Below are 55,404 nucleotides of genomic sequence, written 5' to 3' on the forward strand. Positions count from 1 at the left end.
GCCGGCATGATCGACTACCTCGAGGCCGACTTCCGCCGCTGGCCGTCGTTCGACAAGAGCCCGCGCGTCGCGAGTCACACACCGTTCGGCGTCATCGAGCTCATGCCGACGAGCGACCACGAGACCTACGCCTTCAAGTACGTGAACGGCCACCCGTCCAACCCGGCCCGGGGCTACCAGACGGTCACGGCGTTCGGCGTCCTCGCCGACGTGCACAACGGCTATCCCACCTTCCTCGCCGAGATGACGCTCCTCACGGCCCTCCGCACCGCCGCGACGTCGGGCATGGTCGCGAAGCACCTCGCCCGTCCCGACTCGAGCGTCCACGCGCTCATCGGCGCCGGCAGCCAGGCCGAGTTCCAAGCCCTCGGCATGCGGGCCGCCCTCGGGATCAACACCGTCCGGATCTGGGACGTCGACCCGCTCGCGATGGACAAGTTCGCACGCAACCTGGAGCCGCTCGGGTTCGAGGTCGTCATCGGGACGAGTGCCGCCGACGTCGTGGCGGGCGCGGACGTCGTCACGACCTGCACGGCCGACAAGGCGCTCGCGACCGTGCTCACGAACGACCTGGTCGAGCCCGGCATGCACCTGAACGCCATCGGTGGCGACTGCCCCGGCAAGACGGAGCTCGAGGCGTCGATCCTCGATCGCGCCGAGGTGTTCGTCGAATTCCCGCCGCAGACCCGCATCGAGGGAGAGATCCAGCAGATGGCTCCCGACTTCCCGGTGATCGAGTTCTGGCAGGTCCTCACGGGCGCCGTCCCCGGCCGCAGCTCGCGGGAGCAGATCACGCTCTTCGACTCCGTCGGTTTCGCGATCGAGGACTTCACCGCGCTGCGCTTCCTCCGCGACTCCGTCGACGGCAGCGAGTACTTCGAGGAGATCGATCTCGTCGCCGCCCCTGACGACCCGAAGGACCTCTTCGGGCTCGTCGGCGCGCTCTCTCCCGTCGGCTGAGTCCGACATGTCCGTGCAGGCGCCGTCGGCCGTGGTACTCATCCGGCCGCACCGCTTCACGCCGAACCCGCTGACCGCGGCCGACAACGTCTTCCAAGTCGCCGACGGCGTCCCGTCGGCGGCTGAGGCCGGGGTGGCTCACGCGGCCTTCGACGAGGTCACCGCCGTGGCGCAGGCGCTCGATGCGGCGGGCGTCCGCGTCCACCTGTTCGACGATGCGGACCCCGACCGTCCCGACAGCGTCTTCCCCAACAACTGGCTGTCCACCCATGCGGGCGGGCACCTGGCGGTCTACCCGATGTACGCGGTGAACCGCCGACGCGAGCGCCGGTGGGACATCGTCGAGATGCTGAAGCGCGAGTACCGTGTGCAGGACGTCATCGACTACTCGGGGCTGGAACTCGACGACGTGTTCCTCGAGGGCACCGGTGCGATGGTGCTCGACCACGCAGCGCGAGTGGCGTTCGTCGCGCGCTCCCACCGAGCCGACCCGATCGCCCTCGAGCGGTTCTGCACCAACTTCGGCTACGAGCCGCTCGTCTTCGACGCGGTCGACCCGCACGGGGTCCCGATCTACCACACCAACGTCATGATGGGCGTGGCGACCGAGTTCGCGCTCGTCGGCCTCGACCTGATCGCCTCGCCGGCGCGGCGCGATCAGGTGATCGAGCGGCTCACCGCCCACGGGCGGACGATCGTCGACCTCGACTACGGACAGGTCTGCGACTTCGCCGGCAACGCGATCGAGCTGCGGTCGGCGACGGGGGAGCGCCTCCTCGCGATCTCGAGTCGCGCCGTCCAGAGCCTGCGGGCGGATCAACTGGCGGTCATCGAGCGCAGCTGCCGGATCCTGCCGCTGGACGTCCCGACCATCGAGCTCGCCGGGGGTTCCGTCCGCTGCATGATCGCCGGAATCCATCTGGACCGCCGCCCGGCCGTGACGGAGACCGCGCCGACACCGACCCCGCAGTTCGCACGCTCCTGACCTCGACGGCTCAGTCGTCTGGAGAACGCACATCCGCTCCTGAAACGTGGTGGGGGAGCGCCACGATGGTCCGACGATGGCTGATCGCGCCTGCATGGGTTAGATTGACGATCGATCAGCTGATCGACGTGGAATCCGGCCGACGTCCTCTCTGACCGAGCTGGAGAGAGTGGGCGATCATGCCGCTGTTGGAACATGAAGCCTCCCGGCGCGGCCGACTCCGGGTGTTCGCCCGCGCACAGCTGCCGTTCGCGATCGCTTTCGGCATCGTCGCGGTCCTGGTCGCGATCGTCCTGCCTGAGCGGTTCTTCACGGTCGCCGTCCTGTCGGGCACCGCTCTCGCGGCGATCAGCACCCTCCTGGCGGGCTTCCTGCCCTGGGAACGCTGGCCGACGCACGCGATGGCCGTGGTCGCCGTCCTCGATCTGCTCGCCGTCGCCTGCATCCGGCTCGAGCTCATCAGCGTGGCCCCGGGCGCGAGTCTCCTCTGCATCTTCCCCGTACTGTGGCTGGCCTTCGGGTTCACCCCGCGGATGATCATCCTGGCCGTCGTCGGCACGCTCTTCATCAGCAGCGCTCCCTATGTCCTCCGCGCTCGTACGCCGGAGACCGCCGTGGACTGGCTCAACGTCGCGCTGCTCCCCATGCTCACGATCGGTATCGCGGTCGCCGTGAACATCGGAGCCCGCCAGCTGAGACGGAGTCGACAGGCCATCCAGGAGCAGGCCGCGCAGCTCGAACGTTCGCTCGCCAGGGCGCTCGACGCGGAGGCGCTCGCCGAGTCGATCCTCGAGACGGTGGACGCGGGCGTGGCCTTCTACACGGCGGACGGGACCCTGGGTGTCGCCAACGCGCACGCCGCCGACATGGTCGCCGCCGTCGGCTTCCGGCTCGACACCCCGCCGTACGCCGGGGAACACGTCTTGCAAGCCGACCGTCGGACGCCCATCCCGTTCGACGAGCAGATCATCCCGAGAGCGCTGCGGGGCGAGTTGCTCTCGAATCATCTCGAATGGGTGGGGGAGGCCGGGCGACAGCGTGCGATCCTCGCCAGCTCCACGCGGGTCATGCGCAACGGCGACACGCACCTGGGAACGGTCATCGTCGCGCACGACGTCACCGAACTCGCCAACGCGATCAACGTCCGAGAGGCGTTCCTGACGACGGTGTCGCACGAGCTGCGCACACCGCTCACCTCCATCCACGGCTACCTCGAACTGATCATGGACGACGCCGAGGTCGACGCCCCCGGTCTGCTCCCGGCCCTGCGGGTGGTCCAGCGCAACGCGGTCGCGCTGGAGCGACGGGTGCAGGAACTGCTGACCGCCTCCGACTCGACGGTCCAGATCGAGCCGAGCCGTATCGACCTCACGGACGTCGCCGCGCGCGCGGTCGAGACGGCGACCGCAGGAGTCCCGGGTCCGGGCGTCCGACTGCACGCAGACGCGGCGGCGGTCGTCTCCGCGGACCCCGAGCAGGTCCACCGTGCGATCACGGAGCTCGTCGTCAACGCCGTGAAGTTCACGCCGGCCGATGGGACGGTCGACGTGGTCGTCGAGCCGAGTGCCTCGCACGTCGAGGTGACCGTCAGCGACACGGGCGTCGGGATGAGCGCCGATGAACTCCGTCAGGCGTTCGACAAGTTCTATCGGGCCGATTACGCCCGGGACCAGGCGGTGCAGGGTGTGGGTCTCGGACTGCCGGCGGCCCGGACGATCGCCGACGCGCACGGCGGCTCCGTGACCCTGCGGAGCACTCCCGCGAGGGCCGGGGCCCCCGGTGCGACCGTGGCGACCCTCGTCCTGCCGCTGGAGCCGTCGGTCATCACGTCACGATGACGCGAACGCTCGCTCCGTCAGTCTGCTGACGGCTCACCGAGGAGCGCCGATCGTGCCGCGTCGAGGCCGGTGACCTCGGCGGTCCAGTCGGGCCGTACGAACTCGTCGCGGTGCAGCCGGAGACCCTGCGACTCGACGAGCTCGCCTGGCCGCCCGATGAAGCGTTGCAGGCCGTTGTCCCGATAGCCGAGTCGACGCGAGACGCCGAGCGATGCGCCGTTCCAGACGGCCGCGTCCGACACCGCGACCTGCGCGTCGAGGTGGTCGAAGGCGAACTGGAGCATGCCCGCCCGCATCTCGATGCCGAGCCCCTTGCCCTGCTGTGCCTGCGTCAACCAAGAACCGCTCCCGACCGTCCGCGTGACGGCGAAGTCGCGGGCGCCGATGTCCTGCAGACCGATCGGCGTCCCGTCCAGGAGGATCGCGAGGTTGAGCGTCCAGGACGATGGTGTCGCGCCCGCTCGCTGGGTCCAGAGGTGCCGGGCTGTCTCTCGGATGAGCTGTTCGCGCGGCTGGTCGGTCCACGGCGTGGAGAACGGCATGACGGCGGGATCATGGACGCCGGCGAGGGCGGCCTCGATCAATCCGGGGAGGTCCTCGTCGCGCACGAGGCGCAGGACGAGTCGCGGTGTGCGGATCTCCAGGCCGAACAGCGGCCAGACGTCGGTGAGGCTGAGCATCGTGCCACGGTATCGCCTCGGGCTGTAGCCGGTCGAGGCCGCCCTGTCGAGCCGGGGGTGTGGCGGGCGGCTTCCGTGACACACTCGACGCGCCGCGGGATCGCGGCCCGGTTCGACGATGAGAAGGGCTCCACGATGAAGTACACGCACCTCGGCCGCACGGGGACGACGGTCTCCCGGATCGTGCTCGGCACCATGAACTTCGGCGACCGGACCAGCGAGGAGGACTCGTTCGCGATCATGGACCGGGCGTTCGACCTCGGCGTCAACTTCTTCGACACGGCGAACGCGTATGGCGGCAGCGCCGGTCGCGGAGCGACGGAGGAGATCATCGGCCGGTGGTTCGCAGCCCGCCCCGGCGTCCGTGACGACATCGTCCTGGCGACGAAGGTCCACTCGCCCATGGCCGCCCCGAACGACGACGGCTCGGATGTCGTGAACGCCCGTGGCGCGTCGGCTTGGCAGGTGCGTCGTGAGGCGATCGCGTCGCTCGAGCGCCTGCAGACGGACCGGATCGACCTGTATCAGTTCCACCACATCGACCGGCACATCTCCTGGCAGGAGCTCTGGCAGGCGATGGAGGTGCTCGTCGCGCGGGGCGAGGTCGTCTACACGGGTAGCTCGAACTTCGCCGCCTGGAACATCGCGCAGGCGAACGAGGTGGCGTCACAGCGACACTTCCTCGGCCTCGTCAGCGAGCAGTCGCTCTACAACCTCGCGCAGCGCTCGATCGAACTCGAGGTCATCCCGGCCGCACAGCACTACGGGCTCGGCATCCTGCCCTGGTCGCCGTTGTCCGGCGGCCTCTTGAGTGGAGGCTCCTCCGACAAGCGCGCGCGGTCGGGCGAGTCCCGCATCACCGAAGCCCGTGCCAAGCAGCAGGACCAGCTCGACGCCTACGACCGTTTCGCGGCGGAGCGTGGCTGGACCTCGGCGTCGCTCGGTCTCGCGTGGCTCCTGCATCAGCCCGGCGTCACCGGCCCGATCATCGGACCGCGCACGATCGAGCAGCTGGAGTCCGCCGTCGCAGCAGTCGACATCGAACTGAGCGCCGACGACCTCACCGCCCTCGACGAGCTCTTCCCCGGCCCCGGTGGCCAGGCTCCGGAGGCCTACGCCTGGTAGGCGCGTGCGATGCGGCCGACCGCCTCGGTGATGGTGGTCGGCCCGTTGTTCAGTTCCAGGATCCGCCGGCTGATGGCCGGTTCGAGGATGAGCGCTTCGAGAACGGCGGCCACGTCGTCGCGCGCGATCTCGTCGTGGAACTCAGCGGGCCCCAGGGCGACCGTTCCCTGGCCCGGGCCGTCGGTCAGCAGGGACGGGCGGAGGATGACCCAGTCGATCGGCTGGCGGGTGAGCGCGATCTCCGCCCGCTTCTTGACGGCGAAGTAGTGCTCTTCGTCGTCGCTCAGCTGCCGCTCGCGCCAGGCCTCCGGCATGACGGAGAGCAGGATCAGGCGCTTCCTCGGCGTCGTGGCGACCGAGTCCGACACGCGCCGGAGCGCCGCGTCGTCGATGTCGTCCGTCACGCTCTGGGCTCCGGCGTTCGACCCTGCCGCGAAGACGACGACGTCCGAGTCCGAGATCATCGCGGTGATATCGCTCGTGGTCGCGGCACCGAGCTCTCCCGTGACGGTCGTCATGCCCTCGGCTTCGAGCGCGCTGTCCGGCAGCGACGACCGCGAGAGGCCTGAGACGATGGCCCCTCTGGTGCGGAGCCTGGTCGCCAGGAGTCGGCCGACTCTGCCCGTGATCCCGAAGATGAAGACGCGCATGGTGGGTGCGGCTGAATCGTCGAGGCATGCGCGCTCCGTCGCGGCGGTGGTGTCTCGTGACGTCATGGTTGATCCTCTCGATCCATTACTTACCGATAGTAACTTACTAAAGGTAGATAGGATCGAGGGATGGAAGCCACCGTGGACAACAGTCTGAGGTCTGCGCCGAGGCGTCGCCTCTCGTGGGACGCACGGCACGCGCAGTTGCTCGACGCGTTCCGCGACCTTCTCCGCACGCATGACCTGTCGGACGTCACGCTGGCGCGAGTGGCCGCGCACGCCGGCGTGACGAAGCCCGTGGCCTACGACCACTTCGGCGATCTGTCGGGCTTGCTGTCCGAGGTCTACCGAGCCTTCGAATCCCATCAGCGGGATGCCCTGGTGGCGGCGCTCGCGCGTGCACCGCAGGATCTCACCGCCGTCGCGGACCTGGTCGCCGAGGCCTACATCGGCTGCTGCATCGCGGAAGGGATGGAGCTTGCAGCCGTCGTGTCCGCACTTCGCGGATCGACGACCTTGAGTGCCCTGCGGTCGGAGGCGGAGCTGGCGTATCTCGAGATCTGTCGCGAGGCGCTGGAACCATGGACCGGCGCAATCGACCCGGCGCCGTTGAGTGCCGTCCCTGGCGCCGGGGACGCCCTCGCCCGAAGCGTCCTGTCCGGGGCCCTCTCGACTGCTCAGGCCTGCGCGACCCTCGCAGCGGTGGTTCGGGCCGCCGCGTCGGCCTCGGCCGTTCCGGGTGCGACTCGAGAGCTCGGCACCTGAGCGGCGGCTTCCTCAGCGTGGGCTGCCCCCGTTATGGTTGCTCCATGGCCCGCGCACCCTGGAATCGACCCGGCGAATCTCCACAGACGCGGCGGCTTCGCATCGCGATGTTCTGGACCGCCGTCGTCCTTGTCGTGGCATTCGTCGCCATCCTCGTGTACTTCGTCGTGCGATCGGCTGAGATCGCCGGTCTGTGAGGGCGGCTCGCGGCGAGCCGCTCGGGCTCGATCCGACAACGGCCTCTTCGCTGTCGCGGCCCTCGGGGGCCTTCCCGGAGACGGGGTCGGTCACCGCCCCTTGGGGAAGCAGATCGAGCGCAGCTCGGGTGCCAGGTTCTCCCACTGCCAGGCGCGCTCAGTTTCCAGAGCGGCCTTACCGTCTCCGTTGAGGCCCACGGCTCTCGCCGCGTAGGTCGCGGCGTGCGGAGCGTGGTCGAACATGTGGGCTACCGCGCATGCCTGACCGGCTGCGCGAGCAGCAGCGACGGCCGCGGTTGCTCCGCCTTCGGTCGCATCTCGCGCGGCCGCATGTGCTGCAAATGCGGCGGTGCGGCACGCCGTCATCGGAAGTTCACCGCGCTCCCATGCTCGGAGTGCCGCGATCGCTGCACGTGGTCGATCGTCGCCGGGGCGCTGTTCTTCGAAGATCGGCAGGGCTCGCTCTGCGCAGTTCGCCGCCCACAGTGCGATCGCGTGATGAATCGGCGGCTCAGGGTTCGCCCACGTCGGTTTGGTCTCCTCGCTCACTCCTCGATCGTCTCAGGGATCGAGCCGACAAAGATCGGCCCGACGCAGGTTGTGTCGAAAGGGTGCGCGCGTACGTCATGGAAGTGGCCCGGAAATCATGGTGGTCTCAACTGGTCACGCGCCACCCAGAATCGATCTAGGGGTTCGTGTGTTCACGAAGGTCCAGGTCAACGCTTTCTGGAACGAGTGGAAGGCCGGACAGTCTCGCTGCGGGTGGTCAGAACCCGAACGTGAGGACCGCTGACCTGCGCCCCTCGCGCAAGGCGTCCAGTGCGAGCCGCTCGTGAGCGGGCAGGTTGAGCGGTAGGTCGTCGAGGCGAAACCACGACAGTTCTGCGCACTTGGTTGGTTCTCGGATCAGTGGTTCGCCACCCCAGACGTCGCAGACGAAGAACCAGTCGACGCGCTGTTCCATCGGGTTCGCTGTTCCATCGGTGCGCTGCATGACACCCACGGCCGATAGTGCCTCGGGTGCCACGCGGACGCCAAGTTCTTCCGTCGCCTCGCGGATTGCGGCAGACGTCGCAGTTTCACCAAGTTCCACATGACCGGCGGCACCCGCTGACCAACAATCGTCCATGTAGCCGGTGTTCTGCCGTCGTTGCAACAGGACCGATCGATCGCGGCGCAGGAAGACATACGACGCGGGAACAACGGAGAAGTGGCTCATAGGAGTCAAACCCTATGCCGCATAGCCGCCATAGACGATGGTTCCCGGGAACCTTTCCGCGCTCGTTGCGTTCGAACGACCGCACGCTGTCCCGTGTCGAATCCACGGCGTGGGACAGGGCCCTGGAAGACTCCCGGCGATAGACGTCCACTGACCACCCGGGCATGATGGCTTCGATGAGGCTGCAACTCACGTCCACGGATGACTTCACCACGCTTCGTCGCCTGTTCGATGATCCTTCCTTCCACGGGTGGGGAGGTCCGGGACGGCTGTCCGACGAACTCATCCGCACCAAGTACCTGGGGGCGCGACTGCCCGACGTCGAGTGCTACCTCGTCCTCGTCGAGGAGCAGGCGGTCGGACTCGTTCAGCTGTACGTGGACGGGGCTGGCGTCGGTGGGATCGACCTCATTTTGTCGCCCTCCGCGCGAGGCCAAGGCACCGGTCGTCGGGTGGTCGAGGCCATGCTCTCCCGCGCGCGAGCCAGGAACATCGCTCGACTCACCGTCGACCCGGAGGTCGGGAACGAGCGCGGCGTCCGGTTCTGGCGAGCCGTCGGGTTCGAGCCACGTCAGACGGTCACCGACCACGCTGGACGAGCGCCCTATGTGGTGCTGTCGCGCGGCACCGAGGCGGCAGCGATCGGCTGCTGCAGTTCCGTGACCCAGTCGGACTGATCCTCCGACACCGCCCGCACGTACAGCTCCCGGCAGGGCCCCGACGGCACGAACCCCCGGGCGATGATCTCGGCGTGGATCGACTGCCAGCTCTCGGCGATCCGGTCCATCGACCCGAGATGGATGCCGCAGATCGCCAGGTGCTCGGCCGGCAGCTCGACGACCTCGAAGCCTTCACGGGCCGCGCCGTTGTAGGCGTAACCGACGACGACTTCGGTGCCGTCCTCGCTCGCGCTGTACTGCGCGATCGGCGTGGTCAGCGAACCGCTCTCGTCGCCGATGATGGACGCGACCGCGTCGAACGAGGGTCCGACGAAGTCCGCGATGTCCGGCTGGGAGGGGACGACGCCACGACGGGCGGCCAGGCGAACGGCGGGCAGGGGCTTCTCGATGATCTCGATCTCTGACATGTGATGCTCTCTTTCGATGAGGTGGAGCCGCCGTTCCACATCGACGAGTCGTGCGGCCGCGACGCGATGCTCTCGTTCGACCTCGGCTCGACGCACCTGCAACAACCGGGCGATGCGCGCAGCATCCACCCCTTGGTCGAGGATCAGGGCGACGTCCTCGAGACCGAAGCCGAGATGGCGAAGCGCCACGATCCGATGCAGTCGTTCCAACTGCGAAGGATCGTACGAGCGGTAACCGCTGGACTCGTCCACCTGGGCAGGCACGAGCAGACCTGCGGTGTCCCAATGCCGGAGCATCCGGTGGGTCACCTGGCCGATCTGCGCGAACGCTCCGATGGACAACATGTCTCAGTTCTCCCTCCTCACACGGTGTCAGAGTCAAGCATCTCGATCACTCCACCGTGAGCACCCGGTGGGGAATCATCAGCATGCTCCTTCGCCGCCGGGATACGCGCCATGGAGCCACCGCGGAATACGGCCTCGCGGACGAGCTCAAAGCGTCGGCGGTGGAGAAATCCTAGTTCCCGCTGATGACGCTCACCGCTTGCAGGCCGACGACGATGGCATTGACCGGTACGGCGATGATGAGCACGACGACTGCGCCGATGACGGCGATGATCGAGTGTCGAGGCGTCCGCTTGTGGACCTGCGCCTGCAGGATGAGCACGACGATGGGCGAACCGATAGCGATCGCGGCGCCGAGCACGAACCCGCCGAGCGTTCCGACCCCGCTGAGCCGGTCCTCGGATGGACCGAACTCGCCCTGCAGCGCGAACGAGAGTTGGACGAGCCAGCTCACGATCAGCAGCCCGAACAGGAGCAGCGTGACTCCGACGCCGGTCGCGCGCCCGGTGACCGGTCCGTCCTGGTCGGCCGCTCCGGTTTCGGCGGCTGACACGGATCCGGGGTCCGACACGGTTGGCTTCGTGGCTGAACTCGGCCCTGGCGGCGGTTCGACCGGCGGCCGCAGTCCGTCTCCGGTGCTCGGTTCGTCGCTCACTGCTCGCCCCTCATCACTCGATCTGACGCCGCGGTTCCGGCATCCTCGCCAGCCTATTGGTCGACCGTTCGTCGACCGCGCTCAGTGGCGGGTGCGGGGACGGGGTTCCGCATCGGCGCCGGAAACGCCGCGAGCTCTCGCGGGGCGTGTTCGAGCGGACTCGCATGCCTCGAGTGGCGCGAACGGGTCAGGCTCGAGCGATCGGGGCGGCGTCCGATGAATGCTCCGTGCTCGGTCCGTCGGTTTCGGCGACCATGGCGGAGGGTTCCTTGCCCGGGTGTCTGCGCGCCTGCACGATGAGGAGAGCGACCCCCAGCACGATCGCCACGAACGATGCCCAGATGTTCGCCGGGATCCCCAGGAACCCGTCGCTGGTGGGATCGATGCGGATCGCCTCCAGCCAGCTCCGGCCGAGGCCGTACCAGATGAGGTACACGCCGAACACTCGGCCCCATTGGAGCGAGAATCGGCGTTCGACGGCGAGGATGATGCCGACTCCGATCAGGTTCCAGATGATCTCGTACAAGAACAACGGGTGGAAGAGTGTGCCGTCGGGGAGTCCCACCGGGAACTTGGGATTGCTCGCTTCGATCTGCAGGCCCCACGGCAGTGTCGTGGGCAGGCCGAAGAGTTCGTGGTTGAAGTAGTTGCCGATCCGTCCCATCGACTGGGCGACGAGCATCGCTGGGGCGAGCGCGTCGGCGAACGACCAGAAGCGCACTCCCGTGCGCTTGCACCCGATCCACGCGCCGACCGCTCCACCGATCAGTGACCCGTACAACGCGTTCCCGCCGTCCCAGATCGCGAAGACGTCCCACAGGTTCGCGCCGGGGTAGAAGTAATCACCGATGTGCGTGAACACGTGATAGAAACGGGCGCCGACGATGCCGAGTGGCACGGCCCAGATGATGATGTCGAGGACGACGCCCCGGGGTGCGCCGTGTCTGCCGAGTCGTTGTTGGGTGATGGCGATGGCCGCGGCGATCCCCGCCAGGATGCACAGCGCGTAGGTGTGCACCGTCAAGGGGCCGAGCGAGAACTGCGACCAGGCCGGATCCGGGCTCGGGATACTCGCGACGAACATCAGGCTCTCCCTCTCCGTGGGCACATGCCCGAACGCGCAGCGAGTCTAAGCCCTGCCCCGGTGTCCGGCCTGACCGCTCTCGATCAGCGATCGGATGCGGGAGCCTGGACCCGCGCGCGTTCGACGGGGTGCTCAGTGCCACTCATCGGCCGAGGAGTCGGGCGAAGAAACCGCCCTCGCGTGTCGGCCGCTCATGCCCTTCGCATCGGTCACGGCGAGCCACACCCCGCATGACCTGGTCGACGTGCTGCCCGCAGCCCGCCCATGTCGTCTTCCCGCACGTCTTGCACGTCACTTGTCTGCACATCGTCCTGCTCATCTCCGTCTGGTTCCGCGATCACTCGATCGTTTGCGGCAACTATACCCCCGGGGGTATTCTCGATCCATGAGGACAATCATCGTCGGTGGTGTCGCTGGGGGCATGTCCACGGCCACGCGGCTTCGACGGCTCGACGAGTTCCGGCGGATCACCGTGTACGAGCGCGGCGCGCACGTGTCGTTCGCGAATTGCGGGCTGCCGTACCACGTCGGTGGAGTGATTGCGGAGCGGTCGTCGCTGCTGCTGCAGACACCGGAGTCACTGGCGGCCCGGTTCGCCCTCGATGTGCACGTCCACGCGGAGGTCATCGGGGTGGACGCGGCAGCTCAGACCGTCACTGTCCGGGACGTCCGCTCGGGAGTCGAATCGATCGAGCACTATGACGAGCTCGTGCTCGCGACCGGGGCAGGTGCCGAGCCTGGGCCGAGCTCCGGGATCATCCCCACGCACACACTCCGCAGCGTCGACGATGTCGATCGCGTCGTGGACGTGCTCGATCAGGCCGGCGACACCCCTCGGGTCGTCGTGGTCGGAGCTGGATTCATCGGACTCGAAGCGGTCGAGAACCTGCTGCAGCGCGGTGTATCGGTGACGCTCATCACCCGCGGCGACCAGGTGCTGTCCCCGCTCGACGCCGAGATGGCAGCCCCGATACTCGCTGAGCTGCGTGCCGCCGGCGCAGACGTCCGGTTCGGTGTCACCGTCACCGGAGCATGTGACGGATCCGTGACCCTCAGTGACGGCGGTGCCGTCCCCGCCGATCTCGTGATCGAGGCCAGCGGTGTCCGTCCGGACCGTCGTCTCGCTGATACTGCCGGAGTGCGAATCGGCCCGACGGGTGGCATCGCTGTCGACGGCCGGCATCGGACCTCCGTGCCGAAGGTCTGGGCGGTCGGTGACGGAGTCGAGAAGATCGACCTCCTCGATCGGCATCCGACGCTGGTCACGATGGCGGGCCTTGCGAATCGGCACGGCCGTGCCGTGGCCGACGACATCGCCGGTGTCGAACCCGACGACGCGGCCCCGTCGCTCGGCACGGCGATCCTCGGCATCTTCGGAGTGACGGTCGGTCTGGTGGGCTGGAGCGAGCGTCGGCTCGTCGCGGCCGGACGCCCGCACCGCATCGTGCACACGCACCCCGCGTCCCACGCCACGTACTACCCGGGCGCGGAGTCGATGTCGATGAAGCTCCTCATCGATCCGTCCACGGACCGGATCCTCGGCGCGCAGATCGTCGGCGGCGAGGGGGTGGACAAGCGCATCGATGTGATCGCCGTGGCGATGGCCGCCGGGCTCACCGCCTCGGCGCTGTCGCGGCTCGAACTCGCTTACGCGCCGCAATACGGATCTGCGAAGGATCCGGTGAACATGCTGGGCTATGTCGCCGAGAACACCGCGACGGGCACCACGCGAACCTTGCAATGGCACGAACTCGCAGCCGTCCAGGCTCGTGGGACGACCGTCGTCGACGTCCGCTCTCCGACCGAGTACGCCGCTGGGGCGATCCCCGGCGCGGTGAACATCCCGCTTGATGAGCTCCGCGCCCGACACGACGAGCTCTCGAGTGGGCCCGTCGTCGTGCATTGCCAGGTGGGTCAGCGCGGACACACTGCCGCGCGCATCCTCGACCAGCTGGGGCACGATGTGAGGAACCTCGACGGCGGCTACCGCACCTGGGCCGCCGGGACCGCCGCCTGACCACCACCTTCCGCCCATCATCGATCCCACCGGAGCAGCCATGAAGCAGATCACCGACGATGAACTCGCAGCCGTGTCGACGACGACCGTCATCGACGTCGACGAACCGGACGATCCACGAGCCGTTCACGGGGTGGTGGTGGCATGAGCGCCGCAGACGGGTCGCTGCGCGATGCGGAAGCGGTCCGGAAGGTCGCCAACCGCCTCAAGCGTGCACAGGGGCAGCTCGCCGGGGTGATCGCCGCGGTCGAGGGTGGCGGCGACTGCCGTGACGTGGTCACGCAACTCGCCGCGGTCAGCAGCGCGCTCGATCGCGCGGGGTTCGCGATCATCTCCACCGCCCTCCGCGAGTGCATCACGGAGGCTCCCGCCGACGAGAAGCAGTCCGACGGCGCGGATCGGCGGCTGACCGTCGCGGAGCTGGAGAAGCTCTTCCTCACCCTCGCTTGACACGCGGGCATCGGTCGGAGGCCACGGTTGGCGTTCGTCCGGCATGCTCCGTGGCTCGGATGCCGGTCTCCGAGGCCAGGTCGGGTCGCGCTAGCTGAGCGCCGCCCGCACCTGCGCGGCGAGGAGTGGAACCGTCTCCTCCTGGAACCAGGGGTTCTTACTGCGCCAGCCGCGTGCGAGCGGCGACGGGTGCACGATCGGGAAGAGCGGGAGGTGGGTCTCCGCGGCCCGGACGTTCTCCGTCAGGGTGCGTCCGGCTCGCGGTCCGAGGTAGGCGCGCTGGGCGTAGGCGCCGATGAGGATCGTCAGGCGCACCTCGGTCAGCTGCTCGAGCAGGCGCGGATGCCAGCGCGGCGCGAAGTCCCGGCGCGGCGGCAGGTCGCCGCTCACGCCCTTGCCCGGGAAGTAGAAGTCCATCGGGATGATCGCGACGTTCGCCGGGTCGTAGAACTCCTCGGGGGTCACACCCATCCATGAGCGGAGGAGGACGCCGCTCGGGTCGTTCCACGGGATGCCCGACTCCTGCGCCAGGCGACCAGGCGCCTGACTGATGATGAGCACGCGGGCCGCGGGGGAGGCGACGACGAGCGGTTCCCACCCGAGCTCGGTGGCCCAGGCGTTCGACTCGTGCGCGGCGACCTCGGCTCGGAGTCGATCGATCGGATGCATCCCTGCAGTCTCCCACCCGCCGCGCAATACAGTGAGGGGATGGACGACGACCAGCGGCGACGGCGACTCATCCCCGAGCCGGTGGACCGGTTCGCGACCGGCGAGGAGTACCCCGAGTACCGCGTCGACCTCGAGCGCATCCGGTTCTCCCCGTACTTCGCCCGGTTGTCCGCGGTCACGCAGGTCGTCTCGCCCTCCGGCGTCGGTCAGGTCGTCCACAACCGGCTCACGCACTCGATCAAGGTGACCGCGGTCGCCCGCGCCATCGCCATGCAGCTCACCACGACCGATCCCGAGCAGAGCGCCATCGTCGAGCGGCTCGGCGGTTGCGACCCGGTCGTCGTGCAGGCCGCCGCCTCCGCCCACGACCTCGGCCACCCGCCGTTCGGCCACCTCGGCGAGCAGGTCCTCGACCGCCTGGCTCGCGAGCGGCTCGGTCTCGCCGAGGGCTTCGAAGGGAACGCGCAGTCGTTCCGCATCCTCTCCGCGCTCGACGTGTGCGAGACGGTGAAGGAGGGCCTCAACCTCACGGCCGCCTCCCGCGCCGCCGTGCTCAAGTACCCCTGGGGCCGCACCATCCACCGCCCCGACCTCGACCCGGCCGACCCCACCCGGATGCCGCGCGGATCCACCGCCAGTCGCTGGGAGACCGCGCCGCCGAAGTTCTCCGCCTACACCCTCGACCTCGACGACATGCTCGACGCCCGCAGTGCGTTCACCGCGATCGCGCCCTGGCAGCAGACCGTCGAATGCTCCGTGATGGACGTCGCCGACGACATCGCCTACTCCCTGCACGACCTCGACGACTTCTACCGGGCCGGCGTCCTGCAGCAGGCGGCGGTGGCGGTCGAGTTCCGCACCTTCCTCCGCGACCAGCACACCCTCGCCGCGCTCGACGCCGACGAACTCTGGAACCGGGCGCCCGGCCACTCCCTCGAGCTGCTGCGCCGGCGGATCGTCTCGCGCGACCCGTGGATCGCCAGCGACGAGCACTTCCGGGCGTCGGTCCAGCGGGTCGCGACCGAACTCGTCGAAGGGCTCCTCGCGGTCCCCTTCGACGGTTCCAGCCGAACCGAGCGCGCCATCGAATCGTTCGTGTCCTCCTGGATCGGTCGCCTCCAGCGTTCCGTCCTCGTCGTCGAGGAGCCGAACGTGCGCTCCGGCCATGTGTCGCTCCTCCCCGAGGCGTGGCACGACGTCACCGTGCTGAAATTCGTCCACACCCGGTTCGTCATCGACCGGCCGGACTTCGCCACCTACCAGCGAGGCCAGTCGCGGGTGCTCGACGTGCTCGTCACCGAACTGGACAGCTGGCTCGACGACCCCCGCGACGGCCCGCGCGCGCCGCAGAAGCTCCTCGACTTCGTCGAGCTCGCCACCGACGGCTACTTCCGGCTGCGAGCGGACAACCCCGACTGGCTCCCGGCGGACCCCGAGTCCGACAGTGGTCGCCCGCAGAGCGACCCGCGCGCCCTCGGGCGGCTCGGACGGGCCCGCGGCATCCTCGACTACGTCGCTTCGCTGACCGACGAGCAGGCGACGGCGCTCGCCGCCCGACTGCGTGGAGACCGCGAGGCCTGGGCCTTCGGCAGCTGATCCTCCGTGCGCTGCACAGGCTCCACGACGGGTGTCGGCGCATTTCGGATAGTTCCGAGCGCCGGAATGCTAGACCGTCTAGCGTTATCGACGGCGCCGGGAACCAGCCCGGCACCGGAACAGAACGGATGGCGCGCCTCATGGGAAACCTCCTCTACGGAACCCCTCCGACCCCGCACGAGATCGAAGACCGACTGCTCGCTCACCTGCAGACGGTCATCTTCACGAAGTTCCGACGCAACGAGAGCTTCGCGTTCCACCTCGAAGCCGTTCCAGGCCGTGGGACCGGACGTCAGTCGCTCTGGCTGAACCCGATGATCCCCCTCCAGTTCTCGTTCTACGGCAGCCGTGCCCCCGAGCTCAACCGCGAGTGGTTGGCCGCGCTCCTCGAGCAGGCGAACAGTGCCAAGGGCATGCGTGTCGTCCCCGAGCCGGCACCCGGCGCCACGAAGCGCGTCGAGTCCGCGGCCTAGGTCCGAGCGTCCGCTCCGGCGGATCGATCAACGCCACGACGAGCTCCGGCCGTCGGGCATCTGCGAAACACCAGTAGGGGGTGGGACCATGACGACCTGGACTCCCAGCGCGCCCGACTTCCTCGCCCTGGACGATGCGCGCACCACCGGCCGACTCCTCGACCGGACCGACATCGTCTTCGAGACCTCGCATGCCGGGGCCGAGTCCGTCGGCGGCCTGTCGCTCAGCCGCGCTGCCATCGCCTTGGACGTCGACGGCGACACCGTCCGCGTCCTCACCCGGCACATCGTCGCGTGGTCGCTCCGCGCCGAGGGCGGACTGATCGTCGTGACCGTCTGGTCCGAACGCCCGACCGCCGTCCACGAGACGACGGTCCTGCCGCGCTTCGCCAGCATGACGTCGTCAGCGATGACCGACGTCCTGGGCGCTGAACACGGTTTCCTGCAAGGGACCGCCTGACATCGAGTTGGACTGCTCTGCGTCTGAACGACCCCGCCAAGGGTGACAGTTCAGGATCGTCGTGAGATTCTATGAGCGATGAGCGAACACACGGGACCCGTCGAGCGGTCCGAGGTCGCAGGTCGCGATGTCGATGAGGCCCGCGACCTGTTCGCCGGTGCCTACAACGCCGGGTCGATGGTCATCGAACCCACCGAGTCGGACTTCACCTTCCGATACACCGCCATCGGTGACGACGAGCTGACCCTGCGCGGCACACAGTTCGACGGCCACGTCACGGGCACGGTCCTGACGCAGGGTGAGTACATCGTCTCGTGGTTGACCGGGGGCAGCGGCGTCACCGACCTCGCCGGCGATCCGGTGCGGCTCGTGCACGGGCAGCCGGCGATGTTCGCGAACAACCGGCTCGCCGAGTTCGACTTCACGGACTACCGGCAGAACCTCATGCACTTCGACGGGACGTTCCTCGAGCGGGTGGCCGGCGAGGTGGAGGGCACGAGCGGTCCGATCCTCTTCGACACGACGGCCCGTCCGACCGGCGAGCACCTCCGTCGCTGGGCCGCTTCGGTGACGTCCGTCGCCCGGGTCATCTACGACGACGCGAGCCCGGCGCTCCTGCGGGCCGAGGCGAACCGGGCGGCAGCGGTCGCGCTCCTGGAGACCTTTCCGCACACCGCGCTGCATGCGCCGGTCGAGATCGGGGTGCCGAGTGGCGGGAAGACGCGCGCCGCCGTCGAGTTCATGATCGCCAACGCGCATCTCCCCATCCGCACGGAGGACGTGGCCGAAGCGATCGGCATGAGTCAGCGCAGTCTCCAGAGCGCCTTCCGCAAGGAACACGACATCACTGCGATCGATTATCTGCGGCGCGTGCGGCTCGACCGCGTGCAGGAGGAGCTTCGCAAGGCCGACCCGGGGCGGGCCACGGTCGCAGAGATCGCCAACCGATGGGGCTTCGCCCATCTCGGACGCTTCTCCGCGTCGTACGTCAACCGTTTCGGCGAGTACCCGAGCGCGACGCTCGGCTCATAGCCGTCGAGGCCGATCGGGGCTGGTCGGGTCAGAACTCGCCGAACTCGTCGTACTCGTCGAGACCGGACAGGGTCCCCGTCTCGATCGTGGGCACGATCTCCAGCGCACGGTTCGCGAACGACTCCACCGTGATGTGCAGGCCAGGGCTGACGAGCACGTCGATGGTCCGGTCGGAGGAGAGCGGCACGCGCACGAATCGGCCACCGGCTTGGACGGCGGTCTCGATCTCGGACATGAGCGCAGGCAGGTCGACACCCGGTTCGATGTCGTAGGTGGCGCGGCCGATGGCGATGCTGTACTGCAGGACCATCACCTCCGAGCTCGGGTTGTTGATGCCAGCGTAGGGAACGGTCCTGAGTACGGCGGTGGGTTGACCAAGGCGGCGACTCATGCAGGGGGTGTCGCCTCAGGCTTCCTCCTGGGCGGTGAAACTGCGGCGACACCCGCTACCGCGCACGGGAGACGCGCGTCTCCTCCCAGACGGGCTCGTCGGAGGCCTGCACCCGGCCGTCGGAGCCGAAGACGAGGAAGCGGTCGAAGCCGCGCGCGAACCAACGGTCGTGGGTGACCGCGATCACGGTGCCCTCGAAGCCCGCCAGGCCCTGCTCGAGCGCCTCCGCCGAGACGAGGTCGAGGTTGTCGGTCGGCTCGTCGAGCAGGAGCAGCGTGGCACCGGAGAGTTCGAGCAGGAGGATCTGCAGGCGCGCCTGCTGTCCGCCTGAGAGCGACTCGAACGACTGCTCGGCCGCGCCTGCCAGACCGTAGCGGTCGAGGACGCGGCTCGCGGCCTCCCGGGGGAGACCGGACCGGTGCTCGTCGCCGCGGTGCAGGATGTCGAGGAGGGTCCGTCCGGTGAGTTCCGGGTGGCGGTGCGATTGCGCGAACCACCCCGGCTGCACGCGCGCGCCGAGCTTGGCGTCACCGTCGTGCTCGACCGGGACGAGCGCGTCGCCCGCTGCAGCGAGGTGGCCGGCGCCCGGATCGGGATCCGTTCCGCCGCCGGCGAGCAACCGGAGGAAGTGGGACTTGCCCGAACCGTTCGAACCCAGCACGCCGATGCGCTCACCGAACCAGATCTCCGCGTCGAACGGCTGCATGAGCCCGGTCAGTTCCAGCCCGGTGCAGACGATCGCACGACGACCCGTGCGTGCGCCGCGGAGCCGCATCGTGACCTGCTGGTCCTTCGGCCGCTCCTCAGGCGGACCGGCCTCCTCGAACTTGGCGAGTCGGGTCTGCGCGGCCCGGTAGCGGGAGGCCATGGAGTCGTTGAACTTGGCCTGCTCGCGCAGACGCAGCACGAGGGCGCGCAGCTTCACGCGGTCCTCGTCCCAGCGCCGGCGGAGTTCGTCGAGTCGGTCGAGGCGGGCGTCGCGGGCCTCGTGGTAGCTGCGGAAGCTCGCGCCGTGGGTCCACGTCGTGCTGCCGGCCGCGCCGACCTCGAGGGTGATGATGCGGGTCGCCGCCTGTGCCAGGAGCTCGCGGTCGTGCGAGACGAGGAGGACGGTCTTCCGCGTCTCGGCGAGCATCCCCTCGAGCCAGCGCTTCGTCGGGACGTCGAGGGAGTTGTCGGGTTCGTCGAGGAGGAGGACCTGCTCAGGGCCGCGGAACAGGGCCTCCAGGACGAGCCGCTTCTGCTCGCCGCCGGACAGCGTGCCGAGCGTCCGCCACTGCGCGCGGTCGTAGGGCACCCCGAGCGCCGCCTCGCAACAGCTGTCCCAGAGCACCTCCTGGTCGTACCCGCCGGCGTCGGCGTACTCGGCGAGCGTCGTCGCGTAGGCCATCTGCGTCGCCTCGACGTCGTCCTCCATGAGGGCGAGCTCGGCGCGGTCGACCGCCTCCGCCGCCGCACGGACCCGCGGAGGCGCGACCTGGACGAGCAGGTCGCGGACCGTCCGGTCGTCGTCACCGCGCCCGACGAACTGGTCCATCACACCGAGGCCGCCGTCGATGGAGACGACCCCGGAGTCTGGCTGGAGTTCGCCGCGGATGATCCGCAGGAGCGTCGTCTTGCCGGCGCCGTTTGCGCCGATGAGCGCGGCGATCGCCCCCTCGCCGACGCGGAACGAGACCTCGTCCAGCAGGGTCCGTCCGTCGCTCAGCGTGTAACTGAGGTCGCTGACGTCGATGTAGCCCATGGTGCGCACTCCCCAGGGAGCCGATCGCTCCCGAACGGGCCCGCGCTCATTCGCGCCGGGCCGCCCACCGCCTGGCGAGCCGACCAGTCTAGCCGCGCCGGTCCGGCCGCGCGCAACGTACGCGCACCGAGCGCGCCCGTTCCGGTCACGGTGCGCGCCCGTTCCGGCCGCTGAGCCCCCAACCCCGGTCGCTGAGCCCCTACCCCGGTCGCTGAGCTACCCCGGTCGCTGAGCCTGTCGAAGTGCCCACGACCGCCCTTCGACAAGCTCAGGGACCGAAGGAGGTCGGCTCAGGGACCCCGGGGAGTCGCGCGGGTCAGGCGAGCGAGGCCGTGATGTCACCGATCCACGTGCGCACCGAGGCGTCGTGCTCGTCGAACCAGTCACCCTCATAGCCACGCGGGATGCCTTCGACCACCATGACGAGCGCGAGGTACAAGGACCACAGCCGTGCGCGGGTCCGGGCGTCCTCATCGGGGAGCAGCTCGCGGCCCGAGGTCTCGCGGTAGGCGCGGAGGAGCTCCGTGTCGGCGGCGACCGTCTCCGGCACGTCGGTGAAGAGCGCCAGCGAGACGAGGTCGGCGGTGGGGTCGGCCCAGTGCGCGCGCTCATGGTCGATGACGCCGGTCAGTTGGGCGGCCTCCGCCCCGTGCTCGGGCATGACGAGGAGGTTGCCCTCCCAGAGGTCGAAGTGGACGAGCGTCGGCTCCGTCACGCTGTCGAAGGCCGGTGACGCGGTGTCGATCAGGTGTCGGATCTCGTCGGCAGCGACCGGGAGGTCGACCTCGAAGCGGGCGGCGTCGGTGAGCACCGCCTCCACGAGGAGACGGTAGGCGTCCCGGGCGCTCGCCGCCTGGAGCTCAGGGCGGAAGGGGTAGCCGTGACGGTTCCCCTCGGTGAGGCCGGTCGACGGACTGGTGGACGCCGACTCGGCGGGGACGTCGACGTCGCCTGGTTCCACGTGGAACGGCGTGCGTCCCGCCTCGTGCAGGCGGGCGAGGGTGCGGCCGAGGACGTCGCGGGCGAGGGGGACGGTCTCGGTGCTGTTCGCCGGTCGACCGGTGAGCTCCGTCATCACGAGGGCGTCGCGTCCGTCGAGCGTCGCCTCGAAGACGATCTCCGGCTGCGGCACCTCCGCGCGGCCGAGGATGCGCAGCGCGAGGGCCTCGGTCGCCATGAGTGAGCGTTCGTAGGTGAGGCCGGTGGCGTCCGCGGGGGAGAGCTTCACGATGACCCGCTCGCCGCCGTCGAGCTCGACCGCTGCGACCTCGTTGGCCGTGCCCGCTCCGAGCATCGTGATGGTCGGGCTGCCGGGCTGCATCGCCGGTCGCTCGGCCGCCCAGTGTTCGGCGACCGCGATCATGGTGTCACTGGGGCGAGGGGTTCGGCTCATCCGCCCACGGTAGTGGAGCCGGTCCCGGTCCGGCTCGCACGCGCCGTCGGCTCAGCGGATCGATCCAGGGCCGGCGCGTCCTGCTTCGCATCCCTGCGTCGTCCGAGCTTGCAGATGACGCAGGCGATCAGCGCTCCCAGGAGGGCTCCGACCGCGTTCATGAGCCAGTCGTTCGTGTCGCAGCGGCGACCGATTCCGGGGAGCAGCGCCTGGACGACCTCGATGACGGCGGACAGGCTCCCGACCCCGAGGAGGACCGTCAACGGACGGTTCATCGCCACCCCGAGCAGGAGCGCGAGCGGCAGCGTCAGGGCGATGTTCGCGAGCGTCTCGATGCCTTGGAACGGGACGGAGAACTGGATCGTGCAACTCAGGCCTCCCGGACGCGAGCCGTCGGGCACGAAAGTGAGGGCGAGCAGCCCCACGAGCGCGACGCCTGAGAGCCCGAGGAGGACACCTCGGAGCCGCCGGCGATGCAGCGCCCACGTGATCGCCGTGACCACCACCACGGTGATCCAGAAGCCGAGGCCGACCAACGGCGCGTGTTCGACGAGGAAGGTGGAGATCACCGGGGGGCGTCGCTCTCCTCGTCCATCCGCCGGAGCCACACGCGCATGAGTGCGGACTCCTCCGGGAGCAGCGGTCCTGACCCGCCCTCGTCGAGCTGCGCGCGCAGCTGTCGGCGAGCCGCCGCGCCGGGGTCGAGCGCGTCCGTCTCCGAGGACACGACGAGGACGCCGCTGAGCACCGCGTCGCGGAGCGCGTCGGCGACCGTATCGGCGCGTCCTGGACGCGGGCTCGCGATCTCGTCCAGAGCGAGTCCGACGTTCGCCGCCAGGAGCATGGTCGCCGCGACGTCGACGTCGACGGCCAGCAGGCCTGCCGCCGCACATCGGGAGAGCGTCCGCTCCAGGAGCGTCATCACGCCATCCTTCGCACGGCTGCTCGTCCATGGGCGCGGGGCGAACATCAAGCGGTACACCGCCGGGTTCTCCCGAGCGAACGCCAGATGGTCGGCCCAACCGCGACGCAGATCGGCCGCGGGGTCGTCGGACACCTCGAGTTCGGCCTTCCGTGCCGCGTACCGCTGCAGACCGACCTCGGCGAGGGCGTCGAGCAGGCCCCGCTTGTCGCCGAACAGTCGGTACAGCACCGGTTGGGTCACTCCGACCGCCTCGCAGACCGCCCGCGTGGCGATCTCCCCGTCGGTGGCGGCCACGAGTTGCTCCTCGGCCGCTTGGAGCAGTGCGCTCCGGAGGTCGTCGTCGGATCGGGTCATACGGTCGATCATATCGCATCTGGTATCGCCGATCGTAACTGTGCTAGCGTGGCGTATCAGCGAAATGAAACAACCATTTCGACGAAAGGGATCACATGGACAGCAAGAACCGTTCGCAGCGCGTCGCGATCGTCACCGGCGGCTCCCGGGGCATCGGACGTGCCATCTCCACCCGCCTCGCCCGAGAAGGCTTCGCGGTGGTCGTCAACTCCGACACCGGTGGCGACGCGGCCGCAGCCACGATCGACGACATCGTGCGCGCAGGAGGTCGCGCCGTCGCCGTACAGGCCGACGTCGCCGACGAGCACGCGGTCGCAGCGATGTTCGACCAGGCGGAGGATGAGTTCGGCGGAGTGGACGTCGTCGCGCATTCGGCCGGACGCCTCGCACTGTCGAGCATCGCCGAACAGGACCTGGACGTGCTCGACGCGCTGCATCGGACGAACATCCGCGGCACCTTCGTCGTCGCGCAGCAGGCGGCGCGTCGGCTGCGGGCCGGCGGTGCGTTCATCGGCATGTCGACCTCGGTCGTCGGTACGCAGTTCCCCACCTACGGCGCCTACGTGGCGAGCAAGAGCGCGGTCGAGGGGATGACGCTGATCCTGGCGAAGGAACTCCGTGGTCGAGACGTCACGGCCAATGTGGTCGCGCCTGGGCCCACGGGCACGGAGCTGTTCCTGAACGGGAAGACCGACGAGCAGATCGACGCACTCGCGAGGGCGGTCCCTCTCGAGCGCCTCGGCAGGCCGGAGGACATCGCCGGTGTCGTCGCGTTCCTCGCCGGACCCGACGGGCACTGGGTGAACGGGCAGGTCATCCGCGCGAACGGCGGGTTGGTCTGATGTCGTCGGTCAAGGTCGTCCTGATCTCGGGTGCGTCCAGTGGGTTCGGCCGCGAGACGGCGGTGGCACTCGCGCGCTCGGGGAACGTCGTCTTCGCAGGCATGCGGGCGATCGCCGGCCGTAACGCGGCGAACCGGGCGGCGCTCGATGAGCTGGCGCGGGCCGAAGGGCTCCGGCTGCACGTGGTCGACCTCGACGTGCAGTCGGAGCGATCCGTGACTGACGCCGTCGAACACGTCCTCCAGGCCCATGGACGCCTCGACGTCCTCGTGCAGAACGCCGGCCATATGGCCTTCGGCCCGGCTGAAGCATTCACGCCGGATCAGTTCGCTCACTTGTACGACGTGAACGTCCTCGGAGCCCACCGCCTGGCGCGCGCCGTCCTGCCGCAGATGCGGTCCCGACGCGAGGGCTTCATCGTCTGGGTCGGCAGCTCGTCCACTCGAGGCGGACACCCGCCCTTCCTGGCGCCGTACTTCGCGGCGAAGGCCGGCATGGACGCCCTCGCCGAGAGTTACGCGGCGGAATCGATCCGCTTCGGTGTCGAGAGCACCATCGTCGTGCCGGGGGCCTTCACCGCTGGGACGAACCACTTCACGAACGCCTCCGCCCCGGACGACACGGCACGCGTGATCGAGCATGACGCCGAGTACGGTGCGCTCCGTCAGGAACTCACCGGGCGCTTGTCAGCGATCGTGCCGGTCGACGCCGACGTGCAGCAGGTCGCCGACGAGATCGTCCGCCTCGTCGGCCTGCCGGGAGGAACCCGCCCGTTCCGAACGCACGTCGACCCCTCCCGAGACGGGAGTGAGGTCGTGTCGGCCGTCGCGGACCGCATCCGCGCGGAGTTCTATCACCGCATCGGCATCGAGGACCTGCTGTCCGCGAACGCCGCACTCTGACCCCCGGACCATCCGGGCCCTACCGAAAGGAACATCATGCCCTTCGCCAACCTGAAGATCCCTGCAGGCACCCTCACCCCCGAGTCGAAGACGAAGCTCCAGGACGCCGTCACCGAGGCCATCGTCGACGTCTACGGAGAGCGGGCGCGTCCGACGACGCTGGTCATCCTCGATGAAGTCGCCGACGGTGGCTGGATGCTCGGCGGTACCATTCTCAACGAAGCGATGCTCGGCCGCGTCTGAGACCGCCACGAGGGTGACGGGGCCGTGAGGTTCGGGTTCCCGTCACTCTCGGGGGCGCCGAGAGCGGGCGAGGTCGCGCATCACCGGGCCCGGGCCCGGTGCCGATCGCCGGTGCTCAGACCGTGTGCGCGGCCGCTGCGAGGGACGCAGTGGGGGGCTCCTCCTGCTGGAGTGGTCGTGGCTGGGAGCGCTTCGCGGCGACGGCTGCGGCGGTGATGACGATCAGCCCGAGGAGCGTCATCACCGCACCGGCCCAGATCGGCGAGGTGTAGCCGAGGCCTGCCGTGATGGTGATGCCGCCGAGCCAAGCGCCGAGCGCGTTGCCGAGGTTGAACGCGGCGATGTTCGCTCCCGAGGCGAGCGTCGGAGCGGCCGACGCGTACCGCATGACCCGCATCTGCAGCGCGGGGACGGTCGCGAATCCGAAGCCGCCCATGAGGACGAGGGCGATCACGGTGGCGACGGGCGACTGCGCGGTCGCGGCGAAGGCGACCAGGATCACGGTCAGCACCGCGATCACGACGATGAGCGTCCGGTCGATGTTCCGGTCCGCCGCCTTACCGCCCACGATGTTGCCGACCAGGAGTCCGACGCCGAAGAGGATGAGCAGCCACGGCACCGTGGTCGATGCGAAGCCGCTGACCTCCGTGAGCGTGTAGGCGATGTAGGTGAACGCGCCGAACATGCCGCCGTAGCCGAGGACCGTGACAGCGATCGAGAGCCAGACCTGGCCGGAACGGAACGCGCGCAGCTCGGCGAGGAGCGATGCCGGGACTTCGTCACGCTTCGGCTTCGGCACGAGTGTCAGGATGCCGATGAAGGCGATGAGCCCGATCACCGTGATGGCCCAGAAGGTCGAGCGCCAGCCGAAGTGCTGGCCGAGCAGCGTGCCGAAGGGGACGCCGAGCACGTTCGCCGCGGTGAGGCCGGTGAACATGATCGCGATCGCGCCGGCCTGTTTGTGGGCCGGGACCATCGCCGCCGCCAGCACCGAACCGATGCCGAAGAACGCTCCGTGGCTGAGGGCGGCGAGGATGCGGCCGGCGAGCATGACCTGGTAGTCGCCGGCGAGTGCCGAGACGAGGTTGCCGGCGATGAAGAGCACCATCAGGGCCAGGAGGACGGGCTTCTTCGGCAGTCGGATGACCGCAGCGGTGAGGGCGAGCGCCCCGACGACGACGGCCAGGGCGTAGCCGGAGATGAGCCAGCCGGCTGCGGCCTCCGAGACGCCGAAGTCGGCCGCCACCTCGGGCAGCAGGCCCATGATGACGAACTCCGTGAGGCCGATGCCGAAGCCGCCGAGGGCGAGGGCGATGAGACCGAGTGGCATGACGATTCCTGCGATTCCTGGGGGCCGTGGCGAGAGTGCTGGTGGCCGGTGGCCGGTGGGCGGGACGCGTACGCTGATAGTTGCAGACGCGCGATAGATATCGTTGCACGCGCTAGGTAATAGCGCAAGCAACTACGTGCGCCTGCAATCAATTGATCGATGTTCGAACCGAGGAGTCCCGATGGGCATCGCCGACGACGCTGTTGAGATCCGCGCGCAGGGGTGGCGGACGCTCGCCGCCCTGTACGGATCGATCGAGTCCGATCTGGAACGTGCGCTGCAGGCCGAGGCCCGACTCTCGGTGGTCGAGTACACCGTGCTGGACGCCCTGGGGCGCCAGGACGGCTGGCACATGCGCATGCAGCAGCTCGCCCGCGCGACGGCCCTGTCTCCGAGCGCCACCACCCGGCTCGTCAACCGCCTCGAGGACCGCGCGCTCCTCACCCGCGTGCTGTGCGCCGATGACCGCCGCGGTGTCTACACCGAGCTCACTGCGGCCGGGAAGGCGCTGCTCGAGGAGGCCCGACCGGTGCACGACCGCGCCCTGGAGGAGTCGCTCACCACAGCCGAGTCCCTCCCGGAACTCGCGCCGCTCGTGGAGGCGATCCACCGGCTGGAGCCCGTCGCCACCACCGCTTGACCTGTTCGCAATTCAGGATGCCTCCGGCGTGTCCGTGCTGCGGCGCGGCGGAACCGGCGAGACACGCGGGGTCGTCCTGAATTGCGAACACGGCGTCGGTGGGTGATGCCAAGCTGAGTCGTCCGACTCGAGGGAGCACGATGAGCACCGCAGCACCGAACACCCGTGTCACCGCGCTCGTCGCACCAGGGTCCCGCAGGGTGCTGGGCGCCTATCTCGGCGCAGCGCTCATCTGGGGTGCCAGCTTCCTCTTCATGAAGACCGGCCTGACCGGACTCGCTCCGGCGCAGGTCGCCCTGTCCCGTGTGGTGCTCGGTGCCCTTACCCTCTGCATCATCATGCTCGTCACCCGACGCCGCTGGCCGCGAGAGCGTCGGCTCTGGGCGCACCTCGCCGTCGTCTCCGTCTTCCTCTGCGTCGCCCCGTTCCTCCTGTTCTCCTGGGCTGGACAGTTCCTGCCGTCCGGCCTGTCGAGCATCCTCAACGCGACCACGCCGATCATGACGCTCGCCGTCGGCGCCGTGTTCCTCCCGAAGGAACGACTGAACGGCCTGCAGGTGTTCGGCATCTTCGTCGGCGCCCTCGGCGTCGCGATCGTCGTCGGCCCCTGGCGTGTCCTGGCCGACCCGGCGATCCTCGAGTCCATCCCGGCGCAGCTCGCCTGCCTCGGCGCGACCCTCTGCTACGGCATCGCCTTCGTCTACCTCCGGAAGTTCGTCCTCGGCACCCACAGCTACGACGCGGTCGTCATCTCGGCCGTGGAGATCTCGCTCGCCGCCGTCATCATGCTCGTGCTCTCGCCGTTCATCGCGATGCAGCCCGTGTCACTCGACGCCCCGGTCGTCCTCAGCATGCTCGCGCTGGGAGCGCTCGGCACCGGCGTCGCCTACATCTGGATGACGACGATCGTCGACTCCTGGGGCGCGACGGCGGCGTCCACCGTCACGTACCTCACGCCCCTGGTCGGTGTCGTCCTCGGCATCCTCGTCCTCGGCGAGATCCTGCACTGGAACGAGCCTGTCGGTGGCGTGATCGTCGTGCTCGGCATCCTCGTGAGTCAGGGCCGGCTCCGGCTCCGGCGGCGCACGCCCCCACTCTCGGCATAGGGTGGCTGGACGGCCGCGCGCTGACGGTCGCGGCCCTTCCCACGGAACGAGGTTTCACATGCGCATCGCATCCGGGCAGTTCTCCGCCGGAACGGACATCGACGAGAACCTCGCCAGCGTGGTCGCCCTGCTCGGTGAGGCCGCGGCGGGTGGCGCCGAACTGCTCGTGCTGCCGGAGATGAGCAGCTACGGCACCTCGGAGCCGCCGAGTGCGCTCGCCGCGATCGCCCAACCCCTCGACGGTCCCTTCATCACGGGCGTCGCCGCCGCAGCGGCCGCGCGCTCCCTCCCGACGGTCGTCGGCACCATCGAGGAGAACCCCGGCGGGTTGCCCTACAACACGCTCGTGGCGATCGACGCCGAGGGGAACATCACCGCGACGTACCGGAAGGTGCACCTCTACGACGCCTTCGGCTATGCCGAGAGCGACGGCATCACGGCCGGCGAGCTCACCGACCCCTTCGTCCTCGAGCTCGGCGACCTCCGCATCGGTGCGTTCACCTGCTACGACCTCCGCTTCCCGGAGAGTGCCCGGCGCCTCATCGACGCCGGTGCCAACGTCATCCTGCTGCCAGCGATGTGGATCGTCGGCCCCGGCAAGGAGGACGCCTGGACGACCCTCGTGCGCGCCCGGGCGATCGAGAACACCGCCTACGTCGTGAGCGCCAACCAGACCGGCCCGCTCGCCACCGGGAACTCGATCATCGTCGACCCCGCAGGCGTCGTCATCGCCGCCGCCGGCGAGGCACCCGGGGTGGTCTTCGCCGAGCTCGATCCGGCGCGACTCGACGCCGTCCGCGCGCGGGTGCCCTCGCTCGCCAACCGTCGGTTCACCGTGGTCCCGCGGAACGCGGAATGAGCGTGGGCGAACGCGTGGGCGACCCGGTCGGTCTCTCGGAGGTCGTCTCCATCACGCGCGACCTCATCCGGATCGACACCTCGAACTACGGTGGCGGTCGTGCCGTCGGCGAGTCGCGCGCGGCGGACCTCGTGGAACGTCTGCTCGGTGAGGTCGGGATCGTGTGCGAGCGCTTCGAGGCCGAGCCCGGCCGGACGAATCTCGTCGCGCGGTGGCCTGGGCGCGATCGCACCCTCCCCGGCCTCCTGCTGCACGGGCACCTCGACGTCGTCCCGGTCGACGCTGCCGCGTGGACGGTCGACCCGTTCGGCGGCGAGATCACCGACGGCATGCTGTGGGGCCGCGGCGCCGTGGACATGAAGAACATGGTGGCGATGATCGTCGCGTCGGTCCGGCGCATGGTCACGGCGGGGGAGCAGCCCGAGCGCGACGTCGTCCTGGCGTTCTTCGCCGACGAGGAGGCGGGGTGCGTCCTCGGCTCGCAGTGGATGGTGGAGCATCACCCGGAGCAGTTCGCCGGCGTCCGCGACGCGATCAGCGAGGGCGGCGGGTACAGCGTCACCCTCGGTGAACGAGCCGAGGCGCGTGCCTACCTGCTCAACACCGGCGAGAAGGGCGTGCTCTGGCTGCGGCTGACCGCCCACGGTGCCGCCGGTCACGCCTCCCTCGCGAGCCAGGATTCGGCGATCGTCAAGCTCGCGGCCGCCGTCGGCCGGATCGGCGCGCTCGACTGGCCGGTGTCGTTCACCGAGACCACGACGCACCTGTTCCAGCGGCTGCGCGAACTGACCGGAGCGTCCCCCGAGCTGTCGCCGTTCGAACTCGCTGCGCTCGTCGGCCCGAGCGCGTCGCGGCTGCGCGCCGGCCTGCAGAACGTGGCGAACGTCACCCTGATCTCCGGCGGGTACAAGGAGAACGTGATCCCCGAGTCCGCGACCGCGACGGTCGACGCCCGGTTCCTGCCCGGCCAGCGGGACGAGGTCATCGCGCGCATCCGCGAGGCGGCGGGTGAGGGGGTCGACGTCGAGGTCCAGCTGGAGCTCATCGCGATGGAGTCCCCGAACGACGGCGAGCTCGTCTCGGTGATCGAGGCGGTCATCGAGCGGCACGACCCCGGAGCGACCGTGCTCCCGCACCTCATCCCCGGCGGCACCGACGCGAAGGCGCTCAGCCGACTCGGCATCACGGGGTACGGCTTCATCCCGCTCCGGTTGCCGGCGGACTTCGACTTCCCCGGCATGTTCCACGGTGTCGACGAACGCGTGCCACTCGACGCGCTCGACTTCGGCTGCGCGGTGCTCACGGACATCATCCGTTCGGCCTGACGGCAGGGGACCGGGCGGCCGACCGGTGTTCGGGTTCGCCGATCGGCCACCCGGAGTCGGGTGGCACGGTGTTCTGGCGAGCTCGGGGTCCGGGAGTCTCAGCGGTACTAGCGTGCGGGCGGTGCAGGCGGAACAGGCGTCGGTGCCGTCGCGAACGGGCCGGAGAGCCTCGCCCACTGCAGCAGCATGATGGTCTTCGCGTCGATGATGTCGTCGCCGATGCGGGCGATGGCGTCGTCGATGTCGAGTTCGAGGAGTTCGATCTCCTCGCCCTCCTCGGCGAGCCCGCCCCAATCGCCGCGACGCGCAGCGGGGTCGTACTCGGCCGCGTAGAAGTGCAGGCGCTCGGTCACGGAGCCGGGGCTCATGAAGGCGTCGAAGACGTGCTGGACGGTCTCGACCGCGAACCCGGTCTCCTCGCGGGCCTCGCGGGCGACCGCCGTCTCGGGATCGTCGTCGTCGAGCAGGCCGGCGGCCGTCTCGATGAGCTCGCCGGTCGGGTGTCCGTTGACGTACGCCGGGTAGCGGAACTGCCTGGTGAGCAGGACCTTCCGGGAGGCACCGTGGTAGAGCAGGATGGTCGCGCCGTTGCCGCGGTCGTAGGTCTCGCGCTGCTGCGTCGACCAGGTGCCTGAGCGGTCCTGGACCCGCAGGGTCGTCCGGCGGAGGACGTGCCAGGCGGCGGCGACCAGTTCCACATCGGTCACCTGGACGCGTGGGTTCCCGGTGAGATCGAGGCCGGTCCGGTGCAGACCGGTGCGTCCCCGGGCGTCGGGGAGGTCTGCTCCGGGTTGCGGCTCCCGGACCGTCGTGGGATCGGCCATCCACCGAGTGTACGACCGCCCGTGAACGGCGGACCAGGGGAATCCCCCGGGTGCGCCGCTCGGCTGGCGACGACGCGACCGGCGTCCGACGGATCGAATGGCGACCGCTCTTCGGTTTTCGCGGGTTCTGCAACATACTGGTGGGAGCACCGGTCGCGGTCCACGGAGGACCCCCCTCGAAAGGCACTCGATGACGAGCAGCAGTCCCGCCAACAGCCACAGCGCCACCGCGTCGACGCGCTCGGTCGCCTGGGTCGTCACCACTCAGGACGTCCTCTGGCAGAAACAGGAACCGCTCGGGTTCGGCCGGTTGGCGGGGATGCCGAACGTCGTGGTCGACGTGGCGAACCCGCAGCAGACCGTCGACGGCATCGGCGGGTGTTTCAACGAACTCGGCTGGACGGCGCTGGGGCTCCTGTCTGAGGAGGACCGCGAGGGCATCCTGTCGGACCTCTTCACGCCGGGTGCAGGATTGAACTTCTCGCTCTGCCGTATGCCCGTCGGTGCCAACGACTTCTCCACCGACTGGTACTCCTACGACGAGGTCGACGGCGACTTCGACCTCGAGCACTTCAGCATCGATCACGACCGCGCGACGCTCGTCCCCTTCATCCAGGCGGCGCAGCGGTACCAGGGCGACCTGCGTCTTTGGGCGTCGCCGTGGAGCCCGCCCACCTGGATGAAGACGAACGGGCACTACGCGGCCGCGCGCCCATGGCCGGGGTCCGGCGTCGACAACGGCATCCGTGACGACCAGCTGGGCGCCGAGGGGACCGATCTGTTCATCCTCGAAGACCGCTACCTCGAGACCTACGCCCGGTACTTCGCCCGCTTCGTCGAGGCCTACGGCCAGGAGGGCATCCGCGTCGAGATGGTCATGCCGCAGAACGAGTTCAACTCGGCGCAGGTGTTCCCGAGCTGCGTGTGGACGGCCGAGGGGCTCGCGCGGTTCATCGCGGTCCTCGGGCCGGAGATGGACCGTCTCGGAGTGCGGGTCTTCCTCGGCACACAGGAGCGGCCGCACGACGCGCAGATCGAGACTGTGCTCCAGGATCCGGCGGCCGGCCCATGGGTCGCCGGAGTCGGATTCCAGTGGGCGGGCAAGGGCGCGATCGCTGCCGTACATCACGCCCACCCGGACCTCGCGCTCTACCAGACCGAGCAGGAGTGCGGCGACGGCCGGAACGACTGGCGCTTCGTGCGGCACACCTGGGGACTCATGCGACACTTCTTCACGAACGGTGCGCAGGCCTACACGTACTGGAACCTCGCGCTCACGGAGGGCGGGGTCAGCCGCTGGGGCTGGGCGCAGAACTCGCTCGTCGTCGTGGACCCCGAGACCCGGACCTTCCGCTACACCCACGAGTACTTCCTCATGCGGCACCTGGGGCACTTCCTGCAACCGGGGGCACAGCGGCTCGCCACGATGAGCTGGACCGGGCACGAGAACCTGCTCGCCTTCCGCAACCCGGACGGCGGCGTCGTGCTCGTGATGCAGAACGACCTCGGTGAACCGCTCCCGGTCCAGATCGTGGTGGGCGACGACGTCATCACCCCGACCCTGCCGGCCGACTCCTTCGCGACGCTCGTCATCCCGCCCGCCTGACCGCGGTGCTGGAGCCACCCCTTGTGGGCGGTCGCCTCTGCGGCCTAGCCTCTCGCGTACCGGCACTGGCGACGGAGGACACATGGGAAGGCTCATCTACTCGGCGATCAGCTCGCTCGACGGCTACCTCGCCGATGAGGAGGGCCGCTTCGACTGGAGCGCACCGGACGCCGAGGTGCACGCCTTCGTGAACGAGCTCTCCCGGCCGATCGGCACCTACCTGTTCGGCCGACGCATGTACGAGATCATGACGTTCTGGGAGACGGCGGACGAGCTGCCGGACGAGCCTCGCGAGATCACCGACTTCGCGGCACTGTGGCTCGCAGCCGACAAGGTCGTGTACTCGACGTCGCTCGATGCGGTATCGACGGCCCGGACGACGCTCGAGCGATCGTTCGACCCGGAGGCCGTGCGCCGGTGGAAGGCGGAATCGGACCGCGACCTCAGCGTCGGTGGCCCGCATCTCGCAGCCGAGGCGATGGCCGCTGGGCTCGTCGACGAGGTGCAGCTGTTCCTCTCGCCGGTGATCGTCGGTGGCGGCCTGCGTGCGCTGCCGGCCAACCTCCGGCGACGCCTGGAACTCGTCGACGAGCGTCGCTTCGAGGCCGGCGTCGTGCACCTCCGCTATACCGTCACCGGCGAGCCCGTCTGAGGTGAGTCAGTCTGTCGCGGGGATGCCCCGGGAGCGACCAGACGCGTCATCTCGCGGATCAGACGGCCTCGAGGATGATCGCGGAGCCCTGGCCGCCACCGCCGCAGATGCCGGCGGCACCGATCGAACCCGAGCCGGCGGCGGCGAGGCGCCGGGCGAGGTGCCCGACGATCCGGGTACCGGAGGCGCCGATCGGGTGGCCGAGGGCGATCGCGCCGCCGTTCGCGTTCACGATCGCGGGGTCCACGCCGAGCTCGTCGGTCGAGTGGACCGACACGGCGGCGAACGCCTCGTTGATCTCGACCGCCGCGAGGTCACTCGTCGTGTGCGACGTCTTGGCGAGGGCCGCGACGATCGCATTGGAGGGCTGGGCGTGCAGGCTGACGTCAGGTCCGGCGACGAGCGCGTGCGCGACCACGCGGGCGATCGGGGTGAGTCCGCGGGCCGCAGCCGCCTCCTCGCTCATGAGCACGACCGCGGCCGCTCCATCGGTGATCTGAGAGGAGTTGCCAGCAGTGATCGTGCCCTCGCCGCCGAATGCGGGACGCAGCCCGGCCAGCGACTCGGCGGTGGTGTCGGCGCGGAGGCCGTCGTCGGCGCTCACGACCGTCGGACCCTTGCGGGCGGGCACGGAGAAGGGTTCGATCTCCTCGGCCTGGATGTCCGCCGCCGCTGCGAGCCGCTGGTGCGACCCGGCCGCCCAGGCGTCCTGCTCCGGGCGTGCGATGCCGAGCGAGCCGTTGCGCTCCTCGGTGGACGACCCCATCGACCGGTGCTCGAACGCATCGGTCAGGCCGTCGTGGTCGAGGGTGTCGACGAGCTCGATGGCGCCGTAGCGCTTGCCGGCGCGCGAGCCCGACCAGGCGTGCGGGGCGAGGCTCATCGACTCCTGGCCGAGCGCGACGACGACGTCGACCTCGCCGGCGTCGATGAGACGCGTACCGGTGACGATCGCCTCCATGCCGGAGAGGCACACGGCGTTGACGGTGATGGCGGGGACGGTGAAGGGGATGTCGGCGCCGACGGCGGACTGCCGAGCGGGGTTCTGGCCGGCGGCGCCCTGCAGCACCTGGCCGGCGATCACCTGCTGGACGTCGGCGGCGTCCACTCCCGCCCGCGACAGTGCCGCGCGGATGGCGTGGGCGCCGAGCTCGGTGGCCGGCACGGACGCGAACGCCCCGTTGAACTTCACGAACGGGGTGCGGGCGTACCCGACGATGACGGTGCTCATGCGTGTGCCTCCTGAGGCGTGGCGGGTGCGGTCGGCACCTCGCCGGTGGTGGTGGGGTCGAGTTCGACGGAGAACTCCGCGCCCGTCAGGGTGCGCAGCTCGGCGACGCTCGTGTCGGGCGCGAAGGCCCGCAGGACGAGCGCCCCCTCGACGATATCGAAGACGGCGCGGTCGCTGATGATGCGGTCGACGACACCGACGCCGGTCAACGGCAGATCGCACCGCTCGACGATCTTCGGGCTGCCGTCCTTCGCGACGTGCTCGGTGACGACGACCACCCGCGGCGTCCCGGCCACGAGGTCCATCGCACCGCCCATCCCCTTGACGAGCTTGCCCGGGATCGTCCAGTTCGCGAGGTCGCCGGCACCCGACACCTGCAGCGCGCCGAGGATGGCCAGCTGCACGTGACCGCCGCGGATCATGCCGAACGAGGTCGCCGAGTCGAAGTAGCTCCCGCCGTCGAGGAGCGTGACCGTCTGCTTCCCGGCGTTGATGAGGTCGGCGTCCTCCTCGCCCTCGATCGGGAACGGACCCATGCCGAGGAGGCCGTTCTCGCTCTGCAGCGTGACGTGGATCCCCGGTGGGACGTGGTTCGCGACGAGCGTGGGGATGCCGATGCCGAGGTTCACGTACTCGCCGTCGCGGAGTTCGGTCGCCGCGATCGCGGCCATGTCGTCTCTCGTCCACATGATGATCAGGCTCCTGCCGGTGTCGTGGTGGCGGCCGCCGGACGGACGGTGCGCTGTTCGATGTCCTTCACCCGCGGCGTCGCCGTGACGAGGCGCTGGACGAAGATGCCGGGGGTGACGACGGTGTTCGGATCGAGGTAGCCGTCCTCGACGACCTCCTCGGCCTCGGCGATCGTCAGTCGGCCGGCGGTCGCGACGATCGGGTTGAAGTTCCGTGCCGTGTGGCGGAAGACGAGGTTGCCCTCGCGGTCGGCGCGGAACGCGTGCACGAGGGCCAGGTCGGCCACGATGCCGCGCTCGAGGACGTAGGTCTCGCCGTCGAACACCTCCGTCGGCTTGCCCTCGGCGACCGGGGTGCCGACGCCGGTCTTCGTGTAGAACCCGGCGATACCGGCACCGCCCGCACGCAGCCGCTCGGCGAGCGTGCCCTGCGGGGTGAACTCGACCTCGAGCTCGCCGTCGAGGAACTGCTTGGCGAAGAGCTTGTTCTCGCCCACGTACGACGCGACGACCTTCCGCACTTGACGGTTCTCGAGGAGGATGCCGAGACCCTTGCCGTCGACGCCCATGTTGTTGGAGACGATCGTGAGGTCGGTGGCACCCGTGTCCCGGAGGGCCTCGATGAGGTCCGTCGGGTTGCCGCTCAGGCCGAAACCGCCGACCGCGATGGTCGCTCCGTCCCGGACGACCTCGTGCAGCGCCTCGGCGGCGCTCGACCAGTGTTTCGTCATGTCACTCCCTTGTGGATGGCGGACCGGCCTGCCCACATGGTGGTTCCGGCCGGTCGTCTCTCCAGTAGTCAGTCACAGCGTTCCTGCGGTGTCAAAGGTGGCATCGGGCCCGATCCAGGATTTACTCATGACGTGGTCCCGGCTGCGGCGTAGGCTCACCATGTGGACAAGCTGATGGTGCGACGTGGCTGAGGGGATGCGCGGCGCCCAGGTCGTCTCACGAGTGAGCCGGATCCTGAAGATCGTGTCGGAGCATCCCGGTGGGGCGTCGTCTTCGGCGGTGGCCGCGGCCGCCGGACTCACCCGGCCGACGGCGCACCGCCTGCTCGCCTCGCTCGCCGCCGAGGGCTTCCTCGACCACGACGCCCGCGCGGCCCGGTGGCACCTCGGTCCTGAGCTGTTCCTCCTCGGATCGCTCGCCGCGGAGCGGTACGACGTCGCCGAGCTCGCCCGGGAGAGCGTGCGGATCCTCGCGCACGAGAGCGGCGAGAGCGCCTTCCTCTCGGTGCGTCGCGGCTTCGAGACCGTGTGCCTGCTGCGGGAGGAGGGGAGCTTCCCGGTGCGCTCGTTCGTGCTGACGGAGGGCGTCCGCTTCCCGCTGGGGGTCGCGTCGGCTGGGCTGGCGATCCTCGCGTTCTCGAGCGACGAGGAGATCGACGACTACCTGGGTCGCGCCGACCTCGTCGAGCGGTGGGGCGAGGCCCACGCCGCCGACCGCGTGCGCGACCGGATCCGCGAGACGCGCGAGCGCGGGTACGCGGTGAACCCGGCGCTCATCCTGGAGGGCAGCTGGGGGATGGGTGCGGCGGTCTTCGATGCGGCGGGGAAGCCCGCCTGGGCGCTCAGTCTCACCGGGATCGAATCCCGGTTCCGGCCTGAGCGCCAGGCGTTCCTCGGTGGTCTGCTGCTGGAGCAGGCGCACGAACTGTCCAAGCGGCTCCGCTGAGCCGGGTGGTCGGGTCCCTGATCTGCGCCGCACTTCGACAAGCTCAGTGGCCACGGTCCGGTCCCTGAGCCTGTCGAAGGGCGGTGTCCGGCGGTGCGGTCCCTGCGCCTGTCGAGGGGCGGTGGAAGCACTACTCCGAGACGGCGGACAGCTCCTCGAACTCGTCGTCGGTGAGCTCGATCGTCGCGCCCTGCAGGTTGTCCTCGAGGTGCTCGATGCTCGACGTCCCCGGGATCGGGAGCATGACGGGCGAGCGCTTGAGCAGCCAGGCCAGCGCGAGCTGCGATGGGGTCGCGTCGTGTCGCTCGGCGAGCTGCGTGAGCGGGCCGTCCTCCTTGCTGAGGGCGCCGGTCGCCAGCGGGAACCACGGGATGAAGGCGACGCCGTGCTCGGTCGACCAGTCGAGGAGGTCCTCAGAGGAGCGGTCGGTGAGGTTGTAGAGGTTCTGCACCGACGCGATCGGAGCGATCTGCTGGGCCGCTTCGACCTCGGCGACGCTGACCTGGCTGAGGCCGATGTGCCGGATCTTGCCCTCGTCCTGCAGCTTGCGCAGCTCGCCGATCTGGTCCTCGAACGGCACGGTCGGGTCGATCCGGTGCAACTGCAGCAGGTCGATGCGGTCGACGGCGAGGCGGCGGAGGCCGAGCTCGACCTGCTGGCGGAGGTAGGCGGGAACGCCGGTGGGCGTCCACTCGCCGGGACCCTGTCGCGTCTGTCCGACCTTCGTCGCGATCACGATGTCGTCGTAGGGGTGCAGTGCCTCGCGGAGAAGGGTGTCGGTGACGTCGGGGCCATAGGCGTCGGCGCTGTCGAAGAAGTTCACGCCGAGCTCAGCTGCGCGCTTGATCAGGCGGATGGCGCCGTCGCGGTCGTCGGGCTCGCCCCAGACGCCCTCGCCGGTGAGCTGCATGGTGCCGTAGCCGAGTCGGTTGACGGTGAGGTCGCCGCCGAGGGCGAAGGTGCCTGCGGCGGTTGCGGGACGGGTGGTGGTGTCGGTCATGCGGGTGCTCCTTCGGAGGAATGCGGGAGTTCCAGCCAAGCACCGGAGGCTGGGAGGCGCACCCCCCTTGCGCGCCGCGTTCGCTGGCAGCGTTCCCGCCCGTCCCGGCTATGCCGCCGCTGCCTCGAGGGCGGCGCGGAAGGCGACGATCGCCGGGCGGGTGACCCCGGCCTCGCGCGCGGAGGTGAAGATGGTGCGTCGCGGGAGGTCGGGCAGGTCGACGAGGCGACAGCTGGCCGGTTCGCCCGCCCACTGGAGGTCGGGGATGAGGGCGACCGCGTTGCCGGACTCGATCAACCGGATCTGCGCCTGGAGGTCGGCGGTCTGGTAACGGACGTCGGGCTCGAACCCGGCACGGCGGCACAACTGCTCGGCGAAGTGTCGCGACGCCGCCCCGTGCGGCTCCATCACCCAGGGGAGGTCGGCCGCGTCCTCGATGCGCAGGACCGGGTGGATCTCGTTCGCGACCGGCGGGCACGCGAGTCGGATCGGGTCGGTGGCGAGCTGACGGCGGTCGAGTCCGGGGTGCCGTGGTGCGGCGTGGGCGGGGTATTGCTCCGCGACCACGACGTCGAAGTCGCGCGCCCAGGTCTCGGCCAGGGCGGTCTCCGGTTCGTGCTGCACCATCTCCACGCGGACGTCCGGGTGGTCGCGTCGCATGGCGCTGAGGGCAGCCGGCATGAGTGCGAGCGCCGCCGACTGGAAGACCGCGACGCGGATGGTGCCCGACACGGTCGTGAGGGACGCCCCGAGGTCGGCCTCGGCGCGCTCGAGCGTGTCGAGGAGGGCGTCCGTGTGTCCCACGAGGATCTCTGCCTGCGGAGTGAGCTGCACCCGTCGACCGACCTTCCGCAGGAGCTCGACACCGGTCTCCTGCTCGAGGACGGAGAGCTGCTGCGACACGGAGGAGGGGCTGAAGTTGAGGGCGTCGGCGACCTCGGCGATCGTCCCGCGGATCTTGAGTTCGCGCAGGAGGCGGAGCCGTCGGACGTCCAGCACGGTGCCCCCCCAAACCATCGGCTCAACCGAAGGATATCATTCGAAAACCTTCGCTGTATCTTATTGGTCCGGACGCCGATACTGGCACCATGACCGACACTCTTGCATCGACGCAGCAGCTCGACCGCGACGCCCTCGCCACCGAGGCCATCGCCCTCGTCCGCCGCTGGCTCCAGACGGCCTCGACGATCCCCGCCGACGCCTCCGCGCAGCAGCTCGCCGGTGTGCTGAAGGACCCGACCGGCCTCGAGTTCACGGTCGGCTTCGTCGACGGCGTCGTGCGTCCGGAGGACCTCCGCGTCGCGGCCCGCACCCTGCAGACGATCGCTCCGAAGGTGCCCGCGTTCCTCCCCTGGTACTTGAAGGCGGCCGTCCGCTGCGGCGGTGCGTTCGCCCCGATCCTGCCCGGCGTCGTCATCCCGATCTCCCGCAAGGTGCTCCGCAACATGGTCGGTCATCTCGTCGTCGACGCCACCGACAAGAAGCTCGGTCCCGCCATCGCGAAGATCAAGACGCCCGGCACCCGGCTCAACGTCAACCTGCTCGGCGAGGCCGTCCTCGGTACGGGTGAAGCCGCGCGTCGTCTCGAGGGCACGCACAAGCTGCTCGCGCGCCCCGACGTCGACTACGTGTCGATCAAGGTGTCGTCGACGGTCAGCCCGCACTCGGTGTGGGCGTTCGACGAAGCGGTCGAGCACGTCGTCACGAGCCTCACCCCGCTGTTCGAGCGTGCCGCCAAAGCCACACCTGCGAAGTTCATCAACCTCGACATGGAGGAGTACAAGGACCTCGACCTCACCATCGCGGTCTTCACCAAGCTCCTCGACCTCCCGCAGTTCCACGACCTCGAGGCCGGCATCGTCCTGCAGGCCTACCTGCCCGATGCCCTCTCCGCGATGATCCGTCTCCAGGAGTGGTCGGCCGGTCGTCGTGCCGCGGGCGGCGCCGGCATCAAGGTGCGCATCGTCAAGGGCGCCAACCTCCCCATGGAGCAGGTCGAGTCGTCCCTCCACGACTGGCCGCTCGCCACCTGGTCCACCAAGCAGGATTCCGACACCAACTACAAGCGCGTCGTCGAGTACGCCCTGCACCCCGACCGCATCGACAACGTGCGCATCGGTGTCGCCGGCCACAACCTCTTCGACATCGCCTTCGCCTGGCTGCTCGCCAAGCAGCGGGGCGTCGAGCGTGGCGTCGAGTTCGAGATGCTGCTCGGCATGGCCCAGGGGCAGGCCGAGGCTGTGAAGCGCGACGTCGGCGAGCTCCTGCTCTACACGCCGGTCGTGCACCCGCAGGAGTTCGACGTCGCCATCGCGTACCTCATCCGTCGCCTGGAGGAGGGTGCGAGCCAGGACAACTTCATGTCCGCCGTGTTCGAGCTGAGCGAGAACGAGACCCTCTTCGCCCGTGAGGAGCAGCGGTTCCTCGCGTCGCTCGCGGAGCTGGACACCACCGTCCCCGCGCCGAACCGGCAGCAGGACCGCACGAAGCCCGCCGAGGCCTCCCCGGTCGACGCGTTCGAGAACACCCCCGACACCGACCCCTCGCTCCCGGCGAACCGGGTGTGGGGACGCGACATCCTCACCCGCGTCACCGAGTCGCGGCTCGGGAACGACACCGTCGCCGCGTCCATCCTCGACAGCATCGAAGCCCTCGACGCCGTCATCGACGGAGCGACCGCAGCGGGTGCCTCGTGGGGCTCGCTCTCCGGCGCCGAGCGCGCGGTCATCCTGCACCGCGCCGGCGACGTCCTCGAGCAGCGTCGTGCCGACCTCATGGAGGTCATGGCCTCCGAGACCGGCAAGACCCTCGACCAGTCCGACCCCGAGGTGTCCGAGGCGATCGACTTCGCCCACTACTACGCCGAGCGCGCCCGCGAGCTCGACCACGTGGACGGCGCGACCTTCACCCCCGCGAAGCTCACCGTCGTCACCCCGCCGTGGAACTTCCCCGTCGCCATCCCCGCCGGCTCGACCCTCGCGGCGCTCGCCGCCGGCTCGCCCGTCATCATCAAGCCCGCCCGTCAGGCCCGCCGCAGCGGTGCCGTCATGATCGAGGCGCTGTGGGAGGCCGGCGTGCCGCGCGAGGTGCTCCGCTTCGCGCAGCTGGCCGACAACTCGCTCGGTGAGCGCCTGATCGCCCACCCCGCGGTGGAGCGCGTCATCCTCACCGGTGGCTACGAGACCGCGGAGCTGTTCCGCTCCTTCCGGCCCGAGCTGCCGCTCCTCGCCGAGACGTCCGGCAAGAACGCGATCATCGTCACGCCGAGCGCCGACCTCGACCTCGCGGTGAAGGACGTCGTCGCATCGGCCTTCGGTCACGCCGGCCAGAAGTGCTCGGCCGCGTCGCTCGTGATCCTCGTCGGGTCGGTCGCGTCCTCGCGCCGCTTCCGTCACCAGCTCGTCGACGCCGTCACGTCGCTCAAGGTCGGCTACCCGGTCGACCCGACCACGCAGATGGGTCCGATCATCGAGCCGGCGAAGGGCAAGCTGCTCGGTGGCCTGACGACGCTCGGCTCCGGTGAGTCGTGGCTCGTCGAGCCGAAGCAGCTCGACGACAGCGGCAAGCTGTGGAGCCCCGGCGTGCGTGCCGGTGTCGCCCGCGGCTCCGAGTACCACCTGACCGAGTACTTCGGCCCGATCCTCGGTGTCATGACGGCCGAGACCCTCGAGGAGGCCATCGCCATCCAGAACGAGATCGACTACGGCCTCACCGCCGGCCTGCACTCGCTGAACCCGGCCGAGCTGCGCCTCTGGCTCGACGGCATCCAGGCCGGCAACCTGTACGTGAACCGCGGCATCACCGGCGCGATCGTGCAGCGTCAGCCGTTCGGAGGTTGGAAGAAGTCCGCGGTCGGTGCGGGGACGAAGGCCGGTGGGCCGAACTACCTCATCGGCCTCGGCTCGTGGTCGAGCGCCGAGAGCACGGCTGAGCGCACCGTCGGTCGGTCGGCGGAGCGCCGTGGCCCGAAGCCTGCTGTCGCCTCGTTGCTGCGTGCCGCTGACGCGGTGCTCACCGCCGACGAGTTCGCGTTCCTGCGCCGGTCGGTCGCGAGTGACGCAGCCGCGTGGGCGGACGAGTTCGGGGTCGCGAAGGACGTCTCGAAGCTGACCGCCGAGCGCAACGTGTTCCGGTACGTGCCGCGTGAGGTGCACGTGCGTCTCGTCGACGGCGGTTCGGTCGCGGAACTCCTCCGCGTCGTCGCCGCCGGTGCGACCGCGGGCGCGACCGTGCACGTGTCCTCCGCCGTCGCGTTGCCCCCGAAGCTCGTCCCCGCCGTCGAGGCCATCGCCGGTGGGATCACCGTCGAGAGCGAGGACCGCTGGTACGTGACCGCCGCCTCGCTCGTCGGGACGAAAGCCGGCGCACGCGTCCGGATCATCGGTGGGACGACCGAGGGTGTCGCCCACGCGACCTCCGGCAGCCCCGACGTCGCGATCTACGCGGGCGACGTCACCGAGGCCGGCCGCATCGAGCTGCTGCCGTTCCTCCAGGAGCAGGCGGTCTCGATCACGGCGCACCGCTTCGGCACGCCGAACCACCTCTCGGACGACCTCATCTGACCCGACCCCGCTCGGTTCGCAACTCAGGAACGCCCCGGCGTGTCATCCCGACACGCCGGGGCGTTCTGCGCGACGCGCCGTCGTCCTCCTGAGTTGTGAACCTGTCTCAGGAGGGCTGCGGCGTGTCGGGTGGGTGCGGGGGTGACGCGCCGGGGGCGTCCTGAGACAGGGACAGAGCGAGGGGGTCGGGCGAAGTGAGCTGAGGTCAGCGGAGGGTGCCGTGGACGGCGAACTCGTCGATGCGGGCGAGCTCGGCGTCGTCGAAGTCCAGGCGGTGGATCGCCGCGTAGTTGCCCTCGAGCTGCTCGACCGAGCTGGCGCCGATGATCGCCGACGTGACCGTGTCGCGACGCAGCACCCACGAGAGCGCCAGCTGCGCGAGCGTCTGGCCACGTTCCTCGGCGATCGTCTGGAGGCCGCGGGCGCGCTGGAGGTAGGTGTCCGTGATCGACTCCTCGTTGAGGAAGTGGCTCGTCGCCGCACGTGAGTCCGACGGGACCGTTCCGCCGAGGTAGCGGTCGGTCAGCATGCCCTGCGCGAGCGGGCTGAACACGACGGCGCCGAGACCGAGGTCGTCGAGGGTGTCGAGCAAGCCGTCCTCGACCTCGCGGGAGAACATCGAGTAGCGCGGCTGGTGCACGAGCAGCGGGACACCGTGCTCACGAAGCGCGGCCGCCGCGGCGATGGTCTGCTCCGGGGAGTAGTTCGAGATGCCCGCGTACAGCGCCTTGCCCTGCTTGACCGCCGTCGCGAGCGCGCCCATCGTCTCCTCGATCGGGGTCTCCGGGTCGGGGCGGTGCGAGTAGAAGACGTCGACGTACTCGACGCCGATACGGCCGAGGCTCTGGTCGAGCGAGGACAGCATGGTCTTGCGCGAGCCCCACTCGCCGTAGGGCCCCTGCCACATGTAATAGCCGGCCTTCGAGGTGATGATGATCTCGTCACGGTGCGCCGCGAGATCCTCGGCGAAGATGCGGCCGAACGCGGTCTCGGCGGAACCGGCGGGCGGGCCGTAGTTGTTGGCGAGGTCGAAGTGGGTGATTCCGAGGTCGAAGGCGCGGCGCACGATGGCCCGCTGGACCTCGATGCTGCGGCCTTCGCCGAAGTTGTGCCAGAGACCGAGGGACAGCGCGGGGAGGCGCAGTCCGCTGCGGCCGACGCGGCGGTAGGTCATGTCGTCGTAACGGGTTTCGGCTGCTTCGTAGGGCATGGTCTGCGCTTTCATCATCGAATCGTCGTGGTGCCGGGAGCAAGCGTACCGTGATCGTTCACGGCCGAACCGGTGCGGCGTCGAGTAGCGTGAGCACGTGTCGACCACCCCGCTTTCCTCACCGGAACAACCCGTCTACCACCCGCGCTCCGGGTGCGGTGTCGCGATCGTCCGCGGCGGTCGGATACTCCTCCTCGAGCGCCTCCGCGAACCCGAGGCGGGCTCCTGGGGCATCCCCGGCGGGAAGGTCGACTGGATGGAACGCCTCGAGGACGCCGTCCGTCGCGAGGCATTGGAGGAGACCGGGCTCGAGCTCGGACCGATCGAGCTGTTGTGCGTCGTCGACCATTTCGAGGAGGCACTGCACCAGCACTGGATCTCGCCGGTGTACCTCGCGGAGGGCGCCGTCGGCGAACCTGAACTCCGAGAGCCGGAGAAGCACGGCGGTCTCCGGTGGTTCCCGTTCGACGCGTTGCCGGAACGGGTGACCCTGTCGACGGTGGCGGCGGTCGAAGCGATCGCGCGGTCTCGCGGACCCAGGCGCCCGGACGACGCCGACTCGTAGACTCGGGCGCGTGACCGATCACCCGTCGTCCGACGCCCGCAACGACTTCGTCACCTTCGACGCGCTCCGGGCGGAGGCCGTCGAGCAGCCGGTCCGACGCGGCAGCGGCGCCTGGGGGTTCTTCGGCACGGTGGCGATCGTGATCGGCGCCCTGTTGATCCCGGTCGCCCTCGTCAGCACCTGGGCGGACACGATGCTCCGCGACACCGACACGTTCGTGAACACACTCGCCCCGCTCGCCACGGACCCCGCCGTCCAGGCATTCGTGGGGGACCAGGCGCTCGCCGCGCTGGAGAGTCAGGTCGACCTCGATGCGGCGGCTGCAGCACCGGCCGACCTCGCGGCGACCCTCTCGCTCCCGCCGGCGATCTCGGAGGTGCTGGGCGCGATCGGTGGCGACACCGCGGACGCGCTTCGGGAGGTCCTGCGTCGGAACATCGCCGAGTTCGCGGCCTCGCCGGCGTTCGCGACCGCCTGGGCCGAGGCCCTCCGCGTCACGCATGAGCAGCTTGTCGCGGGCGTCTCCGGTTCCCAGGGCGCCGTCATCGACGTCTCGGCCGAACAGGGCCTGGGCGTGCAGTTGGGACCGATCGTCTCCGCGACCCGCACATGGCTGGTCGACGCTGGGTTCGGTTTCGCGGCACTCATCCCGGACGTCGACCGCGTGGTCGACGTCGTCCCGGCGTCGCAGGTCGCGCCGGTGCTCGGTGTGATCCAGGTGATCGAGACGGCGGCCGGTTGGTCGTCCTGGCTCGCGATCGGGCTCCTCGCCCTCGGGGTGGTCCTGCTCTGGCTGGGGCGCCGCAACCCGAGCCGGACGGTCGCCGGAGCCGCGATCGGCGTCCTGCTCGCGGCGGGTCTGACACTCATCCTGCTCGGCGCTGCTCGGCTCGCCCTCGTGGTCGCGGTGTCGGTCGCGATCCCCGGCGGCGTCGGGGACGCGGCGGCCTCGCTGCTGCTGGGCCCGCCCACCGATGCAGCGTGGTCCGTGCTCTGGGTGTCGCTCGCCGTAGCGGTACTCGCCTTCGTCAGCGCCGCGGTGCGGCTCCCCGAGCGCATCGCGGCGGGCGTCCGGGCGGCGCGGCGTCCGTTGTCGGGTACGAACGCCTAGGCGCCGGCGGCCGATCCGTCGGCAGGGACGACCCGGCTCGTCCGCGGCGCGGCGAGTCTCCGATGCCACGGCACCTCCACGAGCGTGTGAAGTAGCCAGGAGGCGGCGAGGATCGAGCCGAACCAGGCCAGCAGGATCGGGGCCCGGAGGAGGAGTGGCATGCCGTCGACGGCGCTCGGCGTGATCGCCTTCGCCAGCAGGATGAGCACGAAGACGTGCACGAGATATGTGCAGAACGAGAGCTGCCCCAGGATGCGCGCCGGGCGACAGCGCAACACCGCGGTGGAACGCGGACTCGCGACCGCGAGGCCTCCGACGATGATCCCTGCGAAGGTGATCGCAGCCCACGCCCGTGGTGCTCCGGGTTCGAGTGCGATCGCCGCCACCACGAGACCGACGGCGCCTCCCGCCGCGACCCATGCCGCTCGTCGGGTGACCGGGAGGGCTGCCGTCCACTCCGCCACACAGCTGCCGAGCACGAAACAGCACAGCACCCTGAGCGCCGGGGGCGCCATGCCGTTCATCGCCGACGGGGCGATGGCGGCGGCGATCGTCGTCGAGGAGATGAGCGCGACAGCGAGGACGATCGCCGGGACCGGGCCGCGCATCCGCCCGCGGAGGGCGAGGGCGAACACCGGGAACAGGATGAACGCGAGGAACTGGGCCGACAGCGACCAGGCGGGTGGATTCCACCAGAGTGCGTCGCCGAACCACGCGCGGGTGAGGGTGAGCTCGGTGAGGAGGCCGATGGGCGGGAACGCCCCGTCTTCCGCCTGGACGCCGGCCATCGCCCCGCCGACACAGAGCAACACGAAGGCGAGGAGCACGGCCACGTGTGCCGGGTAGAGGCGCGCCACGCGGTTCCGGAGGTAGCGACCGTAGGCGGGCCAGGTCCAGCGCCGATCCAGGTAGGCCCGGGCGATCGTGTACCCGCTCAGGACGAAGAAGACGTCCACGGCGAGCCCGGTGTGGGCCATCGGCGCGAGCCACGAGAGTTCGGGGAGCACGGAGAACAGCCAGTCCGCGGAGTGTGAGAACACCACCCACCAGGCGGCGATGGCACGGGCGCCGGCGAAGGCGGTGTGATCGACGCGGGGTGTCGGTCGGCGGGTGTGTCGCGGGTCTCCGGTCGCGCGGTTCTCCGGTGACGGCATGGTGCTCCTGAATGATCGGACGGCGGTGATCACGCCGGACTTCGACTCTACGATGCTTCTGTGCCTCATGGTTCTGTACTGTGTGGATTGTGGACAAGACAGCATGGCGCGACGGAACAGCTCGGTGGCGGGGGACCGGACCGGAACCCGAACCGGTCCCGGAACCCGAACCGACGGCCCTCGATCCCGATCTCGAATCCGACCCCGAGGCCCCGTCGTCACCGCCCGACCCCGACCCCGCGCCGTCGGCGCCGACCGGGAGCGCGGACGCCCAGGCCGCCCCGCCCGTCGAGCTCGTGCTCGAGGGTCCCGGGATCGACCCGACCGGTGCTTCCGTCAGCACCGCCGCGGTCGTCGCCTGGTTCGCGGCCGTCCCGGCCGGCAGCACCGTGATCGTCCGCGGCGGCGACGTCATCGCCGTGGACGCGACGATCAGGATCGACCGTCGCGTGCACCTCCGCGGACGAGGGGAGCTGCGGTTCGTCGGAGGTGTGGAGGCGGCACCCGCGCTGAAGCTCATCGTGGCGGGCAGCTCGGTGACCGGCATCCGGGTCGGTTACGCGGGCCCGACGCCGTCGAGCACGGGTGAGCGCAACACCGGGATCAGCATCTGGGCGAGCGACGTCCTGATCGACGGCGTCACCGTCGACGGGTTCCAGAACGGCATCGCCGTGCAACCGTCAGGTGAGTTCGAGGGCGTCGTCATCTCCGCGTGCCATGTCCTGAACATCGTCGGCTCAGGCGGAGGGCGGGGCTCCACCTCGTCTGCGGGTGAGGATCGCGGCGACGGCATCACCGTGTGGGGTGCGCGTTCGGCGGTCGTCGGCAACATCGTCTCGGCCGCCCCCGGCACCGACGCACGGGTCGGGATCCACGCCGAGAACCTGCCTGACTTCGCGGTCGACCCCGGGTCCTGGGCCGACTCGATGGTCACGATCGAGGGCAACGTCGTCACCGGGCCGTTCCGCCGGTCCATCGCCGTCGAGGGCATGGCCCACACCGTCGTGACCGGCAACACCGTGTCCGACGCGACCTGGTGGGGTCTCGCCGTCATCGACACCCGATCGGTCGCCCTGGTCGCGAACACGGTGCGCTGGACACGGACGGCCGATGACGACCACGGGTCCGCCTGGAGGCCCAAGCGCTGCCCCGTGATGCTCTACCGCGACGCGCAGGGAACCGTGGTCTCGGGGAACCTCATCGAGATCCGCGGTGTCGCGGCCGCGGGCATCATGGCTCAGGCCGCACCGCCGCCTCGGGGCTCGGACACCATCATCAGTGCTGTCGACGCGCTCATCACCGACAACGTGGTCCGCATCGCAGGCGGCACCTGTCCGATCGGGATCGCGCTCGATCGGACGAGACAACCGGTCGTCTCAGGCAACCGCGTCGCCGTCACGCTCGCATCGGGCTCGGTGGGCGGTGTCGTGTCGTACCTCACCGAGGACGCAGTGGTCTCCGGCAACTCCGTCACCGGCGCCGCGACCTCCAACGGGTTCGGGGTGCTCCACCAGGGTGCCGGCTCGATCGTGGTCACGGGGAACCGCATCGACCGCATCCGCGTCGCGGTCGCCGTGAGCAACTGCACCGGTGGTGCGACCATCATCGGCAACACCGCGCGCGAGTGCGAGTACGGCCTCGACACCTTCGGCACGACCGGGCATTCGGTGGTGCAGGGCAACCGCTGGGAGTCGAACAACACGGCGCACGCGAACGCGCAGCCGAACACGAGCTACCTCTCCACGCGGCACATGGGGCTCGCGCGGCCGTACGGCGGTCGCTCCGGCGACATCCTCATCGGGAACGGACGACTGTGGGTGAACGATCAGGGCACCTGGCGGTCGACGACCATCAGCTGACGCGGCGGGCGGGCACTCGCAGATCGAGCGTCCACCCGCCGAGTGGTCGGTGTCGTCGTCGGATCAGCTGCGCTGCGCGGGCGCCGCGTCTGAACCGCTCGCCGCGGCCGCGTCGAGCGCGGACTGCTCCTCCCCGCCGCGGAACTGCGTGCGGTAGAGCTCGGCGTACGCGCCGTCGACCTCGAGGAGCTGCGCGTGCGAACCCTGCTCGACGATCCTGCCGTTCTCCATCACGAGGATCGTGTCCGCGTCGCGGATGGTCGACAGTCGGTGGGCGATGACGAACGAGGTGCGGTCGGAACGCAGTGCGGCCATCGCGTGTTGCACGAGCAGCTCCGTCCGGGTGTCGACGGAGGACGTCGCCTCGTCGAGGATGAGCAGCTTCGGCTTCGCGATGAACGCGCGGGCGATCGTGATGAGCTGGCGCTCACCGGCTGAGACACTGCCGCCGTCCGCGTCGAGCACGGTGTCGTACCCGTCGGGCAGCTGGCGCACGAAGCGGTCGACCATCGTCGCCTCAGCGGCCTCGACGACCTCTGCGTCGCTCGCGTCGAGTCGGCCGTACCGGATGTTCTCGCGGATCGTCCCATCGAACAACCAGGCGTCCTGCAGCACCATCCCGACCTGGGACCGCAGCTCGGCGCGCGTCAGGGCGGTGATGTCGACGCCGTCGAGCAGGATGCGACCGCCCGTGAGCTCGTAGAACCGCATGACGAGGTTCACGAGGGTCGTCTTCCCGGCCCCGGTCGGGCCGACGATCGCGACGGTCTGACCCGGCTGCGCGGAGAAGGAGAGGTCCTCGATGAGCGGCTTCTCGGGGTCGTAGCTGAAGGAGACGCCGTCGAACTCGACGTGGCCGTCGGTGTGCTCGGGCAGGTGTGCGTCCGCGGTCTCCGGGTCCTGTTCCTCGGCGTCGAGCAGCTCGAAGGTGCGCTCGGCCGACGCGACGCCCGACTGCAGCTGGTTCGCCATGCCGGCGATCTGGCTGAGCGGCTGCGAGAACTCACGCGAGTACTGGATGAACGCGGTCGCGTCGCCGAGGGTCATCTGGCCGGAGGCGACCCGGAGGCCCCCCACGACGGCGATGAGCACGTAGGACAGGTACGACACGAAGGTCATCGCCGGCATGATCATGCCGGACACGAACTGCGCGCCGAACGCCGCCGTGTAGAGCTTCTCGTTGCGCTCGTCGAACTCGGCGAGCATCTCCTTGTCGCGACCGAAGACCCGCACGAGCTCGAGACCCGAGAACGACTCCTCGATGTGCCCGTTGAGCGAGCCGGTGTTCTTCCACTGCGCCGTGAAGAGCTTCTGCGACCGTGAGCCGATGACCCCGGCGATCAGAGCGGACAGCGGCAGCGCGATCAGCGCGATGAGTGCGAGCTGCCACGACACGATGAACATCATCGCCGTGATGCCGAGCACCGTGAGGGCCGACTGCACGAGCTGCGAGAACGCCTGCTGGAGGGCGGTCTGGATGTTGTCGACGTCGTTCGTGACACGCGACATGAGGTCGCCGCGCTGACGGGTGTCGAAGTAGCTCAGCGGAAGGCGGTTGAGCTTGCGCTCGATGTCCCGACGGAGGTTGTAGACGACGCGCATGACGAGCCCGTTGAGGATGTACCCCTGCGCCCAGTTGAGGATCGACGCGACGATGTACATGCCGAGCACGATGATGATCAGACGGCCCAGCAGGGTGAAGTCGATGCCCTGCCCCGGGGTGATGTCCGACTTCTCGAGCATGTCGGCGTACTGGTCGTTGCCGGATGCGCGTGCCTGGTCGACGACCTGGTCGAGTGTCGCGCCGGCCGGGAGCTGCGAGCCCATCACGCCGTTGAAGATCGCGTCCATCGCGAGACCGAGGATCTTCGGGGCGATGACCGTGAGTACGACCGAGAGCACGACGAGCCCGACGACGATGCTCATCTTGACCTTCTCGGGGGCGAGGAGACCGACGAGTCGCTTCGCGGAGGGCCAGAACTGCTCGGCCTTCTTCGACGGGGTGCCGCCGAACACGTCGCCGTCGGACTCGCCCGGGGTGAACTCCGGTGCGAGGGCCTCCTCCTCGACCGCGTTCAGCTCGGGAGCCTGAGCGGTGTCCTTCGAGGCGCCGGAGGAGCGCTTGTCACGTGGTGAACGGGCCATGGTCACGCCACCCCTTCCACAGCGAGCTGCGATTGGACGATCTGGCGATACGTCTCGTTGGATTCCAGGAGTTCGTCGTGGGTGCCGCGGCCGACGATGCCGCCGTCGTTCATGACGATGATGTGGTCGGCCTCCCGGATCGTCGCGATGCGCTGCGCGACGATGATGACGGTCGCGTCGGCGGTGCTGTCGCCGAGGGCTGCCCGGAGTCGGGCGTCGGTCGCGACGTCGAGGGCCGAGAACGAGTCGTCGAAGAGGTAGACCCGGGGCTTCGCGACGAGAGCCCGGGCGATGCACAGGCGTTGACGCTGACCGCCGGAGACGTTCGTGCCACCCTGGGCGACGCCGTCGTTGAGCATCTTCGGCTTCGCGCGGACGAAGTCCTCCGCCTGCGCGACGTCGAGCGCGCTCCACAGCTCGTCGTCGGAGGCCTCGGGACGCCCGAACCGGAGGTTCGAGGCGATCGTGCCCGAGAACAGGTACGGCTTCTGCGGCACGATCCCGACGACCCCGGCGATCTGCTGCCTGGTGAGCTGCGAGACGGGGACGCCGTCGATGGTGACGTGGCCCTGCTGCGGGTCGTACAGGCGCGGGATGAGCGAGAGGAGCGTCGTCTTGCCGGAGCCGGTCGAGCCGACGATCGCGGTGGTCTTGCCGGGCTCCGCCGTGAACGTGATGTCCGACAGGACCGGCCGCTCCGCTCCGGGGTAGCCGAAGGTGACGCCGGTGAACTCGACTCGTCCGACCGACGGCACGCGGATGTCGGTGTTCGTCGGCACGGTGAGGCTCGGCTCGGTGTCGAGGACGCTCTGGATGCGCTCGGCGCACACGACCGCGCGAGGGATCATCATGACCATGAAGACGCCCATCATCACCGAGGTGAGGATCTGGAGCAGGTACTGGAGGAACGCGGTGAGGGAACCGACCTGCATCTGGCCGGCGTCCACCCGCTGGCCACCGAACCAGAGCACGGCAGCCGTCGCCAGGTGCAGGACCATCATGATGACGGGGAACATGAGGACGAAGATGTTGCCGACCTTGATCGACACGCGCGTGAGCGCCTCGTTCGCGCGGTTGTACCGCTCCGACTCGAACGGCTCGCGGACGAACGCCCGGACCACGCGGATGCCGATGATCTGCTCGCGCAGCACGCTGTTGATGCCGTCGATGCGGTCCTGCATCTGACGGAACAGCGGCATGAGGAGGTAGACGAGGAACCCGACGATGATGAACAGCACCGGCACGGAGACCCACACGAGCCACGACAGCCCGGCGTCCTCGCGGAGCGCCATGATGATGCCGCCGACGCACATGATGGGCGCGGACACCATGAAGTTGAGGGTCATGAGGACGAGCATCTGGACCTGCTGGACGTCGTTCGTGCCGCGCGTGATGAGCGTCGCGCTGCCGAAGCCGCCGATCTCGAGTGCGCCGAGCGAGTCGACCTTCCGGTAGAACTCCCGGCGCAGGTCGCGGCCGATGGCCATGGCCGTGCGGGCGCCGAAGTAGACCCCGCCGATGGCTGCGGCCACCTGGACGAGGCAGACGAGCAGCATGGTCATGCCGGTGGACCAGATGAAGTCCGTGTCGCCCCGGGAGACGCCCTGGTCGATGATCTGGGCGTTCAGGCTGGGGAGGTAGAGGGCCGCGATCGTCGAGACGAGCTGCAGCACGAAGACCGCGACGACCCAAGCCGCGTACGGTTTGGCGTGTCTGAGGGCGAGGGAGAGGAGGGCCACGTGAGGTCCTTTGTGGTTCATGTCCGGTGCGGAGCACGCGCGCGGACGGAGGAGGGCGGAGCTGGGCTGGCGCGAGGCCAGTGCCTCCGACGGCGGCGCAAACGGTCGGAGAGCATGAAGGACGTGCCCGAGTGACGATACTCCGAGCCGGTGACACGGTGGTGTCCCGGTTCGGAATCGTGATCATCGCCTGGTCAGTCGACGCCCACGGTGATCGTGTGCCAGCCCTCTGCGCCGTCGGGGACGACGTCGACGGGGGTCTCGCTCTGCGTCTTCCCGCTCGCATCGGTCGCGCGGACGGCGATGGTGTGGTCGCCGGCCGGGGCGTCCCATTGGAGGACCCACTGCACCCAGGTGTCGTCGGAGATCGCGGTCGCGAGGGTCGTGTCGAGCCACTCACCGTCGTCGATGCGGACCTGGACCCGGTTCACGCCCGTGTGCTGTGCCCAGGCGACACCGGCGATCGCGACGTTCCCCGCCGCGACCCGTCCGCCGTTGCGGGGCACGTCGATGCGTGACTCGGTCTTGATGGGCCCGCGCTCCGACCAGCCACGGTCGGTCCAGTAGGCGCGGGCGTCCGCGTAGCGGGTCACCTCCAGCTCGACGACCCACTTCGTGGCGGAGACGTAGCCGTACAGGCCCGGGACGACCATGCGCACCGGGAAGCCGTGCTGCAGCGGGAGCGGCTGTCCGTTCATCCCGACGGCGAGGAGGCTGTCGCGGTCCTCGTCCTGCAGGACCTCGAGCGGGGTGCCGGCGGTGAACCCGTCGATGCTCCGCGACAGGACCATGTCTGCCCCGGCCTTGGGCTTCGCGCGGGCGAGCAGCTCGCGGATCGGGTATCCGAGCCAGAGCGCGTTGCCGATGAGGTCGCCGCCGACGGGGTTGGAGACGCAGGTCAGCGTGATGATCGACTCCTGGAGCGGCAGGGCGAGGAGTTCCTCGAACCCGATCTCGACCTCCTGTTCGACCATGCCCGTGATCTTGAGGCTCCAGGTCGAGGGGTCGATGTTCGGCACCTGGAGGGCGGTGTCGATGCGGTAGAAGGAGTCGTTCGCCGACACGACCGGGGTGAGTCCGTCGATGCCGAGTTCGGCTCCGGCCGGGACCGGCGGTGCGGCGACGGCGGCCGTCGGGAGCTTGAGCGCCTTGCGGATGCTCTCCACGGCGACCGCTCCCGCCGAGGCCACGCGAGCGCCGACGCCGATGACGAGGGCACCGACCGCGGTGCCGCCGAGCAGGACGAGGAAGGAGCGTCGGGGGAGTTCGGCCCGCGAGGCGCCGACGACCGGCCGGGCCTCGTCCGCGACCGTCGCATCGTCCCAGGTGCGGAGTCGGGTCACGAGCAGTCGCAGGACGAGGATGCCGACCGCGGTGCCGACGACGCTCGGGAACGCCCAGTCGAGGCCTGCGTCCGCTCGGGTGATCGCTGCGACGACCGCGACGACACCGACGAGCGCGAGCGCGATGCTCCCGACCACCGGGCGGCGCTCCTCGAGGACACCGATCCCGACGGCGAGGGCCGCGACCAGGACACCGAGCACGACGAGCAGCACGAGCTTGTCATTGGTGCCGAACAGGGCGATGACGAGGTCCTTCACCCAGCCGGGCACGAGGTCGATCACGAGGGAACCTACGGCGAGCAGTGGCGAGCTCGCGGGGGCGACGAACGCCGCGACGGCCTCTGCCGAGCCGAGGGTGGCGACGGCTGCGACGACGCCGGACGCACCGGCGAGCAGGGTGCGGCGGCGGGGCTCCATGTCCGTCATGCTACGCGCGCCCGCTGGGCATTCCGCCCTGAAGCGGCCCTTGGGGGTCAAGTCGGCCGTCCATCCCCGTACCCTGGGGGGATGACCACTGTCGGGCTCGGAATCCCACGCATCGGGTCGCCGCTCAGGCACATCCCGGATGCTGCCGGACGCCCCGACGTCGACGGCCTCATCGACCGCTTCGGCCGGGTCGCCCGCGACCTCCGGGTGTCGATCACGGAGAAGTGCTCCTTGCGGTGCACATACTGCATGCCGGAGCAGGGGCTCCCGGCCATCGCCCGCGACGACCTGCTGACGCCGACCGAGATCGGCCGCCTCGTCGAGATCGCCGTCCGCGACCTCGGGGTGCACGACATCCGCTTCACGGGCGGGGAGCCGCTCATGCGTCCTGACCTCGCGGAGATCATCGCCCGCAGCTCCGCGGTCGCCGGCGACGCCTCGATCTCCATGACGACGAACGGCATCGGACTCGACAAGCGCGTCGACGAGCTCGTGGCCGCCGGGCTCACCCGCGTGAACATCTCCCTCGACACCGTCGACCGCGACCACTTCGCGCGACTCACGCGTCGCGACCGCCTCCCCGCCGTCCTGGCCGGCATCGAGGCCGCCAAGCGCGCCGGGCTGACGCCGCTGAAGATCAACGCCGTCCTCATGCGCGACACGCTCGACGGCGCGGTCGCCTTGCTCTCCTGGGCGATCGAGAACGGTTGCCGTCTCCGCTTCATCGAGCAGATGCCGCTCGACGCCGACGAGGCCTGGGTGCGCGAGAACATGGTCGACGCGGCCGAGCTGCTCGACGTCCTCGGTTCCCGCTTCACGCTCACGGCTCCGCACCGCGAGGACCCCTCCGCTCCCGCCGAGGAGTGGCTCGTCGACGGCGGCCCGGCGACGGTCGGCATCATCGCCTCGGTCACGCGCTCGTTCTGCGACGACTGCGACCGAACCCGGCTCACGGCCGAGGGCACGATCCGCTCCTGCCTCTTCGGTGACGACGAGACCGACCTCCGGGGCATGCTGCGTTCGGGGGCCGACGACGTCGAGATCGCGGACCGCTGGCGCGCGGCCATGTGGCACAAGCAGGCCGGGCACCGCATCGCGTCGCCCGACTTCGTCCGTCCGGAGCGGAGCATGGGAGCGATCGGTGGCTGAGACGACGACGCTGCAGGTGCTCGTGCGCTACTTCGCCGCTGCCGAGGAGGCAGCCGGCGTCCCCGAGGAGTCCTTGCCGGCGGTGGCGACGGTCGGCGAACTGAAGTCCGTGCTGCTCGAG

The 55,404-nt window shown here is 69.6% G+C and carries 55 protein-coding genes (2 of these 55 cut by a window edge); 29 read left to right on the forward strand and 26 right to left on the reverse strand.

Annotated elements, in window-relative coordinates:
- The 3 genes from ocd to QRN19_RS16045 form a co-directional block, all read left to right on the forward strand.
- Positions 1-960: the 3' portion of an ornithine cyclodeaminase gene (gene ocd, locus QRN19_RS16035; protein WP_285028196.1), read on the forward strand. The gene continues 69 nt to the left of window position 1, outside the view; only the last 960 of its 1,029 coding nucleotides appear in the window; the start codon falls outside the window, past its left edge; it ends in the stop codon at positions 958-960.
- A 7-nt stretch (positions 961-967) separates the two neighbouring features.
- Entirely contained in the window at positions 968-1,945 is a 978-nt protein-coding gene (gene ctlX, locus QRN19_RS16040; protein ID WP_285028197.1) for a citrulline utilization hydrolase CtlX, read from the forward strand.
- A 179-nt stretch (positions 1,946-2,124) separates the two neighbouring features.
- Positions 2,125-3,783 carry a sensor histidine kinase gene (locus tag QRN19_RS16045; RefSeq protein WP_285028198.1) on the forward strand — a complete coding sequence of 553 codons (1,659 nt, stop codon included), beginning with the start codon at positions 2,125-2,127 and terminating at the stop codon, positions 3,781-3,783.
- Positions 3,784-3,800: 17 nt separating this feature from the next.
- Here QRN19_RS16045 and QRN19_RS16050 read toward each other — a convergent pair whose 3' ends face one another.
- Positions 3,801-4,463, reverse strand: a complete 663-nt coding sequence (locus QRN19_RS16050; protein WP_138945793.1) for a GNAT family N-acetyltransferase — start codon at positions 4,461-4,463, stop codon at positions 3,801-3,803.
- 135 nt (positions 4,464-4,598) lie between these two features.
- Between QRN19_RS16050 and QRN19_RS16055 the strand changes: the two genes are divergently transcribed.
- Complete coding sequence (locus QRN19_RS16055) at positions 4,599-5,588, forward strand: aldo/keto reductase (RefSeq protein WP_285028274.1); 990 nt, start codon at positions 4,599-4,601, stop codon at positions 5,586-5,588.
- Here the strand turns inward: QRN19_RS16055 and QRN19_RS16060 are convergent.
- Positions 5,576-6,304, reverse strand: a complete 729-nt coding sequence (locus QRN19_RS16060; protein WP_285028199.1) for an NAD(P)H-binding protein — start codon at positions 6,302-6,304, stop codon at positions 5,576-5,578. The two genes, QRN19_RS16055 and QRN19_RS16060, sit on opposite strands and share 13 nt — an antisense overlap.
- Before the next feature lie 63 nt (positions 6,305-6,367).
- On the opposite strand from QRN19_RS16060, the gene QRN19_RS16065 reads away from it, so the two are divergent.
- Positions 6,368-7,003, forward strand: coding sequence for a TetR/AcrR family transcriptional regulator (locus QRN19_RS16065; RefSeq protein ID WP_285028200.1), 636 nt, complete (start codon positions 6,368-6,370; stop codon positions 7,001-7,003).
- A 44-nt stretch (positions 7,004-7,047) separates the two neighbouring features.
- Positions 7,048-7,200: a hypothetical protein gene (locus tag QRN19_RS16070; RefSeq protein ID WP_165766958.1), complete on the forward strand. Its 153-nt coding sequence runs from the start codon at positions 7,048-7,050 to the stop codon at positions 7,198-7,200.
- A 90-nt stretch (positions 7,201-7,290) separates the two neighbouring features.
- Here the strand turns inward: QRN19_RS16070 and QRN19_RS16075 are convergent, their stop codons facing one another.
- Both QRN19_RS16075 and QRN19_RS16080 read right to left on the reverse strand, forming a co-directional pair.
- Positions 7,291-7,749 carry a putative immunity protein gene (locus QRN19_RS16075; protein WP_285028201.1) on the reverse strand — a complete coding sequence of 153 codons (459 nt, stop codon included), beginning with the start codon at positions 7,747-7,749 and terminating at the stop codon, positions 7,291-7,293.
- 217 nt (positions 7,750-7,966) lie between these two features.
- A complete protein-coding gene (locus QRN19_RS16080) occupies positions 7,967-8,419 on the reverse strand; it encodes an NUDIX hydrolase (protein WP_285028202.1) in 453 nt (150 codons plus the stop codon).
- 176 nt (positions 8,420-8,595) lie between these two features.
- Between QRN19_RS16080 and QRN19_RS16085 the strand changes: the two genes are divergently transcribed.
- A complete protein-coding gene (locus tag QRN19_RS16085; protein WP_285028203.1) occupies positions 8,596-9,096 on the forward strand; it encodes a GNAT family N-acetyltransferase in 501 nt (166 codons plus the stop codon).
- On the opposite strand, the gene QRN19_RS16090 is transcribed toward QRN19_RS16085, so the two are convergent.
- The 4 genes from QRN19_RS16090 to QRN19_RS18540 all read right to left on the reverse strand — a co-directional run bounded on the left by QRN19_RS16090 (position 9,024) and on the right by QRN19_RS18540 (position 11,897).
- A complete protein-coding gene (locus tag QRN19_RS16090; protein WP_285028204.1) occupies positions 9,024-9,851 on the reverse strand; it encodes a MerR family transcriptional regulator in 828 nt (275 codons plus the stop codon). The two genes, QRN19_RS16085 and QRN19_RS16090, sit on opposite strands and share 73 nt — an antisense overlap.
- Before the next feature lie 172 nt (positions 9,852-10,023).
- The gene (locus QRN19_RS16095; protein ID WP_285028205.1) at positions 10,024-10,404 is read right to left on the reverse strand and encodes a hypothetical protein; all 381 of its coding nucleotides are present in this window, start codon (positions 10,402-10,404) and stop codon (positions 10,024-10,026) included.
- Positions 10,405-10,693: 289 nt separating this feature from the next.
- The gene (gene lgt / locus QRN19_RS16100) at positions 10,694-11,590 is read right to left on the reverse strand and encodes a prolipoprotein diacylglyceryl transferase (RefSeq protein ID WP_285028206.1); all 897 of its coding nucleotides are present in this window, start codon (positions 11,588-11,590) and stop codon (positions 10,694-10,696) included.
- A gap of 142 nt (positions 11,591-11,732) precedes the next feature.
- Complete coding sequence (locus QRN19_RS18540) at positions 11,733-11,897, reverse strand: DUF8730 family Cys-rich protein (RefSeq protein WP_502928290.1); 165 nt, start codon at positions 11,895-11,897, stop codon at positions 11,733-11,735.
- Between the two features lie 78 nt (positions 11,898-11,975).
- Between QRN19_RS18540 and QRN19_RS16105 the strand changes: the two genes are divergently transcribed.
- Both QRN19_RS16105 and QRN19_RS16110 read left to right on the forward strand, forming a co-directional pair.
- On the forward strand, positions 11,976-13,607 hold the full coding sequence (locus tag QRN19_RS16105) for an FAD-dependent oxidoreductase (protein ID WP_285028207.1): 1,632 nt from the start codon (positions 11,976-11,978) through the stop codon (positions 13,605-13,607).
- Positions 13,608-13,751: 144 nt separating this feature from the next.
- A complete protein-coding gene (locus tag QRN19_RS16110; RefSeq protein WP_285028208.1) occupies positions 13,752-14,057 on the forward strand; it encodes a metal-sensitive transcriptional regulator in 306 nt (101 codons plus the stop codon).
- Between the two features lie 90 nt (positions 14,058-14,147).
- Here the strand turns inward: QRN19_RS16110 and QRN19_RS16115 are convergent, their stop codons facing one another.
- On the reverse strand, positions 14,148-14,726 hold the full coding sequence (locus QRN19_RS16115; protein WP_285028209.1) for a uracil-DNA glycosylase family protein: 579 nt from the start codon (positions 14,724-14,726) through the stop codon (positions 14,148-14,150).
- Positions 14,727-14,765: 39 nt separating this feature from the next.
- Here QRN19_RS16115 and QRN19_RS16120 point away from each other — a divergent pair, with 39 nt between their 5' ends.
- The 4 genes from QRN19_RS16120 to QRN19_RS16135 all read left to right on the forward strand — a co-directional run bounded on the left by QRN19_RS16120 (position 14,766) and on the right by QRN19_RS16135 (position 18,287).
- Positions 14,766-16,322, forward strand: a complete 1,557-nt coding sequence (locus QRN19_RS16120) for a deoxyguanosinetriphosphate triphosphohydrolase family protein (protein ID WP_285028210.1) — start codon at positions 14,766-14,768, stop codon at positions 16,320-16,322.
- Positions 16,323-16,462: 140 nt separating this feature from the next.
- Positions 16,463-16,795, forward strand: coding sequence for a DUF7882 family protein (locus QRN19_RS16125; RefSeq protein ID WP_285028211.1), 333 nt, complete (start codon positions 16,463-16,465; stop codon positions 16,793-16,795).
- Between the two features lie 88 nt (positions 16,796-16,883).
- Positions 16,884-17,255: a hypothetical protein gene (locus QRN19_RS16130; RefSeq protein WP_285028212.1), complete on the forward strand. Its 372-nt coding sequence runs from the start codon at positions 16,884-16,886 to the stop codon at positions 17,253-17,255.
- 78 nt (positions 17,256-17,333) lie between these two features.
- On the forward strand, positions 17,334-18,287 hold the full coding sequence (locus tag QRN19_RS16135; RefSeq protein WP_285028213.1) for a helix-turn-helix transcriptional regulator: 954 nt from the start codon (positions 17,334-17,336) through the stop codon (positions 18,285-18,287).
- 28 nt (positions 18,288-18,315) lie between these two features.
- On the opposite strand, the gene QRN19_RS16140 is transcribed toward QRN19_RS16135, so the two are convergent.
- The 5 genes from QRN19_RS16140 to QRN19_RS16160 all read right to left on the reverse strand — a co-directional run bounded on the left by QRN19_RS16140 (position 18,316) and on the right by QRN19_RS16160 (position 23,094).
- Positions 18,316-18,678 carry a hypothetical protein gene (locus tag QRN19_RS16140; protein ID WP_285028214.1) on the reverse strand — a complete coding sequence of 121 codons (363 nt, stop codon included), beginning with the start codon at positions 18,676-18,678 and terminating at the stop codon, positions 18,316-18,318.
- Between the two features lie 55 nt (positions 18,679-18,733).
- Positions 18,734-20,422: an ABC-F family ATP-binding cassette domain-containing protein gene (locus QRN19_RS16145; RefSeq protein ID WP_285028215.1), complete on the reverse strand. Its 1,689-nt coding sequence runs from the start codon at positions 20,420-20,422 to the stop codon at positions 18,734-18,736.
- Positions 20,423-20,738: 316 nt separating this feature from the next.
- Positions 20,739-21,815, reverse strand: a complete 1,077-nt coding sequence (locus tag QRN19_RS16150) for a phosphotransferase family protein (RefSeq protein WP_285028216.1) — start codon at positions 21,813-21,815, stop codon at positions 20,739-20,741.
- Entirely contained in the window at positions 21,812-22,384 is a 573-nt protein-coding gene (locus QRN19_RS16155) for a VanZ family protein (protein WP_285028217.1), read from the reverse strand. The genes QRN19_RS16150 and QRN19_RS16155 overlap by 4 nt, the downstream gene beginning before the upstream one ends.
- Positions 22,381-23,094 (reverse strand): TetR/AcrR family transcriptional regulator, encoded by a 714-nt coding sequence (locus QRN19_RS16160; protein WP_121292902.1) that lies wholly within the window; start codon positions 23,092-23,094, stop codon positions 22,381-22,383. Before QRN19_RS16160 ends, QRN19_RS16155 begins: the two co-directional genes overlap by 4 nt.
- Positions 23,095-23,189: 95 nt before the next feature.
- On the opposite strand from QRN19_RS16160, the gene QRN19_RS16165 reads away from it, so the two are divergent.
- From QRN19_RS16165 to QRN19_RS16175, 3 genes are read left to right on the forward strand one after another with little or no spacing between them, the layout of a single operon-like run.
- Complete coding sequence (locus QRN19_RS16165; protein ID WP_285028218.1) at positions 23,190-23,936, forward strand: SDR family oxidoreductase; 747 nt, start codon at positions 23,190-23,192, stop codon at positions 23,934-23,936.
- The gene (locus QRN19_RS16170) at positions 23,936-24,838 is read left to right on the forward strand and encodes an SDR family oxidoreductase (protein WP_285028219.1); all 903 of its coding nucleotides are present in this window, start codon (positions 23,936-23,938) and stop codon (positions 24,836-24,838) included. Before QRN19_RS16165 ends, QRN19_RS16170 begins: the two co-directional genes overlap by 1 nt.
- Before the next feature lie 36 nt (positions 24,839-24,874).
- Positions 24,875-25,081: a tautomerase family protein gene (locus tag QRN19_RS16175; protein WP_285028220.1), complete on the forward strand. Its 207-nt coding sequence runs from the start codon at positions 24,875-24,877 to the stop codon at positions 25,079-25,081.
- A 115-nt stretch (positions 25,082-25,196) separates the two neighbouring features.
- On the opposite strand, the gene QRN19_RS16180 is transcribed toward QRN19_RS16175, so the two are convergent.
- Complete coding sequence (locus QRN19_RS16180; RefSeq protein WP_285028221.1) at positions 25,197-26,411, reverse strand: MFS transporter; 1,215 nt, start codon at positions 26,409-26,411, stop codon at positions 25,197-25,199.
- Positions 26,412-26,592: 181 nt separating this feature from the next.
- Between QRN19_RS16180 and QRN19_RS16185 the strand changes: the two genes are divergently transcribed.
- The 4 genes from QRN19_RS16185 (at position 26,593) to QRN19_RS16200 (ending at position 30,341) form a co-directional block, all read left to right on the forward strand.
- Entirely contained in the window at positions 26,593-27,051 is a 459-nt protein-coding gene (locus QRN19_RS16185; protein ID WP_079000468.1) for a MarR family winged helix-turn-helix transcriptional regulator, read from the forward strand.
- A gap of 140 nt (positions 27,052-27,191) precedes the next feature.
- Entirely contained in the window at positions 27,192-28,157 is a 966-nt protein-coding gene (locus QRN19_RS16190; protein WP_285028222.1) for a DMT family transporter, read from the forward strand.
- Between the two features lie 58 nt (positions 28,158-28,215).
- Positions 28,216-29,016 carry a carbon-nitrogen hydrolase family protein gene (locus QRN19_RS16195; RefSeq protein WP_285028223.1) on the forward strand — a complete coding sequence of 267 codons (801 nt, stop codon included), beginning with the start codon at positions 28,216-28,218 and terminating at the stop codon, positions 29,014-29,016.
- Positions 29,013-30,341 (forward strand): M20/M25/M40 family metallo-hydrolase, encoded by a 1,329-nt coding sequence (locus QRN19_RS16200; RefSeq protein ID WP_285028224.1) that lies wholly within the window; start codon positions 29,013-29,015, stop codon positions 30,339-30,341. Before QRN19_RS16195 ends, QRN19_RS16200 begins: the two co-directional genes overlap by 4 nt.
- Before the next feature lie 107 nt (positions 30,342-30,448).
- On the opposite strand, the gene QRN19_RS16205 is transcribed toward QRN19_RS16200, so the two are convergent.
- Positions 30,449-31,165, reverse strand: coding sequence for an NUDIX domain-containing protein (locus tag QRN19_RS16205; protein ID WP_285028225.1), 717 nt, complete (start codon positions 31,163-31,165; stop codon positions 30,449-30,451).
- A 190-nt stretch (positions 31,166-31,355) separates the two neighbouring features.
- Between QRN19_RS16205 and QRN19_RS16210 the strand changes: the two genes are divergently transcribed.
- The gene (locus QRN19_RS16210; protein WP_285028226.1) at positions 31,356-32,771 is read left to right on the forward strand and encodes a glycoside hydrolase family 30 protein; all 1,416 of its coding nucleotides are present in this window, start codon (positions 31,356-31,358) and stop codon (positions 32,769-32,771) included.
- An 82-nt stretch (positions 32,772-32,853) separates the two neighbouring features.
- Positions 32,854-33,423, forward strand: a complete 570-nt coding sequence (locus tag QRN19_RS16215; RefSeq protein ID WP_086472568.1) for a dihydrofolate reductase family protein — start codon at positions 32,854-32,856, stop codon at positions 33,421-33,423.
- A 58-nt stretch (positions 33,424-33,481) separates the two neighbouring features.
- Here the strand turns inward: QRN19_RS16215 and QRN19_RS16220 are convergent, their stop codons facing one another.
- From QRN19_RS16220 to QRN19_RS16230, 3 genes are read right to left on the reverse strand one after another with little or no spacing between them, the layout of a single operon-like run.
- Complete coding sequence (locus tag QRN19_RS16220) at positions 33,482-34,654, reverse strand: acetyl-CoA C-acyltransferase (protein ID WP_285028227.1); 1,173 nt, start codon at positions 34,652-34,654, stop codon at positions 33,482-33,484.
- Positions 34,651-35,343: a CoA transferase subunit B gene (locus QRN19_RS16225; RefSeq protein WP_502928293.1), complete on the reverse strand. Its 693-nt coding sequence runs from the start codon at positions 35,341-35,343 to the stop codon at positions 34,651-34,653. Before QRN19_RS16225 ends, QRN19_RS16220 begins: the two co-directional genes overlap by 4 nt.
- 5 nt (positions 35,344-35,348) lie before the next feature.
- Positions 35,349-36,074 carry a CoA transferase subunit A gene (locus QRN19_RS16230; RefSeq protein ID WP_285028228.1) on the reverse strand — a complete coding sequence of 242 codons (726 nt, stop codon included), beginning with the start codon at positions 36,072-36,074 and terminating at the stop codon, positions 35,349-35,351.
- A 196-nt stretch (positions 36,075-36,270) separates the two neighbouring features.
- Between QRN19_RS16230 and QRN19_RS16235 the strand changes: the two genes are divergently transcribed.
- Positions 36,271-37,020 carry an IclR family transcriptional regulator gene (locus tag QRN19_RS16235; protein ID WP_285028229.1) on the forward strand — a complete coding sequence of 250 codons (750 nt, stop codon included), beginning with the start codon at positions 36,271-36,273 and terminating at the stop codon, positions 37,018-37,020.
- A 130-nt stretch (positions 37,021-37,150) separates the two neighbouring features.
- On the opposite strand, the gene QRN19_RS16240 is transcribed toward QRN19_RS16235, so the two are convergent.
- Both QRN19_RS16240 and QRN19_RS16245 read right to left on the reverse strand, forming a co-directional pair.
- The gene (locus QRN19_RS16240) at positions 37,151-38,020 is read right to left on the reverse strand and encodes an aldo/keto reductase (protein ID WP_064293953.1); all 870 of its coding nucleotides are present in this window, start codon (positions 38,018-38,020) and stop codon (positions 37,151-37,153) included.
- A 108-nt stretch (positions 38,021-38,128) separates the two neighbouring features.
- Complete coding sequence (locus QRN19_RS16245) at positions 38,129-39,019, reverse strand: LysR family transcriptional regulator (protein WP_285028230.1); 891 nt, start codon at positions 39,017-39,019, stop codon at positions 38,129-38,131.
- Between the two features lie 89 nt (positions 39,020-39,108).
- On the opposite strand from QRN19_RS16245, the gene QRN19_RS16250 reads away from it, so the two are divergent.
- Complete coding sequence (locus QRN19_RS16250) at positions 39,109-42,582, forward strand: bifunctional proline dehydrogenase/L-glutamate gamma-semialdehyde dehydrogenase (RefSeq protein ID WP_285028231.1); 3,474 nt, start codon at positions 39,109-39,111, stop codon at positions 42,580-42,582.
- A 205-nt stretch (positions 42,583-42,787) separates the two neighbouring features.
- Here QRN19_RS16250 and QRN19_RS16255 read toward each other — a convergent pair whose 3' ends face one another.
- On the reverse strand, positions 42,788-43,792 hold the full coding sequence (locus tag QRN19_RS16255) for an aldo/keto reductase (protein WP_137243184.1): 1,005 nt from the start codon (positions 43,790-43,792) through the stop codon (positions 42,788-42,790).
- 97 nt (positions 43,793-43,889) lie between these two features.
- On the opposite strand from QRN19_RS16255, the gene QRN19_RS16260 reads away from it, so the two are divergent.
- Entirely contained in the window at positions 43,890-44,357 is a 468-nt protein-coding gene (locus QRN19_RS16260) for an NUDIX domain-containing protein (RefSeq protein ID WP_285028232.1), read from the forward strand.
- A 10-nt stretch (positions 44,358-44,367) separates the two neighbouring features.
- Entirely contained in the window at positions 44,368-45,468 is a 1,101-nt protein-coding gene (locus tag QRN19_RS16265) for a serine/threonine-protein kinase (protein ID WP_285028233.1), read from the forward strand.
- Here QRN19_RS16265 and QRN19_RS16270 read toward each other — a convergent pair.
- Positions 45,465-46,622, reverse strand: coding sequence for an acyltransferase family protein (locus tag QRN19_RS16270; protein WP_285028234.1), 1,158 nt, complete (start codon positions 46,620-46,622; stop codon positions 45,465-45,467). The genes QRN19_RS16265 and QRN19_RS16270 overlap by 4 nt on opposite strands.
- A gap of 89 nt (positions 46,623-46,711) precedes the next feature.
- Here QRN19_RS16270 and QRN19_RS16275 point away from each other — a divergent pair, with 89 nt between their 5' ends.
- Positions 46,712-48,481, forward strand: coding sequence for a NosD domain-containing protein (locus tag QRN19_RS16275; RefSeq protein ID WP_285028235.1), 1,770 nt, complete (start codon positions 46,712-46,714; stop codon positions 48,479-48,481).
- A gap of 63 nt (positions 48,482-48,544) precedes the next feature.
- Here QRN19_RS16275 and QRN19_RS16280 read toward each other — a convergent pair whose 3' ends face one another.
- From QRN19_RS16280 to QRN19_RS16290, 3 genes are all read right to left on the reverse strand, one after another.
- Positions 48,545-50,626, reverse strand: a complete 2,082-nt coding sequence (locus tag QRN19_RS16280) for an ABC transporter ATP-binding protein (protein ID WP_285028236.1) — start codon at positions 50,624-50,626, stop codon at positions 48,545-48,547.
- A 2-nt stretch (positions 50,627-50,628) separates the two neighbouring features.
- Entirely contained in the window at positions 50,629-52,365 is a 1,737-nt protein-coding gene (locus tag QRN19_RS16285) for an ABC transporter ATP-binding protein (protein WP_285028237.1), read from the reverse strand.
- A gap of 194 nt (positions 52,366-52,559) precedes the next feature.
- Entirely contained in the window at positions 52,560-54,125 is a 1,566-nt protein-coding gene (locus QRN19_RS16290; protein ID WP_285028238.1) for a molybdopterin-dependent oxidoreductase, read from the reverse strand.
- 90 nt (positions 54,126-54,215) lie between these two features.
- Here QRN19_RS16290 and moaA point away from each other — a divergent pair, with 90 nt between their 5' ends.
- The gene (moaA, locus tag QRN19_RS16295; protein ID WP_085511391.1) at positions 54,216-55,283 is read left to right on the forward strand and encodes a GTP 3',8-cyclase MoaA; all 1,068 of its coding nucleotides are present in this window, start codon (positions 54,216-54,218) and stop codon (positions 55,281-55,283) included.
- A protein-coding gene (locus tag QRN19_RS16300) for a MoaD/ThiS family protein (RefSeq protein ID WP_285028239.1) crosses the window boundary here: on the forward strand, positions 55,276-55,404 show its beginning. The gene runs 129 nt beyond the window's last position; 129 of the gene's 258 nt are visible here — the first part of the coding sequence; its start codon is at positions 55,276-55,278; the stop codon falls past the right edge of the window. Before moaA ends, QRN19_RS16300 begins: the two co-directional genes overlap by 8 nt.

The sequence above is a fragment of the Plantibacter sp. ME-Dv--P-122b genome (genome assembly GCF_030209375.1).
In the GTDB taxonomy this organism is placed as follows: Bacteria; Actinomycetota; Actinomycetes; order Actinomycetales; family Microbacteriaceae; genus Plantibacter.

Coding starts and splice junctions, on each gene's coding strand:
- ctlX (WP_285028197.1), top strand. CDS start 968: ATGTCCGTGCAGGCGCCGTCGGCCGTGGTACTCATCCGGCCGCACCGC.
- QRN19_RS16045 (WP_285028198.1), top strand. CDS start 2,125: ATGCCGCTGTTGGAACATGAAGCCTCCCGGCGCGGCCGACTCCGGGTG.
- QRN19_RS16050 (WP_138945793.1), bottom strand. CDS start 4,463: ATGCTCAGCCTCACCGACGTCTGGCCGCTGTTCGGCCTGGAGATCCGC.
- QRN19_RS16055 (WP_285028274.1), top strand. CDS start 4,599: ATGAAGTACACGCACCTCGGCCGCACGGGGACGACGGTCTCCCGGATC.
- QRN19_RS16060 (WP_285028199.1), bottom strand. CDS start 6,304: ATGACGTCACGAGACACCACCGCCGCGACGGAGCGCGCATGCCTCGAC.
- QRN19_RS16065 (WP_285028200.1), top strand. CDS start 6,368: ATGGAAGCCACCGTGGACAACAGTCTGAGGTCTGCGCCGAGGCGTCGC.
- QRN19_RS16070 (WP_165766958.1), top strand. CDS start 7,048: ATGGCCCGCGCACCCTGGAATCGACCCGGCGAATCTCCACAGACGCGG.
- QRN19_RS16080 (WP_285028202.1), bottom strand. CDS start 8,419: ATGAGCCACTTCTCCGTTGTTCCCGCGTCGTATGTCTTCCTGCGCCGC.
- QRN19_RS16085 (WP_285028203.1), top strand. CDS start 8,596: ATGAGGCTGCAACTCACGTCCACGGATGACTTCACCACGCTTCGTCGC.
- QRN19_RS16090 (WP_285028204.1), bottom strand. CDS start 9,851: ATGTTGTCCATCGGAGCGTTCGCGCAGATCGGCCAGGTGACCCACCGG.
- lgt (WP_285028206.1), bottom strand. CDS start 11,590: ATGTTCGTCGCGAGTATCCCGAGCCCGGATCCGGCCTGGTCGCAGTTC.
- QRN19_RS18540 (WP_502928290.1), bottom strand. CDS start 11,897: ATGTGCAGACAAGTGACGTGCAAGACGTGCGGGAAGACGACATGGGCG.
- QRN19_RS16105 (WP_285028207.1), top strand. CDS start 11,976: ATGAGGACAATCATCGTCGGTGGTGTCGCTGGGGGCATGTCCACGGCC.
- QRN19_RS16110 (WP_285028208.1), top strand. CDS start 13,752: ATGAGCGCCGCAGACGGGTCGCTGCGCGATGCGGAAGCGGTCCGGAAG.
- QRN19_RS16115 (WP_285028209.1), bottom strand. CDS start 14,726: ATGCATCCGATCGATCGACTCCGAGCCGAGGTCGCCGCGCACGAGTCG.
- QRN19_RS16120 (WP_285028210.1), top strand. CDS start 14,766: ATGGACGACGACCAGCGGCGACGGCGACTCATCCCCGAGCCGGTGGAC.
- QRN19_RS16125 (WP_285028211.1), top strand. CDS start 16,463: ATGGGAAACCTCCTCTACGGAACCCCTCCGACCCCGCACGAGATCGAA.
- QRN19_RS16130 (WP_285028212.1), top strand. CDS start 16,884: ATGACGACCTGGACTCCCAGCGCGCCCGACTTCCTCGCCCTGGACGAT.
- QRN19_RS16135 (WP_285028213.1), top strand. CDS start 17,334: ATGAGCGAACACACGGGACCCGTCGAGCGGTCCGAGGTCGCAGGTCGC.
- QRN19_RS16140 (WP_285028214.1), bottom strand. CDS start 18,678: ATGAGTCGCCGCCTTGGTCAACCCACCGCCGTACTCAGGACCGTTCCC.
- QRN19_RS16145 (WP_285028215.1), bottom strand. CDS start 20,422: ATGGGCTACATCGACGTCAGCGACCTCAGTTACACGCTGAGCGACGGA.
- QRN19_RS16150 (WP_285028216.1), bottom strand. CDS start 21,815: ATGAGCCGAACCCCTCGCCCCAGTGACACCATGATCGCGGTCGCCGAA.
- QRN19_RS16160 (WP_121292902.1), bottom strand. CDS start 23,094: ATGACCCGATCCGACGACGACCTCCGGAGCGCACTGCTCCAAGCGGCC.
- QRN19_RS16165 (WP_285028218.1), top strand. CDS start 23,190: ATGGACAGCAAGAACCGTTCGCAGCGCGTCGCGATCGTCACCGGCGGC.
- QRN19_RS16170 (WP_285028219.1), top strand. CDS start 23,936: ATGTCGTCGGTCAAGGTCGTCCTGATCTCGGGTGCGTCCAGTGGGTTC.
- QRN19_RS16175 (WP_285028220.1), top strand. CDS start 24,875: ATGCCCTTCGCCAACCTGAAGATCCCTGCAGGCACCCTCACCCCCGAG.
- QRN19_RS16180 (WP_285028221.1), bottom strand. CDS start 26,411: ATGCCACTCGGTCTCATCGCCCTCGCCCTCGGCGGCTTCGGCATCGGC.
- QRN19_RS16185 (WP_079000468.1), top strand. CDS start 26,593: ATGGGCATCGCCGACGACGCTGTTGAGATCCGCGCGCAGGGGTGGCGG.
- QRN19_RS16190 (WP_285028222.1), top strand. CDS start 27,192: ATGAGCACCGCAGCACCGAACACCCGTGTCACCGCGCTCGTCGCACCA.
- QRN19_RS16195 (WP_285028223.1), top strand. CDS start 28,216: ATGCGCATCGCATCCGGGCAGTTCTCCGCCGGAACGGACATCGACGAG.
- QRN19_RS16200 (WP_285028224.1), top strand. CDS start 29,013: ATGAGCGTGGGCGAACGCGTGGGCGACCCGGTCGGTCTCTCGGAGGTC.
- QRN19_RS16205 (WP_285028225.1), bottom strand. CDS start 31,165: ATGGCCGATCCCACGACGGTCCGGGAGCCGCAACCCGGAGCAGACCTC.
- QRN19_RS16210 (WP_285028226.1), top strand. CDS start 31,356: ATGACGAGCAGCAGTCCCGCCAACAGCCACAGCGCCACCGCGTCGACG.
- QRN19_RS16215 (WP_086472568.1), top strand. CDS start 32,854: ATGGGAAGGCTCATCTACTCGGCGATCAGCTCGCTCGACGGCTACCTC.
- QRN19_RS16220 (WP_285028227.1), bottom strand. CDS start 34,654: ATGAGCACCGTCATCGTCGGGTACGCCCGCACCCCGTTCGTGAAGTTC.
- QRN19_RS16225 (WP_502928293.1), bottom strand. CDS start 35,343: ATGTGGACGAGAGACGACATGGCCGCGATCGCGGCGACCGAACTCCGC.
- QRN19_RS16230 (WP_285028228.1), bottom strand. CDS start 36,074: ATGACGAAACACTGGTCGAGCGCCGCCGAGGCGCTGCACGAGGTCGTC.
- QRN19_RS16235 (WP_285028229.1), top strand. CDS start 36,271: ATGCGCGGCGCCCAGGTCGTCTCACGAGTGAGCCGGATCCTGAAGATC.
- QRN19_RS16240 (WP_064293953.1), bottom strand. CDS start 38,020: ATGACCGACACCACCACCCGTCCCGCAACCGCCGCAGGCACCTTCGCC.
- QRN19_RS16250 (WP_285028231.1), top strand. CDS start 39,109: ATGACCGACACTCTTGCATCGACGCAGCAGCTCGACCGCGACGCCCTC.
- QRN19_RS16255 (WP_137243184.1), bottom strand. CDS start 43,792: ATGCCCTACGAAGCAGCCGAAACCCGTTACGACGACATGACCTACCGC.
- QRN19_RS16270 (WP_285028234.1), bottom strand. CDS start 46,622: ATGCCGTCACCGGAGAACCGCGCGACCGGAGACCCGCGACACACCCGC.
- QRN19_RS16280 (WP_285028236.1), bottom strand. CDS start 50,626: ATGGCCCGTTCACCACGTGACAAGCGCTCCTCCGGCGCCTCGAAGGAC.
- QRN19_RS16290 (WP_285028238.1), bottom strand. CDS start 54,125: ATGGAGCCCCGCCGCCGCACCCTGCTCGCCGGTGCGTCCGGCGTCGTC.
- moaA (WP_085511391.1), top strand. CDS start 54,216: ATGACCACTGTCGGGCTCGGAATCCCACGCATCGGGTCGCCGCTCAGG.